Source organism: Streptomyces sp. NPDC029956, assembly GCF_055574655.1.
On the sequence record NZ_JBVHZJ010000009.1, the window covers coordinates 53655 to 108149 of the forward strand.

Genomic DNA, 54495 nt, shown 5'->3' on the forward strand with positions numbered 1-54495 from the left:
TCCGCCCCTCCCGCCCTCTTTGCGTTCTCCCCCCCCCCCCCCCCCCCCCCCCCCCCCCCCCCCCCCCCCCCCCCCCGGCACAGGTGTGTGCGGCGGGGGCTCGGCCCGGCCGCGGCGGTGTGCGATCGGCAAATAGCACCGGTCCGCATCGATCGGGTGCAGTGTCGAGAAATCCTTCCTTCCGGAGTTTCCGTGCGGCACGCCGTTCGTTACAGAAGCAGAACAAAGTGCGCGGGATTCGGCCAAGAAGCCTGTGCAGTACGTGACTTGAAGGTATAGAGGAAGGACTCATCCCATGAAGCCCACCAAGGTCGCCGCGGTCGTCGCCGGTTCGCTGATGGCCCTCGGCGCGGCCGCGCCCGCCATGGCCACGGAGGCGCTCACCCCCACCAGCCTGAACGGTGGCCTCGAAGCGATCGCCGCCAATGGGCTGAAGTCGGACGTCCTGAGCAGCACCACGGACGGCTCCCCGGTCAAGACCGTCACGGACACCGCGACCCAGCTGAACGAGACCACCAAGGGCGGCTCGCTGCTGGGTGGCCTTCCGGTCGGCGGTGGCCTGCCGATCGGTGGCTGACGCCGGGCCGTCACTCGACTGACGTCGCATCAGCAGCACCACTGACGCCGTATCAGCAGTACCGCCTTTCCGGGCACTTGCGGTGGCCTCGACGCCACCGTCTCCCACGGTCGGCTGATCGAATGATTTTCTGATCAGCTGCCGTGTGGCCCCCGTTGCGCGGGGTCCGCCGACCCATACCCTCTGGCCAGTCCCACGCGAACGTCGGCGTGGATCAGGCCGGTCGGAGCGAGGGGGGATCCTCGCCGGTCTCTCCCTTTCTCCAGAGGAAGAGCGGTATGCGGTCCATCATCAGCAGGAAAGTACTCACCGCGGCGGCAGCGACCGGCATCCTGTCGCTGACCGGCGGATTCGCCCTGGCCGCGAACTCCCATGCCGGTACGGGAGACGGTCCGGGTCCCGGTCATGCCGGTCACGTCCAGGCCCCGCTGCCTGCGGACGTCTGCGGAAAGAGCATGGAACTCGGCGGTTACGTCGCCGCGGCCGTCGGTGACCTCTGCGCCCAGGCGGAGGGTCCCGGCGGCTACGGCGACGAGCCGGGTGAACCTACGCACCCCGGCGAGCCGACTCATCCGGGTGAACCCACGCACCCGCCGACCCACCCGCCGACCCACCCGCCGACCCACCCGCCGACGACGCCTCCCACGACGCATCCGCCGACGCATCCGCCGACGACGCCTCCCACGACGCATCCGCCGACGCATCCGCCGACGACGCCTCCCACGACGCACCCGCCGACGCATCCGCCGACGACGCCTCCCACGACGCACCCGCCGACGCATCCGCCGACGACGCCTCCCACGACGCATCCGCCGACGCATCCGCCGACGACGCCTCCCACGACGCATCCGCCGACGACGCACCCGCCGACGCATCCGCCGACGACCCCTCCCACGACGCACCCGCCGACCACGCCTCCCACGACGCACCCCACGACGCGTCCGCCGACCCACCCGGGTGAGTGCGAGGAGCCCCCGCCGGGCGAGGAGCCGGAGCCCGGTTGCGAGGAGCCGACGCATACGCCGACCACGCCTCCCACCACCCCGCCCGAGCTCCCCGAGACGGGTAGCGAGCCCATGCTCATGGGTGCGGCCGCGATCAGTGCCGCACTGATCATCGGCGGCACCGTCGTGTACCTCCGCGGTGGCCGGATCGCCCGCCGCCACTGACGCCCTGCACCGGCCGAGCGTCAACCGGGGCCCTCACCGTCACCGGTGAGGGCCCCGCCCGTTGCTGCACATGGGGGAGTTCCGGCGACGTTCCCCCGAAGGTCTCGTTGTCAGAACATGACTCTGCGCTCTCACGTCGGCATGGGACTCCTCATGACCGCATTCGCCTCCGCCGCCCTGGCCGCCCCGGCCTCGGCCGTCGAGGCGCCGGTGATCGTCCCCCTCCAGGGGCTCGAGCCGGTGCTCCCGATGGACGCCCCCACGGTGGCCACCGGCGTACCCGTCCCGATGCCCGGCGCACCCACCGGCTTCCAGAAGGGCCTCGGTTCGCTGCCCGACGTCGCACTGCCCAGCGTGCCGCTCGCCGGCACCCTCCCCGCGACGGTGGTGGACGCCCCCCTGCCCGAGGTCGTCAAGGACAGCGAGCCCGGCCGTGCGCTCTTCGCCACCCCGCACTCGGAGATGGCGGCGGCCACCCCGGGCGCGGTCGTCGGCAACCCGGTGGTCGCGCCCGAGGGCGACGGTCTCGCGGGCCTTCCGGACCTCGCGAAGCCCCGGGTCGGCCTGCTGCCCCCGATGGTGAGCGGTGCGCTGGACTCCCAGCTCGGTCTGGCGCCCGAGGCGCGCTGACGCGGCGGGACTCGTCGAGATGCGGCGGGCGAAAGCCCGTTCTCGCATTCGCACCCGAATTCGTTCTTCTGTGCGATCGGCGGCCCGGTGGGTGAAGGCACGATTCTTCCCCGCCACCGAAAGGGCTTTCGTTCGTTGCAAGAGGAGGCTTGTCGCATGGCCGCGGCCCGCGGACCGAGGCCGTCCCGTCGTATCCGGCGGCGGACGGTTTCGGACCGTGGGTCATTTTTCGGTTTTGCTTCCTCCCTTTCGGCCCAACGGCCGTGACCCGGTCCGTGGTGCGGCGTTGAACGGGAATGACGGCCGTGATTCCTGCGGTCGCTTTCCACGTCCAAGGAGTTCTTGATGTCTCGCATCGCGAAGGCTGCCGCTGTTCTCGCCGGCACGGGTGCCGTTGCCCTCAGCGGAGCCGGCCTGGCCGTCGCCGACTCGGGCGCCGAGGCCGTCGCCGCCCACTCGCCCGGTGTCGCCTCCGGCAACGTCGTCCAGGTCCCGGTGCACGTCCCGGTCAACCTCTGCGGCAACACCGTCAACGTCATCGGTCTGCTGAACCCGGCGTTCGGCAACACCTGCATCAACGCCGACGGCCACGACAACGGTGACGGCGGCTACGGCGGCTGATCCCCCGTGACGACGTGTCCCCCCGACCCGGCCGGGTCGGGGGGACACGTGTGTACGGGGCGCGGGGCGCCTCCGGCGGGCCTCTCGGGACCCCCGGGGCCTCAGGCGTAGCGGTAGATCCGGCTGTGGTCGAACATCGACGTCGGCGTCACTCCCCAGGGCGCCATCGGTTCGTGCCGGGCGACGACCTTGCGGTACTGCGCGTCCCCGAGCGGCGGCGGCTCCGCGGGGAGGTACGCGGCCCCCGGGTTGCGCTGCTGCCAGCGCGACCAGATCAGGTCGACGAACGAGTGGTGCAGCCAGAACACCGGGTCGTTCACGGAGCCGCCGCCGAGCATCAGACCGCCGACCCAGCGGTGCACCCGGTTGTGGATGCGGAACCGTTCGTTGCCCCGGCCCGGCGCCCAGCCCTCCAGGCGGTTGCGGAAGCCGGAGGCGCTCGTCGAGTTCCACGGCGTCACGTCGTACACCCGCTCCCGCATCACCTCGTCGAGCTGGGCCGGCGTCGGCAGCGCGACGGGGTCGCGAGGGCGGCCGAAGTCCCTGGTCAGGAAGCGTTCCTCGGTCATCGACTGGGTGATCGTCCAGCGTCCGGAGGAGTGCGCGAAGGGGCCGGTCATCACCTGGAGATCGGACCGGCGCCCGTTTCCGCCCAGGAAGTCCTCGCCCCAGAGCGAGGACGCCGGACTGTTGTCGCGGGTCCAGTCCCAGTACGGGACGGAGACCGTCGGGTCGATCCGGCGCAGCGCCGTCTCGAACTCCAGCAGGAACTTGCGGTGCCAGGGCAGGAAGCTCGGCGTCATGTGGGCGACCCGGAGCCGGCCCTCCCCGTCGGCCGTGTAGTGGTCGATGTGGGTGCGGACGAAGCGGTCGTACGCCCCCGTGCGCTTGAGCTCCAGGACGGCGGCGACGAACTTCCGGCGCTCGGCGCCGGTCAGATCGCGCTGGTTCTTACGCGTGTACACCACGCGGGCTCCCTCCCGTCGGGTCGGTGTGGACGCCATGGGCGGCGGCGAGCGGCGACAGCCGGGCGGTGCCCAGCTCGTCCACGGCCGCACGGACGGCCGCCAGCGGCGTCGGGCTGGACTCGTAGTGGTCGATCGGGGTGACGTAACCGCCGTCGGCGCAGCGCATCAGATGCAGCGGCCGGCCGTCGACGAGGGCCACCGGCTCGCCCTCGACGCCGGAGAAGCCCAGGATGCGGCGGCCCCCGTACATCTCGTCGAAGGCGTGCGGGTCGCGTGCCTCCTCCGCGGGTGCTCCGGAGGACGGGCGGGTCGTGATGCGGCCGAGTGCGCCCCCCGTGAAAGCGGTGACGGCCAGCGCGAAGAGGGACCGCAATGCGACGCGGCGCGGGACGATCATGAGTGATCTCCTCGGGGTCGGGGGAGCCCTCAGGGCACAACGATGAAAACCCGGGTTCGTTGCGGCGGAAATGCCAGCGGCGTGAATGTCGGCCGTTCGAGTGAAAACGGCGCGGGGAAAGGGTGGTTGGAGCACTAGCATCCGATTCATGACCACATCCAACGTCGTTTCCTCGGCGCGCAGCGCCTCTCCGCTGGGAACTCTCACGGTGATCCCGTGGTCCAGCGAGCCCTCCGCCGATTCGGCCGGTACGCCGTTTCTCATGGCGTATTCGCTCGGCGACGGCCGGGACGGTCCGGAGGCGGGTCAGCAGGCCATGCGGACCGCCCTCGAGGCCATGGGCCTCTCCGTCGGCGACCGGCTCTTCGACCTGGACAAGGACGCCGGGATCACCGCCTCGCTGCTCGTCGAGGGCGGCTCCGCCGTCCTCAACCTGCCCTTCCTGAAGGTGCAGTGCCCGGTGCCCGACGAGTGGCAGGAGGCGGCCCGCGAGCGCGGCCAGGTCTACCTGATCTGCTCGGTGCGGCCCTGGCCCGAGGCGGTTCCCGGCCGGCCGGTCGACGAGGCGCAGCTGCGGGCGTTCGTCTCCGACGAGGAGATGCTCAAGCAGAGCGCCCACGTCCTGATGCCCGTCCGGCGTCTGCAGGGCTGAGCGGGAAGGGGGTCGCGTCATGGCGACGGTGAACGTACGGGGCGGGGTGCCGGAGCAGCGGCAGGAGCAGGAGGCCGCGCGGGAGACCGCGGGGACGATCGGCGGGAGCCGGGCCCTCGCCTGGATGCTGATGATCACCGGGGCGGCGGGCGTGCTGTCCGGCTGGGTGATCACGATCGACAAGTTCAAGCTGCTCGAGGACCCGGGCTTCCAGCCCGGGTGCAGCCTCAACCCGGTCGTGTCCTGCGGCAACATCATGAAGAGCGAGCAGGCGGGGGTCTTCGGCTTCCCCAACCCGATGCTCGGGCTCGTCACGTACGCCGTCGTCGTCGCCCTCGGAGCCGGGCTCCTCGCCGGGGCCCGCTACCGGGGCTGGCTGTGGCTCGGCCTCAACGCCGGCATGCTCTTCGGCGTCGGCTTCTGCACCTGGCTGATGTACCAGTCGCTGTACGAGATCAACGCGCTGTGTCTGTGGTGCTGCCTGGCCTGGGTCGCCACCATCGTCATGTTCTGGTACGTCACCGCGCACAACGTCCGGCACGGGGTGATCCCCGCTCCTGCGGGGGTGCGGACCTTCGTCGGCGAGTTCGCCTTCGCCCTGCCCGTCCTGCACATCGGGATCATCGGGATGCTGATCCTGACCCGATGGTGGGAATTCTGGACGAGCTGACGTGAGCCGTCTCCTTCCCGGGCCGCGGGCCGCACTTCTCGTGCTGCTCGCGGCCGTTCTGGTGTTCCTGCTGCCGTACGACCGGATCGCGCCCGGCGACCGGCATGCCGGGACCCGGGCGGCGCCCGAGCCGGATCCGGGTCCGCTGCCCGGGGTGCCGTCCGGGTTCTTCACCGGCTCCGACGAGGCCGGGGTGCGCAGGATCGCCCAGGCGCAGGCCTGGCTCGGCGGCGGGTCGCTGACCGTCGGGCACACCTATCTGCCGGGCGACCGCTGGTCCAACATCGAGGGCCATCCGGCGCTCTTCGAGCCATGGGCGAGCTGGAAGGAGGCGCGGCCGGGGCGTCTCTTCGTGTTGAACGTGCCGATGATGGACCGCAGCGAGGCGGGGCTCCCGGACGCCGAGGTGCGGGCGGGGCTGCGGCGCGGCGCGGACGGCGCCTTCGACGGGCACTTCCGGACGCTGGGGGAGCGGCTGGTGGAGCACGGGCTCGGGGACGCGGTCCTGGTGCTCGGCTGGGAGATGAACGGCACCACGTACAGCCATCGCTGCGGGCCGGACCCGGAGGCCTGGAAGGCGTACTGGCGCCGGGTGGTCGAGGTGCTGCGGGGGGTGGCGGGGCAGCGGTTCCGCTTCGACTTCACCCCGAGCCGGGGGCGGGACGCCGTGGAGTGGCCGCGCTGCTACCCGGGGGACGACGTCGTCGACATCATCGGGATGGACGCGTACGACCAGCCCGCGGGGCTCTCCTTCGAGGACCAGGTGGCCGAGGAGTACGGGCTCGAACACCATGTGCGGTTCGCGGCGGCGCACGGCAAGCCGGTCTCGTACCCGGAGTGGGGGCTCTTCCGGAACGGCGACAACCCTGCGTACGTGCGGGGGATGCTGGACTGGTTCGCGGCCCATCGGCCCGTCTACCAGACGGTCACCGACTACTGCCCGCACGGGGTGTGGGGGTGCGCCGACAATCCGGAGTCGGCCCGGGTGGTCAGGAAGGCGCTGGGAGGGCCGCCGGCCGGCCCGTGAGGAGCCGGCCGTTCCCGTGCGGCTTCCCGGTGTCCGGTCAGGCGTGCTGGTAGGCCACCAGGGAGATGCCGACGTAGTGGACGATGAAGGCGGCCAGGGTCAGCGAGTGGAAGACCTCGTGGAAGCCGAACCAGCGCGGCGAGGGGTTCGGGCGCTTGATGCCGTAGATGACGCCGCCCGCGCTGTAGAGCAGTCCGCCGACGATGACGAGGACGAGGACGGCGATGCCGCCCGCGCGCATGAAGTCGGGCAGGAAGAAGACGGCGGCCCAGCCCATCGCGATGTAGCAGGGCGTGTAGAGCCAGCGCGGGGCGCCGACCCAGAAGACCCGGAAGGCGATGCCGGCGAGGGCCGCCGCCCAGACCGCCCACATGAGCGGGCGGCCGGTGGAGTCGGGGAGCAGCAGCAGGGTGAGCGGGGTGTAGGTGCCCGCGATGATCAGGAAGATGTTGGCGTGGTCGAGGCGCCGGAGGATGGCTTCGCCGCGCGGGCCCCAGTCGCCGCGGTGGTACAGCGCGCTGATGCCGAAGAGCAGGCAGGCGGTGAGGACGTAGATCCCGCAGGCGATGCGGGCGCGGGGCGAGTCGGAGAGGGCGACCAGGACCAGGCCGGCGACGATCACGGCGGGGAACATGCCCGCGTGCAGCCAGCCTCTGAGCCGGGGCTTGAGCGGGAGCGACGGGGGTTCGCCGGCCGCGTTCGGCTCGGTCGGGGTCACTTCCGGCGTGGCTGCAGTCATGGAACGGAATCGTACCTACGGGCCCGTAGGTCGCGGATACGAGTGGCGATGCTCACGTGTGCGTGCCCCTGGACATATGGGCGGATCCGTCGGATGATCAAATGAGTGCGGTCGGCACCGGATGAGCAGCTACGAAGCATCCGGGTCGCGGCCCCCACGGGGCACACACCAAAAAACCCCTCTACAAGGAGCAATCGTGGCGCGCGACAACGCGGCTCCCCAGACCCTTCCGACCCAGCACCAGGAGCTCGTCTCCTGGGTGAACGAGATCGCGGAGATCACCCAGCCGGACGACATCGTCTGGTGCGACGGCTCCGAGGCCGAGTACGAGCGCCTGTGCGAGGAGCTCGTCGCCAGGGGAACCTTCACGAAGCTCGACCCGGTGAAGCGCCCGAACTCGTACTACGCCGCCTCCGACCCGACCGACGTCGCGCGCGTCGAGGACCGGACCTTCATCTGCTCCGAGAAGGAGGAGGACGCGGGCCCGACCAACCACTGGAAGGCCCCGGCGGAGATGAAGGACATCTTTGCGGGCGAGAAGGGCATCTTCCGCGGCTCGATGCGTGGCCGCACCATGTACGTCGTGCCCTTCTGCATGGGCCCGGTCGGCTCCCCGCTCTCCGCCATCGGCGTCGAGATCACCGACTCCGCGTACGTCGCCGTCTCCATGCGCACCATGACCCGCATGGGACAGCCCGTCCTCGACGAGCTCGGCACCGACGGCTTCTTCGTCAAGGCCGTCCACACCCTCGGCGCCCCCCTGGAGGAGGGCCAGGAGGACGTGCCGTGGCCCTGCAACTCCACCAAGTACATCTCGCACTTCCCCGAGAGCCGCGAGATCTGGTCGTACGGATCCGGCTACGGCGGCAACGCCCTGCTCGGCAAGAAGTGCTACGCGCTCCGCATCGCCTCCGTCATGGCGCGTGACGAGGGCTGGCTCGCCGAGCACATGCTGATCCTCAAGCTCACCCCGCCGCAGGGCGAGGCGAAGTACGTCGCCGCGGCCTTCCCGTCGGCCTGCGGCAAGACGAACCTGGCCATGCTGGAGCCCACGATCTCCGGCTGGACCGTCGAGACCATCGGCGACGACATCGCCTGGATGCGCTTCGGCGAGGACGGTCGTCTCTACGCGATCAACCCCGAGGCCGGCTTCTTCGGCGTCGCGCCCGGCACCGGCGAGCACACCAACGCCAACGCCATGAAGACCCTCTGGGGCAACTCCGTCTTCACCAACGTCGCCCTCACGGACGACAACGACGTGTGGTGGGAGGGGATGACCGAGACGGCCCCCGCGCACCTCACGGACTGGAAGGGCAACGACTGGACGCCCGAGTCCGAGACGCCGGCCGCCCACCCGAACGCCCGCTTCACCGTCCCGGCCGGGCAGTGCCCGACGATCGCCCCCGAGTGGGAGGACACCAAGGGCGTCCCGATCTCGGCGATCCTCTTCGGTGGCCGCCGCGCCTCCGCCGTCCCGCTGGTCACCGAGTCCTTCGACTGGAACCACGGCGTCTTCCTCGGTGCGAACGTCGCCTCCGAGAAGACCGCCGCCGCCGAGGGCAAGGTCGGCGAGCTGCGCCGCGACCCCTTCGCCATGCTGCCGTTCTGCGGCTACAACATGGGCGACTACATGGCCCACTGGGTCAAGGTCGGCGCCACCGCGGACGCGGCCAAGCTGCCGAAGATCTACTACGTGAACTGGTTCCGCAAGAACGACGCCGGCAAGTTCGTCTGGCCCGGCTTCGGCGAGAACAGCCGCGTCCTCAAGTGGATCGTCGAGCGCCTGGAGGGCAAGGCCGAGGGCGTCGAGACCCCGATCGGCATCCTGCCGACCGCGGAGTCCCTCGACACCGAGGGCCTCGACCTGCCGGCCGAGGACCTGGAGTTCCTCCTCAAGGTCGACCGAGACGTGTGGCGCGAGGAAGCCGCCCTCGTCCCCGACCACCTCAACACCTTCGGCGACCACACGCCGAAGGAGCTGTGGGACCAGTACCACGCACTCGTCGAGCGCCTGGGCTGATCCCGCACCGCAGACTCGTGGTGGGTTGCCCCGAGATACCGCCCTGACCAGTGGGGTCACGACGGCTCACCACGACGCAACCGGCCCCCGGAGCCCCCTCAGGCCCCGGGGGCCGGCGCATGTCCGCAGCCGTACGGGTCAGAGGATCGGCTGGCCGGCCTCGACGGTCGCGATCGCTCTGCGGCAGGCGTCGCGGAAGCTCTCGAAACGGCCGTCCGACGCGTTCCAGGTGGCCGCGCGGGCGGAACGGGAGGACGAGTCGCCGAAGAGGCTCTCGCGCAGCTCCGTGGTCAGCTCCAGCTGGGCGCCCTTGGCCAGCATCGTGAGGTTGCACGGGTTGGTGACGTGGCTGCCGTTGAAGTCGCCGAGCGTGGCGGAGTACCGGGAGTCGTAGGCGTCGACCGCCTGGAAGCCCGCGCTGTTGATCTCCGTCACCAGGGCCGCACGGAAGTCGGCGTTGAGACCGCCGACCACAGCGACGCCCCGGTTGCCGGTGGACGAGAACGTGGACGTGGGCAGCTTCAGCTGGTCGAACTGGCAGCCGTGCAGGGACAGCACGTTGAGGTGGCTCGCCGCGGTCGACAGGGCGACGTGGTCGTCGCAGTTCTTCGAGGTGACGTGCAGGGCGCGGTTGCCGGAGGAGAGCAGGCCCTCGAACATGAAGTAGTCGTGCACGGACGGCAGGATCGGGGCGCCCGCGGAGTCGCTCGGGCTGTAACCGGCGATGCCCAGGCAGAGCTCGCTCGTGCCGATCTCGATGCCGCCGCCGTGCAGCGCGAGGACCGCGGTGCGCGGGAAGTCGTACGTCTCGCCCATCTTGAGGTCGAACTGCTGATGGCGGCGGTAACGGCGGCTGTACGAGGTGCCCTCGACCAGGTTCGTGTCCTTGTAGAGAGCGGTGTTCGAGGGGTATTCGGCCGGGTCGGCGGCCGTGGCGGCGGCGGCCGGTGCCGCGGTGGCGAGCTGGGACAGGATCGGGCCTCCCACCGTGGCCGCGGCGGCCAGGGCGGTCAGGACGGTACGACGGGACGTGGTGCGTTCGGTAAGAGTCATGCGCGGAACTTAACCGATCATCTGTCCCGCCCCTCCACGTACCGGGTGTGGGTCTCCTGCCGGACGGCCTCCGCCTCCTGAAGAGCGGCGGCGATCGCCGTCGCCTCCTCGTGGAGCGCGGCCAGCTGGCGTTCCAGGTGGTGCTCCGGCTGCTCCGTGCCCGGGGTGAACCGGGACCACCACCGGGTCCGTACGAAGGTGTCGACGGCCTCCGGGATGTCCTGGCGGACCGCGCGGGCCAGCACGTGCAGGTGCTCCGGGTCGCTCACCCAGCCCGGTTCCAACAGGGCCTCGACGAGGGTGTCGAGCGCCCTGAGCCGCTCGCGCGCGCCGGGCGGCAGCTCCGCCTCCGCCAGGTACGCGCGCAGCCTGGTGAAGTCGGCCCGCAGTCCGTCGAGCCGGTCCCCCTCCTCGGTGAACTCCGGGGCCGCCGGCCGGTCGGGCGGGGCGATCAGCGCTCCCGCCGCGTACAGGCCGCCGACCACCAGGGGCCAGAGGGCGCCCGCGGCCCCGGTGAGGGCGATGCCGACACCGGCGAGACCGCAGAGGGAGCCGAGGAGGTTCTTGCGGGACTCGGCGTACCGGAGCACGGCGTTCCCCGGTCTCTCACTGGTAGCCACGGATCTCCTCGAAGGCGCCGTCCAGCGACCCCTGCCGGGCGTCGAAGAGCTTGCCGCCGGTCAGGCTCGCGATGTGGTCGAGCTCGCCGCGGTCGGAGTCCCCGAAGAGGATCGGGAAGACCGGCGTGCGCTTCTGATCGGCGGACAGGGACGTGTAGAAGCCGTCGAACGCGCCGGCCGGGGCACCGTCGGTGTTCTCCCCGTCCGTCATCAGGACGATCGAGGTGAACGCGTCACCGCGGGACTTCCCCAGGAAGCGGTACGCCTCCTCCAGGCTGGAGTAGATCGCCGTGCCGCCGGAGGCCGAGAGCTTCCGCGCGTCCCCCCTGATCGCGTCGAGAGCCGCCTGCGGCGAGGCCGGATCGACCGTGTGCGTACGGACCTCGTCCTGCTTCACGACCGAACCGAAGGGCATCAGGGTGACCTCCTCCCGGTCCCGGAAGTCGCCGGTCAGCTCGACCAGCGCCTTCTTGAGGCGTTCGAGCCGCTCACCGCTCATCGAACCCGAGGTGTCGAGCACGTACACCGTGCGGGACGGCCGGCGCAGGGTGTTGTCGTACGCGTCGAGCAGCCCGTCCGCCACCTTCCGGCTGCCGGGGAACGGCAGCTCGCGCCGCTGGTCCCGGGCGAGCGCCGAGGCCGGGCGGACATCGGGGACGACCGGGCGGCGGAGGGTCTTCTCGGTGATCTGCCGCTGGGCGTCCGGGGTCCGCAGGAACGCGGTGAGCTTCCCGGCCGCCGCCTTCGCCTTCGGGCGGGCGGAGGTGAGCAGGGTCAGCGGGTAGTCGGCCGTCACGACGCCGTCGGACGGCCGGATCACCGTCAGCCCGCCGGGCGCGGACAGCAGCACCGACTCGTAGTTGACGAGCGCGTCGACATCGGTGCGGCGGGTGTACGCGGTGGCGAGCCAGCCGGAGGAGCCCGAGGTCAGCTTCTGACCGGTGAAGAACTCCTTGAGCCGCGGGGTGGCCTCGGCGACGTCGCGCTCGGTGAGCGCGGCCTGCGCACCGGAGAGACCGGAGGCGACCGAGACCAGTGCGGAGAAGCCCGAGTTGGAGCGCATCGGGTCGGTCATGCCGTACGTCAGCTTCCCGTCGGCGACCGCCCGGTGCAGCTGCGACCAGGTGACCTCGGCCGGGTCCCAGCCGAGCCGGGCGACGACCTCCGGCCGCACCCCGAGGGCGACGGGCGAGGTCATGATCGGAGTCTCACCGGTGATCCTCCGGGCGGTGTCCGGGCGCAGCCGCAGATAGTCGTTGGAGGAGAGCCAGACCGCGTCGTACTCCTGCTCCGCCCTCCCGGACGCGATCTGCTCGACGGCGTCGAGGGTGCCGGCGTAGGTGGGCCGGACGGTGACGCCGGTGGACGCGCGGGCCGCTTCGAGGATCGGGGCCATGTCGGCGAGCTCGGAGGAGGCGAGGACCCGGAGCGTGCCCGCGGCGGCCTCCCGGCCCTGCCCGTCGGGCCGGCCGGTGGCGTCGCCGCCGCTGTCCCCGGACCCGCCGGTGCAGCCGGTGGCGAGCAGGGCGAGGGCGAGTCCGGCTACGGCGCGGGACAGGGAACGGGGGCGGTGGCCGCGGCTGCGGGGAGAGGCGTGGGTGCGGGGCGTCATGCGGGTCGTCATGTGAGGCGTGATGCGGGTCGTCATGCGAGGTCACCACCCTCCAGGGCGCCGGTGCGGCGGCTGCGTGCCAGGTGGGCGCTCGCCTCCTGCAGTTCGGCGGTCAGCGACTCGACCGTCGCCGCCATCGACTCCGTCGCCCGCGCCTTGTACGTGTCGATGGCGTCGAGGGTCCGGTAGATCTGCTGGAACGCCGTGCGGAGCGTCTCGGCGCCCACCGCGGGGTCCGCCGCGATCCGCTGGATCTCGCCCGCCTGGGTGGCGAGCATCTCGGCGTTGCCGCGGATCAGGTCCTCGGTCGTCGAGCGCAGGGCGTTCACCTGCTCGGTGACCTTCCCCTGGTGCTCCAGCGCCGAGGCCAGCATCACCGCGATCCGCAGCGCGGAGACGGTCGTCGTCGCCGCCCGGTCCACGCCCCTGATCAGCTCGTCGTTGTTCCGGCGGACCACGTCCATCGCCAGGTACCCCTGGGCGCAGACGGCGAGTTGGGTCAGCAGGTCCTGGTGTTTCTGGCGGACCGGGAAGAGGACGTCCGCGCGCAGGGCGTCCGCCTGGGCCGGGTCGGCCGTGGTGGCGACGCGCCGCTCCACGGCCGCGTCGAGCGCGTCGGTGAGCACCGCGTACTCCTGGAGCTTGCCCATGGTCTCCCAGAGCCGGGCCCGCTCCGTCTGCAACGCGGCGTTGTCACGGCGCAGTTCGTCCTGGCCGCCGCGCAGAGATCCGACGATCCGGTTCAGCGCGGCCTGCGAGGAGGCGTACGCGGCGACGTGGTCGCGGAGCCGGTTGCCCCCGGGGAGCTTCGAGAGGAGTCCCTTGAAGCCCTTGCCTGGGGTGGCGCGGGGGTCCAGGTCCGTGATCGTGCGCCGGAGTTCGACGAGGGAGGAGCCGACCCGGGACCCGGCGTCGCCGCCGCCGGCTCCGGAGTCCAGCGAGCGGACCGTACGGTCCAGCATCCGGTTCGACTGCTGGGCAGCGGCCCGCATCTCGCCCGCGCCGAGTCCCGCGATCTCGCCGATGCGGCCGGCGAACTCGGGGGAGCGCGGGTCGAGGCCCTCGATCGAGCCGACGTACTCGGCGGCCCGCCGGGACAGCTCCGTACGGGTGGTCTCGTCGATCGGCACCAGGCCGGAGGCCTGCTCGGCGCGGACCGGCGGCACGGGCTCGGGCGGGGTGAGGACCAGCGGGGTGTCGTGCTCGGGAGGTGTCAGGGCCATCGTCCTTCTCGGATCCTCGGGCGTGGTCATGCGGTGTCCACCTGGTCGCGGGCCCGCAGGGCCATCTCGTGCAGCACCTTGCCGGTGGGCACGGGCGCCTGGCGGACACCGGTCAGCGTCTGGTTGAGGTAGGCGGTGTGGCGCTGGGTCGCGGTGGTGAACTCGCTCGCCGCGCCCTGCGGCCGGAAGCCGTGGCGGACCGCGAGCCTGCGCAACTCTGGGTCGGTGGAGAGGAGTTCGCCGAGAGCCCGGCCGTTCTCGGTGAGCGGTACGAGGGTGTGGTCGCTGCTGACCGTGGTGTCCGGGTAGAGGACGACGAGGTCGCCCATCGGCCGGCCGGCCAGGAGCTGGGCGGCGACCTGGGACTCGTACACGAGGACGAGCGGGTTGCCGACGCCGCTGATGAAGTCCCGGAAGGGGGCGTCCGAACCGGACTGCTGGGCGCCCTGCACCTGGACGAGCTTGCGCAGGAGCGGTGCGGTGCGGGCGACGGCCGCCTTGTCGCCCGCGACCCGGCCGCCGTCGGCGACGTAGCTCGCGGCGGCGAGGTAGAGGGCGCCCGAGTTGGAGGCGACCGGATCGGTGGAGGTGATGAAGAGGGTGCCGCTCAGCTCGGCGTGACCGGCGGAGCCCTTGAGCTGCTGCCAGGTCCGGTCGGCGCGGGCCGCCGCGAGATAGGGGGCCATCTTCAGGGTGCCGTTGGTGCCGCGCGGCCCGAGGGTCGCGAGGCCGTTGTCGGCGAGGACCCGGGCGGCGGCGCTGTGCGCGACGACGACGAGCGGCGAGTAGAAGGGCCGCAGCGGTGCGGTCGTCGCCTTCGTCTTCTGCGCGGCCTTCGCGCGCAGCCCGTCGGCCGGGGCCTTGGAGGACGGGAAGGCGAAGTCGTAACCGTCGAGGGGCAGTTCCTCCATGTCCCAGGACCCGGAGGTCTCGGTGCCCACGGTGAAGCCCTTCGCGGCGAGGGCCTTCACCACCTGAGGGTCGGTGAAGAACTCCGCCTTCTCCGACCCGATGACTCCTCGCACGGTCTTCGTTGCCGTGCCCGTGTCCTTGTCGCCGCCCGTCACGAGGACGGCGGCCACGCCGCCGAGGAGAAGGACGGCCAGGACGATTCCCAGGATGCGTCTCACGTGGGCAGCGTGCTCACGGAAACCCACATTCCAGGGGGAGGCGGGTGTACGGGGGGTGAAGGAGCGATCCCGGTACCGAACCGGAGCGTGGACTCCCGTATCTCCGGAGGCGCGGTGCGGGGGTGTGCCGGGTGGGTGGCGCCCGGTCCGCGCGGTTCGTGCCGCGCGGACCGGGGCCGTCAGGGGGTGCCGGCTCCTGCCAGGGTGGGTTCCCCGGCCAGTGCCGCGGTGTGCGCGTCCATGCGCTCCGCGGCGAGGATCGCGGCGGCGGTGTCGGCCCGGGAGGCGGCGACGAGCAGGGCGCGGCCCGCGAGGGCGTGGGCCCTGCGGTGCAGGTCCGGCGCGGACGAACCGCTCAGACCCGCGTGTCGTGCGGGCGGTGCGCCGCGCAGCCGCGCCACCTGCAGGGCGATCAGTTCGCCGGCCTCGGTGTCGCCGAGCTCGTCGGTGACGGCGAGCAGGGCGGAGAGGTGCCCGGCGAGCTGGATGTCCAGCTCGTCCTCGCGGGAGCGGTGCGGGTACGCGTCATGGGCGTCGTCGGCCATCCGGTGGACCGACTTGGTGCGGATCGGTTCGTACATGGGACGGCCTCCTGAGTGCTCTGGAGCCATCCTAGCTTAGATTCAGTCTAAAGTTGAGCGGGGTCCGGATGTGGCGTGCTACGGCTGGCTGTAGCCGTCCAGGAAGCGGCCGATCCGCGTCACCGCGTCCGCCAGGTCCGCGGCCGCCGGCAGCGTGACGATCCGGAAGTGATCGGGCTCGTGCCAGTTGAAGCCCGTCCCGTGCACCACCATGATCTTCTCGGCCCGCAGCAGGTCCAGGACCATCTGCCGGTCGTCCTTGATCTTGTAGACGTTCGGGTCCAGCCGCGGGAACAGGTACAGCGCGCCCTTCGGCTTCACGCACGTCACGCCCGGGATCTGCGTCAGCAGCTCGTACGCCGTGTCCCGCTGCTCCAGGAGCCGCCCGCCCGGCAGGACGAGGTCCTCGATCGACTGCCGGCCCTGGAGCGCGGCGGCCACCGCGTGCTGCGCCGGCATGTTCGCGCAGAGGCGCATGTTGGCGAGGATCGTGAGGCCCTCGATGTACGAGGAGGCGTGGTGCTTCGGGCCGCAGACCGCCAGCCAGCCCGAGCGGAAACCGGCCACCCGGTAGTTCTTGCTCATCCCGTTGAAGGTCAGGACGAGCAGGTCGGGGGCGATCGCGGCGGTGGGGGTGTGCGTGGCACCGTCGTAGAGGATCTTGTCGTAGATCTCGTCCGAGCAGATGACCAGGTTGTGGCGGCGGGCGATCTCCGTGAGGGAGCGGAGCATCTCGTCGTCGTAGACGGCGCCCGTCGGATTGTTCGGGTTGATGATCACGATCGCCTTCGTGCGATCGGTGATCTTCCGCTCGATGTCCGCCAGGTCCGGCATCCAGTCCGCCTGCTCGTCACAGCGGTAGTGCACGGCCGTACCGCCCGCGAGCGAGACCGACGCCGTCCACAGGGGGTAGTCGGGGGCCGGGACGAGGACCTCGTCGCCGTCGTCGAGCAGCGCCTGCATCGACATCTGGATCAGCTCGGAGACGCCGTTGCCGAGGTAGATGTCCTCGACGGAGAGCGGGATGCCCTTGGTTTCGTAGTGGCTCATCACCGCGCGGCGGGCGGAGAGCAGCCCCTTCGCGTCGCCGTAGCCGTGCGCCTCGGAGAGGTTGCGCAGCACGTCCTCGAGGATGGCGGGCGGGCACTCGAAGCCGAAGGCGGCCGGGTTGCCCGTGTTGAGCTTGAGGATGCGATGACCCGCAGCCTCAAGCCGCATCGCCTCTTCGAGCACCGGGCCCCGGATTTCGTAACAGACGTTGGCGAGCTTCGTGGACTGGATCACCTGCATGACGAGAGCTTACGGCCGGGGCGGCCGGGACGCTCCGTGTTCTGGGACACGTCGGACAGGGTCGAGGGGCGGACGCGGGGGCTTTCCGCTGATGAGAGCCGCCGAATAGGGGTCCTCCGTTCGGCGGGATAGGTTGGCCCGTCATGTGGGATCTCACTGCTTCCGGATGCCGGCGGCTCGGCGCGGCCGGGTCGCTCGCCGTCGCCGTGGGCGGCTGGGCCGCCGGATCGCTGCCGGTGCGCGGCGGCTGGGGACTGTGGGAGCCGCGCGGCTCGGCGCTCACCCTCGCCGGGGCGCTCCTCGCCTACCTCGGCCTGACGGTGCTCGTCGCCGCCTGGTGGCGGTACGGCGTGCTGCTCGCCCGGGGCGTACGGGACAGGGTGCTCACCACCCTGGCCTGGTGGACCGTCCCGCTGCTCCTCGCCCCGCCGCTCTACAGCAAGGACGTCTACAGCTACATCGCGCAGGGCGCCATGGTCCTCGAAGGGCACGACGTGTACGGGGGCGGGCCGTCCGTCCTCGGGCCGGGCGACCTCGGGGCGGACGCGGCCGCGAGCGTCGGCGGGCACTGGACCGACACCCCCGCACCGTACGGGCCCGCCTTCCTGGTCCTGGCGCAGCTGGTCGTGAGACTGACCGGGGGCGAGATCGTCCCCGCCGTGCTCGGCATGCGGCTGCTCGCGGTCGGTGCGCTCGCGCTGATCGTCTGGGCCGTACGGGGGCTGGGGGGCGGCCGTGGAGGTCGCGACGGTGCGCTGTGGCTGGCCGCCCTCAACCCGCTGCTGCTCATCCACGTCGTCGGCGGCATGCACAACGACGGTCTGATGATCGGACTGATGCTGGCGGGCGTGCTGCTCGCCGTGCGGGGCCGGTGGGTGCTCGGATGCGTCCTCGTGGGCCTCGCGATGATGGTCAAGTCGCCGGCGGCGGTCGCACTGCTCTTCATCGGCGTGATGATCGCGCGGCGGGACGGCGGCGGTGCCCGGGGCCTGGCGAAGGGGCTCGTGCTGCCGGGGCTCGTGGCGGGCGCCGTGGCGGCGATCGCGACGGTGCTCGCCGGGACCGGGTTCGGGTGGCTGCGGACGCAGAGTGTGGCCGGGTCGATCCACACGGCGCTGTCCGTGAGCAGCGATCTCGGCCTGGGGCTCGGACTGCTCCTCGGGGACGACCCCGACCCGGTGAAGGCGGTCGTGCAGAACCTCGGGCTGTTCGTCGCCGTGGTGCTCATCCTGGTGCTCGCGTGGCGGGCCTGGCGGGGGCTCCTCGACCCGGTGCTGGGCCTGGGTCTCTCGCTGGTCGGGCTGGTCGCGCTGTCGCCGATGGTGCAGCCCTGGTACCTGCTGTGGGGGACCGCCGTGGTGGCGTCGGTCGCCTGGCGGGGGCGGGCCGGTCAGGTACTGACGGTGTTCTCGGCGGCCCTCGTCTACGAGACGGCGCTCGACGGGCGGACACCCTGGTACGGGTTCGTGGTGGCCGGGGTGGTGCTGGCGGGCGGTCTGGTGTGGACACGCCGCGACCCGTGGGGCGAAGGGGCGTCGCCGCCCCTCCGCCCACTAGCGCGTGCGGCGGACTGACCTGCCCGCCAGGGCGGTCGTGCGCCTGCCGTCCTCCATCACGAACTCACCGCCGACCAGCACGTGCGGGATGCCTGTCGGGAGGGTGCGCGGGGACTCGTACGTCGAGCCCGCGGCCACCGTCGCCGGGTCGAAGAGGACCAGGTCGGCCACGTTGCCCTCCCTGATCACGCCCCGGTCCCGCAGACCCAGGCGGGCCGCCGGACGGGAGGTCAGATGGGCCACGCAGTCCTCCAGGGTGAGGACCCCGAGGTCCCGCACGTACCGGCCCAGGTACTGCGGAAACGTGCCGTACGCGCGCGGGTGCGGCTTCAGGCCCTGGAGGATGCCGTCCGAGCCGCCCGTGTGCACCCGGTGGCGCATGATCGTCCGGACGTTCTCCTCGTGGCCCACGTGCTGGAGGATCGTCGTCCCGAGCCGGTCCTCCAGGAGGAGCCGGCGGGCCGTCGCCCAGCCGTCCACCCGGCGACCCACCCGGTCCGCGAGGGCCCCGTCCGACACTCCCGAGACCTCGATCGTGTCCCAGTCCATCGGCACGCCGTGGCAGCCGTCCGAGCCGAGGACCTCCAGGTGGTGCCGGATGCGCTCCGCCGTCTCGTCGTCCCGGAGGCGGGCGAGCACCGCCTCCGGGCCGCCCTCGCTCGCCCAGCTCGGCAGCACGGCCACCAGGGTCGTACAGCCGGGTGTGTACGGGTACGTGTCGAGGCTGATGTCCGAACCCGCGTCCAGGGCCTCGTCCAGGAGGGCGAGGAGCTCGGGCGCCCTGCCCTCGTTCACGCCGAAGTTCATCGTGGCGTGGGCGAGGTGGAGGGCGCAGCCCGCCTCCCGGGTGAGCCGCACCATCTCCTCGTACGCCTCCAGGGCCCCGGCCCCGTACGAGCGGTGGTGCGGGCAGTAGTAGCCGCCGTACCCCGCCACGACCCGGCAGAGCTCCGTGAGCTCGGCGTCCTTCGCGTACATCCCGGGCGTGTACGTCAGGCCGGAGGACATGCCGACCGCGCCCTGCTCCATGCCCTCCGCGACCAGCCGGCGCATGTGGTCCAGCTCGGACTCCGTCGCCGGGCGGTCGTCCCAGCCGACGGCGTACATCCGCACCGTGCCCTGCGGGATCAGATACGCGGCGTTGACGGCTATGCCCCGGTCCAGCCGGTCCAGGTACTCGCCGACCGTGCGCCAGTCGAAGTCGATGTCGTCGCCGGAGCCGTTCCAGCCGGTGATCGCCCTGCGCACCTCGGCGAGCGTGCGGTCGTCGACCGGGGCGTACGAGAGGCCGTCCTGGCCCAGCACCTCCAGCGTCACGCCCTGTGCGGCCTTCGCGCTGTGGTCCGGGTCGCGGAGCAGTGCGAGGTCGCTGTGGGCGTGCATGTCGATGAAGCCGGGGGACAGGACGAGTCCCTCGGCGTCCACGACGCGGCGGGCGGTGGGGCGCTGGCAGCCGGCCGCCGCGCCCTCCTTCACGATCGCGGCGATCCGGCCGCCGTCGATCGCCACGTCGGCGCGGTAGGAGGCGCCGCCGGTGCCGTCGACGACCTCCGCGTCGCGGAAGACGAGGTCCATACCGACTCCTTCTAGAAGAACGTGCGGATGTAGTCGACGACCGTGCCGTCCGCCTCGACCAGCGGGATCAGCTGCCACTTGTCGAAGATCGTGCACGGGTGGGACAGGCCCATGCCGAGCCAGTCGCCGACCTCCAGATCGACGCCCTCCTCCGTCCGTACCCAGGCGTGCTGGTCGGAGAGGCCGGTGACGGTCAGGCCGTCGGCGGGGCGGATCTCGCCGGTGCGGGCGTCGCGGACCACCTGCGCCTCGGGGAGGTGCAGGTCGTGGGCGGCGTCGCGCTTGCCGGCGTTGGTGAACGCCTGCTCCGGGGTGGGACGCGAGACGACCTGCGACCAGAGGCGGAACGCGGGCTCCAGGGCGCCCTCGTCCGGGACCCGGTTGAAGGGGGTCCGCTCGCGGTACTGCCCGTCGTCGTGCGAGACGTACGCGCCGGACCGCAGCAGCTTCAGGACGGGCAGCGAGAGCCGGGGGATCTCCGCGAACACGTCCGCGACCGCGTCGAACCACTCGCTGCCGCCCGCGCTCACCACGACCTCGCCGATGGCGGGGTCGAAGCGGCCGGCCTTGTCGAAGTCGGCGGCGAGCGCGACCAGCCGGTGCAGCCACTCCCGGACCCGCTCGCCGTCGGCCCCGGGCATCGTGCCCTCGTAGCCGGCGACACCGACGAGCCGCAGGGTGGGGGCGTCCGCGACCGCGTCGGCGACGGCCGCGCACTCCGCCTCGGTCCGTACGCCCGTACGCCCCGTCGCGCCGGCCGCCAGTTCCACGACGACGTCCACGGGGCGGGTGGCGCCCGCGGCGCGCAGGGCCCCGTCCATCAGCTCGACGCCGCGCACGGAGTCGACGTAGCAGAGGAAGCGGAAGTCCGGGTCGGAGTCGAGCTCGCCGGCGACCCAGCGGAGCGCGACCGGGTCGACGACCTCGTTGGCGAGGAAGATCCGGGCGATGCCGTGGGCCCGGTAGACACGGGCCTGGTGGGGCAGGGCCGCGGTGATGCCCCAGGCGCCGTGCTCCAGCTGCCGGTCGAAGAGCTGCGGCGCCATGGAGGTCTTGCCGTGCGGGGCGAAGGCCAGGCCGTGGCGCTCGGCGTACGTCTCCAGGAGGCGGAGGTTGTGCTCGACGGACTCGGCGGAGAGGGCGAGGACGGGGGTGGTGAAGCCGCCGGTGAAGAGGTTGCGCCGCTGGGCGGCGAGCTCGCCGACGGTCAGGCCCTCGGCGTCCGGGGGCAGTGCCTTGAAGCGGTGGTCGACGCGCTCGTTCGCCAGGTCGGGCATGAGGCCTCCTCATCGAAGCGTTGCGAAGGGTGCAACAGTCATTGCGTATGTCGCTCAATGCTGTCTAGCATCCGGGCCAAGGCCGGGTCAATGGACCCCGCAGGAGCCGCAAGGGAGCGCCAGAGTGGCCGGAGAACCGCCCGTGGATGTCGTGTGCCTCGGCGAGTCCATGGTCACCTTCCTTCCCTCCCGACCGGGCCGCCTCGCCGACGTACCCGCCTTCGAGCGCGCGATCGGCGGCGCCGAGTCCAACGTCGCCTGCGCCCTGGCCGCCGCCGGCCACCGCAGCCGCTGGGTCGGCCGCGTCGGCCGGGACGGATTCGGCGACCACCTCGTCGAGACCATCGGGTCCTACGGCGTCGACGTCACCGCCGTCGACCGCGACCCCCGGCGCCCCACCGGCGTCTACTTCCGCACCGCCGCCGACCGCGCCACCGACGCCCACGAGGTCGTCTACTACCGCGCCGGATCGGCCGCCTCCGCGATGTCACCCGCGACCGTGCCCTACGAGACCGTCGCCGACGCCCGCGTCCTCCACCTCACCGGCATCACCGCCGCCCTCTCCGACGACTGCCTCGCCCTCATGCGCACCCTCACCGCGCCCCGGCCCGGCCGCCCCCTCGTCTCCTTCGACGTCAACTGCCGCCCCGGACTCTGGCGCGACGGCGCCGCCACCGCCGGCCCCGTCCTCCTGGAACTCGCCCGCCGGGCCGACCTCGTCTTCGTCGGCGCCGACGAGGCCGAACAGGCCTGGGGCCTCGACGACCCCGCCACGATCCGCGCGGCCCTGCCCGAACCCGCCGTCCTCGTCGTGAAACGGGGCGCCGACGGCGCGACCGTCCACGAACGCACCGGCCCCGGAACCGACACCGTCGTCCACGTGCCCGCCCCCCGCGTCGACGTCGTCGCGGCCGTGGGCGCCGGCGACGCCTTCGCCGCGGGATTCCTCTCCGCGACCCTCCGTGGACTCGACGCCACCGCCCGCCTCCGGCACGGCCACCTGCTGGCCGCCGCCGCCCTCACCGTTCCCGGCGACCTGGCCGCACCACCCCGCCGCTCCCACGCCGACCGGCTCGCGGCCCTCACCCCGACCGGCTGGGGCACACTTCACCTCGGCCCCGGCTGGACGGGGGACGACCAGGAGGGACGTACACCATGAGCCAGACCGTCGACCGGGCGCTCAGCATCCTGCCCTTGCTCGCACAGGGTCCCGCCGACCTCGGACAGGTCGCCGACCGGCTCGGCGTCCACAAGTCCACCGCCCTCCGCCTGCTGCGCACCCTGCACGAGCACGGACTCGTCTACCGCCAGCAGGACCAGCGGTACCGGCTCGGCGCCCGTCTCTTCGCGCTCGCGCAGGAGGCCGTCGAGAACCTCGACATCCGCGAGATCGCGCACCCCCACCTCGCCGCGCTCAACGAACGGATCGGGCACACGATCCACCTCGCCGTCTACGAGGAGGGCGAGGTCCTCTACATCGACAAGGTCGAGAGCCGCTACCCCGTCCGCATGTACTCGCGCATCGGCAAGCCCGTCGCGATCACCGTCGCCGCCGTCGCCAAGCTGCTCCTCGCCGACCTGCCCGAACCCGAGCGCCGCGCCCTCGCCGGCAAGCTCGACTACCCCCCGTACACGCCCCGTTCGACCCCGAACGCCGCCGCCTTCCTCAAGGAGCTGGCGACCGTACGCGAACAGGGCTGGGCCACCGACCTCGGCGGCCACGAGGAGTCCATCAACTGCGTCGGCGCGCCCATCCGCGGTGCCGACGGGCGCGTCGTCGCCGCGATGTCGGTCTCGGCGCCCAACGTGGTCGTCACGGCCGAAGAACTCCTCTCCCTCCTCCCGCAGGTGCGCCGCACCGCGGACGTCATCAGCCGGGAGTACTCCGGCACCTCCCCGAGCAAGGACAGCGCATGACCGACCAGAACCTCGACCTGTCGATCGAGAAGATCGCCCTCACGCCCGCCACCCACACCGCCCCGCCCGCGAAGTTCTCGCACGGAGTGAAGAAGGGCAACATCCTCCAGGTCGCGGGCCAGGTCGGCTTCCTGCCCGCCGTCGAGGGCCAGGCCCCGACCGTCGCGGGCCCGACCCTGCGCGAGCAGACCCTCCAGACCTTCGCCAACGTCAAGGCGATCCTCGAGGAGGGCGGCGCGAGCTGGGACGACGTGATGATGATGCGCGTCTACCTGACGGACGTGGACCACTTCGCCGAGATGAACGCGATCTACAACCAGTACTTCGAGGAGCAGGGCCTCAGGGCCCCCGCCTCCGCCCGCACCACCGTCTACGTCGGTCTGCCCCAGGGCCTCCTCATCGAGATCGACGCCCTCGCCGTCCTCGGCTGACCCGAGCACGCAGGCCGGAGCACTTACGGCCGGAGCACCCACGGCCGGCGCCCGTGCGGCCCGAGCACACAGGCCCGAGCACCCACGGCCCGAGCACGCACGGCCCGAGCACGCAGGCCGGAGCCCACGCGCCCGAACGGACCTGAACCGATCCACCCGAACCAGCCGCTCCACGGCACGGCGTTCTCCCCCGGAACGCCGTGCCGCGCTCCCCCCTACCCAAAAGCGAGGCCTCCCCCCGCCATGAACCCCGCCACGCCCCCGCACACCGGTGGACTGCTCCACCTCATACCCGGCACCGCCGGGCTGCTCACCGTCGCCGCCCTCGGCATCGCCGTCCTGCTCCTGCTGATCATCAAGATCCGGCTCCAGCCCTTCGTCGCCCTGCTCGCCGTCTCCATCGGCGTCGGCCTCGCCGCCGGCCTCTCCGTCACCGAACTCTTCGGCACCGTCCAGAAGTCCGCCGCCACCTCCGTCATCGAGACCGGCATGGGCGGCATCCTCGGCCACGTCGCGATCATCATCGGCCTCGGCACCATGCTCGGCGCGATCCTGGAGGTCTCGGGCGGCGCAGAGGTGCTGAGCAGCCGTCTCCTCGGCCTCTTCGGCGAGAAGCGCGCCCCCCTCGCGATGGGCCTCACCGGCCTCATCTTCGGCATCCCGGTCTTCTTCGACGTCGGCATCTTCGTCCTCGCACCGATCGTCTACGCCGCCGCCAAGCGGTCCGGCAAGTCGATCCTGCTCTACGCCATGCCGCTGCTCGCGGGTCTCTCCATGACCCACGCCTTCCTGCCGCCGCACCCCGGCCCGGTCGCCGCCGCCGGCCTCCTGCACGTCTCGCTCGGCTGGGTCATCCTGATGGGCGTCCTCGTCGGCGTCCCCGCCGTGCTCGCGGCCTGGGCGTACGCCGGCTGGATCGGCCGCCGGCTCTTCGTCGCGGTCCCGCAGGACATGGTCGAGGCCGCCGAGGAGGCCAGGGCCAAGGTCGCCGCCGAGCGGTCCGGCGGCACCGAGGCGCCCGTGGCGCTCTCCACCGTGCTCCTCATCATCGGCACCCCGCTGGTCCTCATCCTCGCCGCGACCTTCTCCTCCATCGCCCTGGACGAGTCCACCCTCCGCTCCGTCATCGAGTTCTTCGGCAGCCCCTTCGTCGCCCTGACGCTCGCCCTCTTCCTCGCGTACTGGCTGCTCGGCATCCGGCGCGGCTGGTCCCGGAAGTCCCTGGAGCAGGTGTCCACCTCCTCCCTCAAGCCGGTCGGCAACATCCTGCTCGTCGTCGGCGCGGGCGGGGTCTTCGGCGCGGTCCTCAAGGTGAGCGGCGTCGCCCAGGCGCTCTCCGACACCTTCCACGACGTCGGTCTCCCCGTCATCGTGCTCGCCTATTTCATCTCCCTGGTGCTGCGTGTCGCCCAGGGCTCGGCGACGGTCGCCATCGTCACCACGGCCGGCATCGTGCTGCCCCTCGTCGAGGGCGGCGACCACTCGCAGGCCTTCCTGGCCCTCGTCATCATGGCGATCTCGGCCGGCTCGATCTTCGCCTCGCACGTCAACGACGGCGGCTTCTGGATCGTCTCCAAGTACTTCGGCATCACCGAACGGGACACCCTCAAGTCCTGGACGGTGCTGGAGTCGGTGCTCTCCCTGGCCGGCTTCGCGGCGGCGGCCGTGCTGAGTCTGTTCGTCTGAGCGACCGGACCGTGACGCGGGGGCGCCCCGGCGGAATCCCGCCGGGGCGCCCTTCACGCGAACAGATCGTCAGGCCGCGCAGTACTGCGCCTCCTTGCCGATCGACCGGTACATGCAGTCGGCGTTCTCCAGGAGCTGGAGGACGGCGTCGCGGTTGCGGCTCGTCTCGCGCTCGATGACCTCGTCGGGCGGGTAGAAGCCGCCGCCGCCGGACGAGGACGGGTACATCTCGAAGGTGTACGCGAAGATCCGCTGCGCGCCCCACAGATAGTCGTCGATCGACCCGTCCGTGATGTAGAGGTCGCTGGACTGCTCGGGCGTGTAGCCGTTGCTGGCGGCCATCTTGCCGCCGACCGCAGCGAAGGCGTTCCGGTCATCGAGCGTCATGCCCGGAGCGGTGTTGGCCGTGGTCCAGCCGAAGGGCCAGAGCACGAGCTCGCTGTACGTGTGGAAGTCGATGGCCGCCGTGATCTGCTGCTTGCCGCCGACCACCCGGGAGCGCACGAAGTCGGCGACGACCTTGACCTCGGGGGCGGACTCGGGGGCTGTGCCGCGGTACGTCTCGGAGCTCTTGGAGCCCGAAGAGCCGCCGCAGCAGCCCCACTTGTAGTTCCAGTTCCGGTTCATGTCCGTACCGATGTACGAGGAGCCGGAGTTGGGCTGACGGTTCTTGCGCCAGCTGCGGTACGAGCCGCTCGCGATGTCGTACTCGCCGCCGTCCGGGTTGAGGTCCGGGACGATCCAGATCTCGCGCCCGTTCACGGCGTTGGTGATCCTGGAGTCGCTGCCGTACCCCGCCCCGAGCTCGCGGAGGAGATACAGCGCCATCTCGACGGTGAGGTGCTCGCGGGCGTGCTGGTGGTGGGTGAAGAGGACCTCGGGCTCGGCCTCGTCGGTGGCGACGTTGTCGCTGATCTTGATGGCGACGATGTCCCGGCCCTGGTACGACTTCCCGATCACCTGCTTGCGCATGATCGAGGGGTGGACGGCGAGCCGCTGGTCGATCTCCGCGTTCATCTCCGCGTGGTTGTGGTACTTCGCGTCGGCGGAGGGGAAGTCGAGCGGGCCGACCGCCTTGCCGCCCTCGGCGGTCCGGTCCGGCGGGCCTGGCAGGGCGACCGGCTTGTAGCCGAGCGCCTTGAGGTTCCTCAGCTGCTCGGTGTTGGCGCTGACCACGACCGACCGGGCGTCGACCTCGTCGATCGAGACGCCGGTGGCGGTCAGCGCGCTCCGGGCGGCCGGGGTGGAGGGTCCGGCGACCTCGTACTGCCGGATCACCTCGTCGGCACCGACGGCGATCCGGGCGGCGGCCGACGAGGGGTCGGCCCCGGCGGGTGTCGTGAGGGCGGACACGGGCGCCGCGAGGGCGAGCGCCACGAGGGCCGCGAGGGTGGCGGACCTTCTGCCGCGGATGGGACGTCGCATGCTGTCTCCTGGGTGGGGAGGGTGGGGGGTGCGACAAGCTCGTGCGGGTGCTCGGCGGCTCGATGCTCAGCCGCTCGGTGCTCGGTGCTCGGTGTTCGGTCGCTCGGTGCTCAGTGGCTCGGTGTTCGGTCGCGCGGTGTTCGGCGTTCGGCCACATGGTGAGCCCGTGTCATGGACCGGTCAAGATGGGGAGTTCGGCCATACTGTCCCCCGTGGGGACCCTCATCGGTAGATACGTCATCGAGCACAAACTAGGCGAAGGCGGCATGGGCACCGTCTATTTGGCCCGATCGCGCGGCGGGCGCGCCGTCGCCGTCAAGGTGGCCCGGCCGGAACTCGCCTCCGATCCCTCCTTCCGCGCCCGCTTCCGCGCCGAGGTCGCCGCGGCCCGTCAGGTCGGCGGCTTCCACACCGCCCAGGTCGTCGACGCCGACCCTGACGCCGAGGCGCCCTGGCTGGCCACCGCCTACATCCCCGGCCCCACCCTCGCGGCACTCGTCACGGCCGAGGGCCCGATGGACGAGGGACGGCTGCGCTCGCTCGGCGCCGCGCTCGCCGAGGCCCTGGAGGCCATCCACGCCTGCGGGCTGGTCCACCGCGACCTCAAGCCCGGCAACATCGTCATGGCCCCCGACGGACCCCGCGTCCTCGACTTCGGCATCGCCCGCGCGCTGGAGTCGACCCGGCTCACCGCCACCGGCTCCGCCTTCGGCACCCCCGGCTACCTCGCCCCCGAACAGGCCCTCGGCGAGGAGGTCACGGGCGCGGCGGACGTCTTCGCGCTGGGCGCGGTACTGGTCGCCGCGGCGGGCGGCCGCCCCTTCGGCGACGGAACGCCGATGGGCCTCATGTACCGCGCGGTGCACGAGGACCCGGACCTCGCCTCCGTACCCGAGTCGCTGCGCGCGCTGGTGGGCCGCTGCCTCGCGAAGGACCCGGCCGGACGGCCGACGCCGGAGGAGATCCTGGACGTGCTGGGAGAGGGGGCGCGGGACGGTACCGGGACGGCGCCGCCGCCGACGGTCCTCGACGCGCCCGCGACGCCGCACGATCCGGTACCGCAGAGGTTCGGGCCGGCGCGGGACTCGATTCCGCCGTCGTACGGTCCCGCGCGGGACTCGATTCCGCCGTCGTACGGTCCCGCGCGGGACTCCATTCCGCCGTCGTACGGTCCCGCGCCGGGTGTCGTCCCGTCGACACCCGTACCTCCACAGGCCGCGGTCCCGTCGCCGTACGCGTCTCCGTCTCCGCCTCTGCCTCCGCACGACTCGGTCCCACCGGGGTTCGGGCCGCCCACCCCCACCCTCTTCGTCCCGCCGCCGCCCGTAGCGCCCCCGCAGCCCGTGCCGGACTTCGTGGCCGCCGACAGCGTGTACGGGATCGTCGTCGACGGCGCCGGGATCTGCCTCCAGCTGCTCGACGACGAGGCGGAGTTCACCTGGCCCGAGATCGGAGCCGTACGGTACGAGCGGACCCGGCGGGGCCGGTGGCTGCGGATCGCCGTCGACCTCTACGACGGCACCAGCTACCTCTGCGAGATCGACGGCCGCCGGGCGGCCAGGGTCGAGGAGTGGGTCACCGGGCTCGACCGGGTCCTGACCCGGTTCCTGCCGAGGTGAGGCCCGCAGTCCGAGGTCCGCAGTCCGAGGCCCGAAGGCCCGAGGCCCGAAGGCCCGAGGCCCGAGGCCTGACGCCCACGCCCGACGCCTGACGCGCGAGAAGACGATGCGGCGCCGCCGGGAGACCGGCGGCGCCGCGGGTGGTGCGGGGTCGTTCCGTTACGGCAGGTTGTGGACGTGCGGGCCCACCGCGTTCGACCAGGCGTTGCCGGCCGTCGCGTCCCAGTTGGTCGACCAGGTCATGGCGCCCCGCAGGGTCGGCCAGGCCTGGGCCGGCTTGAAGGTGCCGCAGCTCGTGAGCTTGGTCAGGCAGTCGAGCGCGTTCTTCACGATCTGCGGGTCGACGTAACCGCTGCCCGCGCCCCGCGTGGAGGCGGGGACGCCCAGCCCGACCTGCGACGGGGAGAGACCGCCCTGGATCTGGATGCAGGCGAGCGCGGTGAGGAAGTCCACCGAGCCCTGGCTGTAGACCTTGCCGTCACAGCCGAGCATCGAACCGCTGTTGTAGTACTGCATGTTGACGACCGTGAGGATGTCCTTCACGGCGAGCGCGGTCTTGAAGTACTCCGTGCCCGTGTTCTGCATGTCGATGGTCTGCGGGGCCATCGTCAGGACCAGCGACGAACCGGCCTTGGCGGACAGCTGACGCAGCGCCTTGGTCAGGTAGGTCGAGTTGATGCCGTGCTCGAGGTCGATGTCGACGCCGTTGAAGCCGTACTCCTGCATGAGGGCGTACGCGCTGTTCGCGAAGGCGGTCGCGGAGGCGTCACTGTTGATCGTGACGTTCCCCTTCTCGCCGCCGACCGAGATGATGACGGACTTGCCCGCGGCCTTCTTCGCGGCGATGTCCGCCTTGAAGTCGGCGACCGAGGCGTAGCCGACGGCCGGGTCGAGGTTGAAGACGATCTGGCCGGCCGTGGTCGTCGAGTCGGCGAACGAGACGGCGATGATGTCGTACTGCGACTGCACGTCCCGCAGCTTCTGGACGGTGGCGCCGTTGTTGAAGTTCTGCCAGTAGCCGGTGAGGGCGTGCTTGGGCACGGCGGGGCCGGGGCCCGGGTCGGTGACCTTGGCGGTCCTGGCCGAGACGGCGCCGGACTTCGCGGACTCGCCCGCGGAGTTCGTCGCGGCGACCTGGAACTGGTAGGCCGTGTCGGCCGTGAGCCCGGTGATCGTGGCCGAAGTGCCGCTCACCGTCTGCGGGTTGCCGCCGTCCCGGTACACCTTGTAGCCCGTGGCGCCGGAGACCGCGCCCCAGCTCAGGTCGACCGAGGAGGAGGTGACGGTGCCCGCGGCGAGACCGGCCGGGGTGGACGGGACCACCGGGTCGGGGTCCTGGCCGCCGCCGCCGTCGGGGCCGAAGACGCTGACGTCGTCGACGGAGTACGGGGAGGTCCCGTACCAGCCGTGGGTGTAGATCTCGACCGAGGTGGTGCTCGCCCCGGTGGTGAACGTGGTCGTGAGCTGCTTCCAGGAGGCGCTGTCGGGCGTCCAGGTGGAGACGCTGCCGGAGCCGGTCCCGGTGTTGTTCGCGCCGAGGTAGGCGTAGCCGCCCTGGACCCAGGCGCTCAGCGTGTACGTCGAGTTGGGCTTCACGGCCACGGTCTGCGCGCACTTGGCGTTGTCGAGCCCGGCGGGGGTGGCCCGGAGCGCGCCGGCCCCGGTGCGGACCGGGGAGGAGACGGCGGCGCCGCTCCCGGCGGAACAGGACCAGTTGGCGAGGCCGTTCTCGAAACCGGCGTTCCTGGCGACGTTGACGTCGGCCGCCTGCGCGGTGCCGGCTCCGCCGACGAGGACGAGCCCGGAGCCGACGGCGAGCGCGATCGCTCCGCCGAGCCAGCGGCGTCCGTGCGGGCGGGTGGTGGTGCGGTCCACGTGCATCCTCCGGAGGGGAGTTGGGGATGTGGGGGATGTGGAGGTGCCGTACGTCGTCGTACGGAGGGGCTCGTACGGGGGTACGAGGCTGTACCGGGGGTAGGGGAGTGCAGAGGGTGCCCGAGGTGCCTCAGGTGTAGGCGGTACGGGCAAGTGCGGGCGGTACGGGAAGTGCGGGAGGTGCGGGCGGTACGGGGAGTGCGGACGGTGGCCACCGCTGTGGGGACAAGTTGGTCCAGACCAATCGCGTTGTCAAGACCTCTGGCAGCAAGCCCTGTTCGGAGCGGGTGACGGCAGCGCCGAAACAGGACGACGGGTCCGGGCCCCCGACCTCCAGGAAGGTCCGGGCTCCCGACCCCCAAGAAACGGGGACAGCTTGGCGGATTGTGTGTTCACCACCCCGGGGGACGTGGATAAGGTGCAGATGCGGCAGCACCCTGCGGTGATGCCGTGAACGCGGTAAGTGATCCGCGGCCCCCGGGACACCGGAGGCCGGAGGGGACGGGGGGTCCGACGTGCCGACAGCGATCGCGGTCACCAGTGCCGACCTGGCGCTGCCGCCGACCGACCCCGGAACCCCGCACGCCACCGTCCTCCCGGCCCCCGAGACCCAGTCGCTCGACGCCTCGATCGCCGACATGCAGCAGCTCATCGCGCGCTACGGACACGTGGTCGTCGTCTGCCCCACCTCCGCCCCGGCCGCCGTCGAGCAACGACTGCGCGCCGTCCGCGCCCTGCTCGAGAGCGACCGGATCGCCCTGGTCAGGACCGACCTGCCGCCCCTCGGAGCGGCCGTACTCGTCCGCCAGCTACGCCAGTTGGCGGGCTGCGCCTTCAGCCCCGGCGTCCTCGCCTCCGCCGCCCGGCTGCTCGCCCACTACATCTACGCCGGCGCCGTCCTCGGCTCCGTCTCCCGACTCGACCGCGTCCCCGTCAGCCTCGGCTCCCACCTCAAGGGCTGGCTGCCCGGCGCCCACTTCGCCGTACTCGCCGGGCCCACCGCGCAGATCACCCGCGTCGGCAGCGGCGAGGTGACCCTCCCCGGACCGGAGTTCACCACCGAACTCCTGCTCGCCCGCGGCCAGCTCCAGACCGACTGGCCCACGACCACCCTCGTGCCCGGATGGCGGATCCACGGCGCCGTCCTGGAGACACCGCTGCCCGAGGCCTCGCCCCGCTGGTGGGGGACGGGCAAGCTCGTCGAGTTCGCCGCCTACCTGCCCGACCTGCCCGTCCTCTACCAGCTCGTCTCCTCCGTACGGCGCGAGACCTGTCACTGGTGCGCGATGGACCTCATCGGCGACCGCTGCGGCTTCTGCGAGGCGCCCCTCCGGGTCGGAGCGGTGCCGGAGCAGGGCGGCCGCGCGCTGAACGGCGGCTCGGGCGCGGGCCGGCGCGAGGGAGACACGCGCGCCCTCGCGCCCGGAGCACACGCGACCCCGCAGGCGGGCGCACACCCGGCCCCGTACCAGGCCCCGCACCCGGCACACCAGGACCCGTACCAGGTCCATCCGGCCGGCCCGGCCTCCTCGTACACCGAGCTCACCCCCGTGAACGTGCAGGTGAACCCCACCCGTGCCCTGCCGTGAGCAGCCCCTCGCACCCCTCCGCGCCCCCTCCTCCCGCCCCCGACCGTCCGCTCCCGTCCGCCCCGGACCCACGTCTCCGATCGAGGTAGTACGGCCATGAACTCCCGCCAGCGCCGCGGCGTGATCCTGCTGCTGCTGTCCGTCCTGTGCGCGATCGGCGCCTTCGCCGGTGTGCTCGCCGTCATCAGCGACGTGAACTCCAAGGTCGGCCCGGAGACCACCGCGTACCGGATCAAGGACGACGTGGACCCGTACACCCCCCTGAAGTCGAGCCAGTTCGAGAAGATCACCATGCCGGAGCGCTGGCTCTCGGAGACCGCCGTCACCGACCTCCGTCAGATCGAGGGCCGGATCGCCGTCACCCGGCTCAAAGCCGGCTCGCTCCTGCAGTCCGACATGATCGTCGAGCAGCCCGAACTCCAGCCGGGCCAGCAGGAGATCGCGATCATGATCGACGCCGCCACCGGCGTCGCGGGGAAGATCACCGCGGGCTCCACCGTCAACATCTACGCCACCTTCGCGGGCGACAAGAAGGGCGAGGCCTCCCAGTCCCGCATGATCGTCGCCGGCGCCCGCGTCCTCGACGTCGGCAAGCTCACCCCCATCAGGGACAGGTCCCAGGGGTCGGCCCGCGCCAACGAGGCCGTACCGATCTCCTTCGCCCTCTCCACCCTCGACGCCCAGCGCGTCGCGTACGCCGAGTCCTTCGCCGAGCACGTACGCCTCGCCCTGGTCGCCCCCACCACCGGCGGCGCCCCCGCCGACCAGCGCGACCGCACCTACACGCTCGAAAAGGACAAGTGAGGCCGGTATGACCACCAGGATCCTGCCGGCCGTCGGCGACCCCGACGCGGCCCGGTCCGTCACCACGCTCATCGGGCAGCTCCCCGACGCCGAGCCCGCCCCGCCGGTCACCGACTCCACCCAGCTCGTCGACACCCTCGCGCGGCTCGCCGCCGCCTCCCTCGACGAACTTCCCGAGGTCGTCCTGGTCCATGAGCGGATCGGCCCCGTTCCCGCGCTCGAACTCGTCCGCGAGGTCGCCCTCCGCTTCCCCGCCGTCGGCGTCGTCCTCATCACCGCCGACGCGAGCCCCGTCCTGTTCTCCGCCGCCATGGACTCCGGCGCGCGGGGACTCGTCACCCTGCCCCTCGGCTACGAGGAGCTCGCCAGCCGCGTCCAGGCCGCCGCCCAGTGGTCCGTCGGCGTCCGCCGCCACCTCGGCGCGGGCGCCGACCAGGTCACCGGCCCCGGCGGCACCGTCGTCACCGTCAGCGGCGCCAAGGGCGGAGTCGGCGCCACCGTCACCGCCGTCCACCTCGCCCTCGCGGCCCGCGCCTCCGGGCGTACCGTCGCGCTCGTCGACATGGACCTCCAGAGCGGCGACATCGCCTCGTACCTGGACGTCCAGTTCCGGCGTTCCGTGGCCGACCTCGCCTCCATCGCCGACATCTCGCCGCGCGTCCTCCAGGACGCCGTCTACGTCCACGAGACCGGACTGTCCCTGCTCCTCGCCCCGGCGGAGGGCGAGCGCGGCGAGGAGGTCACCGACCGCGCCGCACGCCAGATCGTCAGCGCCCTGCGCGGCCGGCACGAGGTCGTCGTCGTCGACTGCGGCTCCCAGCTCAACAGCGCCAACGCCGCCGCGATCGAGATGGCCGACACCGCCGTCCTCGTCGCCACGCCGGACGTGGTCGCGGTCCGGGCGGCCAAGCGGACCGTACGCATGTGGGAAAGGCTCCAGGTCCGCAAGGCCGAGGAGACCGTGACCCTGGTCAACCGGCACCACCGCTCCACCGAGATCCAGCCGCCCCTCGTCCAGAAGATCACCGGCACCCGGGTCGCGGGCGTCGCCGTCCCCGCCCACTTCAAGGAGCTCCAGGCGGTCGTCGACGCGGGCAGGCTGCACGAGCTCGACGCCAAGTCGACCGTCAAGCAGGCGCTGTGGGCCCTCGCGGGCGAGCTGGGCCTGGTCCAGGCCCCGTCCGCGGCCCCGGCGGCCGGACAGCCCGGCAAGCAGCTCGCGCGGGCGGGCGACCGGGGCTCGCTGGGGCTGCGGCGCCGCGCCGGAGGGCGCTGAACCATGCGTATCCACCAGGGCTCGGGCAGGGACGACAGGGGGCAGGTGGCGGTCGAGTTCCTCGGCATGGTGCCGCTGATCCTGCTCACCCTCGCGCTGCTCTGGCAGGTCGTCCTGGTCGGATACACGTACACGCTCGCGGGGAACGCGGCGGACGAGGCGGCCCGTGCGTGCGCCGTCGGCGACGACGGGGCCGCGGCCGCCGGCCGCCACATCGGCGGCGCCTGGAGCGTCTCCGGCGCGGCCTGCGAGACGAGCGGCGGCATGGTCCACGTCCGGGTCTCCGTCGAGGTGCCGGTCCTCGTCCCGGGGCTCGGCGGGTTCTTCCCGGTGGAAGGCAAGGCCGGCGCCGTGGACGAGAGGGGTCTCACGCGATGAGGAGCGACCCGTGCACGGGGCGCCGCGACCGCGGCCAGGCCGCCATCGAGTACCTCGGCTTCCTGCCCATCCTGCTGATCGTCGGCCTCGCCGGGCTCCAGCTCGGCATCGCCGCGTACGCCGCGCAGCAGGCGGGCACGGCGGCCCGCGCGGCCGCGCGGGCGGAGAGCAGCGACGCGGAGGACGGGCCCGACGCCCAGGCGGCCGCCGACGCCGCCGTGAGCGGCTGGGTCGATCCCGCCGTGGACCCCTCTCGTGGGGGCGACGAGGTCACCGTCACCGTGACCGTGACGATCCCGTCCGTCGTGCCCTTCGTGCGGGACTTCGGCGAAGTGAAGAAGACCGCCACCATGCCCCTGCCCGACGAGGAGGACGAGTGAGAAGGGACGACGAATCATGAGTCTGCGAGCCCGGATCAACGCCCCCGAGGACCACGGCGGCAACGCCGCCGCCCGGGAGGACGGTCACCTCGTCGCCGCCTTCCGCGCCAAGCTCCTGGAGGAGATCGACCTCACCGAGATGTCCGCGCTGGCGGCCGCCGAGCGGCGGGCCCGTCTGGAGCGCGTCCTCGGGCACATCATCAGCCGGGAGGGGCCCGTCCTCTCCACCGCCGAGCGGGCCCAGCTGATCCGCCGGGTCGTCGACGAGGCCCTCGGTCTCGGCGTGCTCGAACCGCTCCTCGAAGACGCCTCGATCACCGAGATCATGGTCAACGGCCCCGACCAGATCTTCATCGAGCGGGCCGGCCGCGTCGAACTGCTGCCGCTCCGCTTCGCCTCCCACGACCAGCTGATGCAGACCATCGAGCGGATCGTGTCCACCGTCAACCGGCGGGTCGACGAGTCGAACCCGATGGTCGACGCCCGGCTGCCGTCCGGCGAGCGCGTCAACGTCATCATCCCGCCGCTCTCGCTCACCGGGGCGGCCCTCACCATCCGCCGCTTCCCCCGGGCGTACACGCTGCACGAGATGATCGGCCTCGGGTCGCTCGACGAGCAGATGCTGATGCTGTTGTCGGGACTGGTTCAGGCCAAGTTCAATCTGATCGTCTCGGGTGCCACGGGTACCGGGAAGACCACCCTCCTCAACGCCCTCTCGGGTCTCGTCCCCGACGGCGAGCGGATCATCACCATCGAGGACTCGGCCGAACTCCAGCTCCAGCAGTCCCACGTGATCCGGCTCGAAGCCCGCCCGCCGAACATCGAGGGCCGCGGAGCCATCTCCATCCGCGACCTCGTCCGCAACTCGCTCCGCATGCGCCCCGACCGGATCATCGTCGGTGAGGTCCGCGGCGGCGAGACCCTCGACATGCTCCAGGCGATGTCCACCGGCCACGACGGCTCGCTCGCCACCGTCCACGCCAACTCGGCCGAGGACGCCCTGATGCGGCTCCAGACGCTGGCGTCGATGTCGGAGGTCAAGGTGCCGTTCGAGGCGCTCCGGGACCAGATCAACAGCGCCGTGGACGTCCTCGTCCAGCTCACCCGGCACCCCGACGGCACCCGCCGGATCACCGAGATCTCCGTCCTCGCCTCGCACGGGCGCGAGCGCTTCCTGCTCGCCACGGTGTGCCGCTTCCAGGCGCAGCCGGTGGCCGCGGACGGGCGGGTGTACGGGCGGTTCACCTACCACCCGCTGCCGAGGCGGGTCGCCGAACGGCTCTACCTGGCGGGCCAGCCCATCCCGCAGGCCTTCGGCGTGGCCGTGACGGAAGCCCACCTCACCACCCGCGAAGCCGACTGATGCCGACGAGAGCCGACGAGGAGCAAGGCACATGACCGACCCCTTCTGGCTGACGATCGGCGTCGCGCTGCTCTGCTGCGTCCTGGGCATCACCGGGATCCAGCTGTACGCGAGCGGGGCGCGCCGGCACGCGGCGCTGGTCGCGCGGCTCGACGAGTCGGGCGCGCCCGAGGCGACCGGCCGTCGCAGGCGCCGCTTCCAGGGCGTCGACCGGCGGGTCCGCCGGACGGCCCTCGGCCGGAAACTGGAGCTGCGGATCGCGGCCACCGGCCTCGACATCACCCCGGGCGAGTTCACGGTGGCCCTGGCGGCGACGGTGGCCGTCCTGTGGGTGGTCGGCCAGGCGGCGCTGTCACCGTTCTTCGGCCCGATCTGCGGACTCCTCGGGATCTGGGTCGCGATGGGCTACCTCGGCTGGCAGCGCCAGAAGCGCATCGAGAAGTTCATCAACCAACTCCCCGAACTCTCCCGCATCCTGGCCAACGCCACACAGGCCGGCCTCGCGCTCCGGATGGCCCTCAGTCTGGCCGCCGACGAGATGGAGGCGCCGGCCGGGGACGAACTGGAGAAGGTGGCACAGCAATTGTCCGTCGGCACGTCGCTCGACGACGCCCTGGGGGAACTCGCCGAACGCCTCCCGTCCCGCGAACTCGTCGTCCTCGTCACCACCCTGGTCCTCGCCAACCGGGCCGGCGGCACCGTCGTCTCCTCCCTGCGGAACCTCACCGAGACGCTGGAGGAGCGCAAGGAGACCCGGCGCGAGGTCCGCACCCAGCTCTCGCAGGTGAGCATGACCGCGTACTCCGTCCCCGTCATCGGTGTCGGTTCGCTGCTGCTCATCGACAACATGCAGCCCGGAGCGCTGGACCGGATGACCGGTTCGGGCCTCGGGCAGTTCGCCGTCGTCGCCGCGTTCGCCCTGTACGTGGTGGGCTTCATCGCCATCCGCCGCTTCTCGAAGATCGACGTGTAGGGACGGGACTGCCGCAGTGGACCTCCTCCTCGCCCTCCTCGCGGGCCTCGCCGTCGCCGGGGCCGCGTACGGCCTGCGCCTCTACCGCGCCGACGCCAGGCTCCCCGACGACCTCCGGCTCGCCCTGGAGGTCGGCGCCACCCGTACGGGGGCCGTCGACTCGGCCGTCGACCGCCTGGGCATGCGCTGGTCGCCGACCGTGCTCCGGCTGATGGGCCCCAAGCGGGTCAACGCCGTCCGGCGCCGGATCGACCTGGCCGGAAACCCGGGAGGCCTGACGATCGACCGGTACGGGGCGCGGCGGGCGGTCTACGGCTTCCTGGGCGTCCTGGGCGGCCTGCTCATGCTGAGCAGGGGATCCTTCCTGGTGGCCGTGCTCCTCTTCGCGTTCGGCGCGTTCTGGACGGAGGTCGGCATCTGGTCGGCGGTCCGCATCCGCAAGGACCAGATCGAACGCACGCTGCCGGACTTCCTGGACGTGCTGGCCGTCGTGGTCTCGGCGGGCCTTGGCTTCCGGCAGGCGCTGGAGCGGGTCGCGGAGAAGTACGAGGGCCCGTGGGCGGACGAACTCCGCATCACGCTCCGGCAGATGGACATGGGCGTGAGCCGCCGCCAGGCCTTCGACGAACTGCGCCGCCGGAACGACTCGGAGCAGGTGGCGCAGTTCGTGACGGCGCTGCAGCAGGGCGAGGAGCTGGGTGCGCCGATCGTGGACACGCTGATACAGATCGCGAACGACATGCGGCGCACGGACGCGCAGAACGCGCGCAGGAAGGCGGCGAAGGCGGTCCCGAAGGCGACGATGGTCATCACGACGCTGATGGTTCCGGCGACGATGATCCTGCTGGGGGCGGGCCTGTTCCTGGGCACGGGAACGGACTTCGGGTCGGTGACGGGGGAGTGAGGGCGGCCTCGGTGGGCTCGGCGGCCTCGGCGGCCTCGGCGAGGCTCGACTGTCCGAATGTGGCCGCACTGTGAGACGACCCCTTCGCGCGTGCAACGGAGTGTGGAACAGTGGGGACGGAGTGTGAGGGGGGTGGGAGTGATGGACGTGAACAGCCGCACGGTCGCGACGACTTGCGGGATCACGAAGGGGCCGGTCAGGAGCCACGGCGACCCCGTGAACCGCACCGACCGAATCTTCGCCAAACTCCCCACCCACACCCGTACCGAGGCCATAGCCTCATTGCTGGGCTCCAGGCCCACCCGATGACCAGGGCCCACAGAGGGGCCCACGGGCCCTGTGCGCCGACCGGAGCGTCGGCGTACCGTGACCGTGCGCAGGCGTCCGAACGCGGAGGGGACCACGATGAACGACGCGATGCTGAAGGCCCTGACCAAGGCCAAGCTCGAACTTGCCACTTGGACGAGGTCCAGGGACGGCGACCGCGGGCAGACGGCGGTGGAGTATCTGGGGATCATTGTGGTGGTGGTGGCGATCGTTGTGGCGATCACCGGCACGGAGCTTGGCGACACGATCATGGATGCGATCAGGAACAAGATTGCCGAGCTGACGGACTAGCTGTGATCGATGGCAGGGGTGGGGACTCTGGGCAGGCCTTCCCTGCTTACGTCGCAGTGATTGCCGGAGTGCTGTTCCTTGCCTTTGTGTACTTCGCTGTGGGCCAGGCCGCAGCGACACGCAACGGAGCCCAGACCGCCGCCGACGCTGCTGCGCTCGCTGCTGCACAGGACGCTCGTGACCAGCTGCGCGAACGATGGCTCGATGTACTCCTGACCCCGGATCAATGGGGTCCCTTCCTTCGCGGGGAGGAATATCTGGAGGGTCCGGCTTGTGAACGCGCTGCCTCGTTCGCGGCGCGCAATGAGGCGGAACTCGCGCCCGACGGCGGCTGCGAGCGCCTCACCTCGGGCGTCGAAGGTTTCAAGGTGACGGTGAGCACGACAGGAACGGTGGGGCGGTCGATCGTTCCCGACACCGAGTCCCTTCACGCCGTCGCCTCGGCGGAGGCGGTCGTGGAGCCGCTGTGCAGGTTCGATCCGCCTGCGCCCACGCCCGATCCGTCGACCGAGGCCCCGTCGGACCCGTCTTCGGGCCCACCGTCGGAACCCACGGAGACGCCACCGCCCGAAGAGGACGAAGAGGCGGACGAGCCGATCGTGGGGCTCACGTGTGACGGCACGGAGTGGGAGATCGATCCCGAAGCGCCGACGCTGCCTGATGTGTCCGACCTCTTCACCGTGCGCCTCTTCACCTGACTGCGACGACGACTGAGGAATGAGCGAAGCATGAACATGCAATACGGAAGGAATGCCTTCCGGGTGGGTGCTGCCATTGCCGCAACATGCGCGGCTGTCCTTCTTGCCGGTTGCGGTGCAGAGGAGAAGCCGCAGGCAAAAGACAAGCCGGCCGCGACGACGTCATCGGCGCCTCAGAAGGGTGCCGGCCCTCAGCCGTCGGCGACTGCTGAGGAGCCGGCAGAGCCGCTGGCTGTTCTGAAGGGCCAAGATGGTTTCGAACTCGCCATCGGTTCGGCGGAGCGCGATTCCGGCGGGTTCTTGACGATCAAGGGGACCTTGAAGAACACCTCGGACCGAGGCCGTGCTGTTCCTGCAATTGTCAGAGGGGACGAGACCGAGTTGCGAAAGCATGGCACGTCCCTTGGTGGAGCAACCCTCGTGGACTCTGTGGGAAAGAAGCGCTACTACGTTCTGAGGGACACGGACGGCCGCCCCCTGACCACGACCAACCTGGGAGTCCTCCCGGCTGGGGAGTCGATGGGAGTCTTCATGCAATTCCCCGCCCCCCCGGCCGCCACCACCGACGTCTCGTTCCAGCTCCCCACCTTCGAACCCGCCACCCTCAAACTCTCCTGAGGCGACGCCATGACGACGACATCCCGCCGCCTCGCCGCTCTCCTGGTCGCCTCCGTCGCCCTGGGGCCCCTCGTCGTGCCCGTCGCGTACGCCGACGATCCTCCCGGGGCCGCCGCCAGTGCCTCCCCGCCCCCGGCCATCGACCCGAACTCCCCGGGGCTGATGCTTCCCGACGGGGCCACCCTCGCCGCCGCCAAGGTGCTCGACATCAAGCAGATCGTCGAAGACGAGGGTGGTGAGCAGCGCCGTCAGGACACCAACGTGGACGTGACGTTCGCGCTGCAGGCCGAGGTCCTGTTCCCCAAGAACAGTGCCAAGCTCGGGTCCGCCGCGAACGCCCGTATCGCCGCCATCGCCGCCGAGATCAACAAGCTCGGCTCCGGCCGTGTCCGCGTCTTCGGGTTCACCGACAACCTCGGGACGTACGAGCACGGGCTCAAGCTGTCGAAGGAGCGGGCCGTCGCCGTGCAGCAGGTGCTCGCGCGGAGTCTCGATCCGGGTACGACCTTCGACATCCGGGGCTACAGCGAGGACTACCCGATCGCCGACAACGGCTCCGAGGAGGGCCGGAAGAAGAACCGTCGCGTCGAGATCTCCTTCCCCCGCACCACGCCCCCACCCGCCGCGCCCTGACCCCGAGCCGAATCCCCGGGGCCGTCAGGCCCGCAGTTCTTCCAGCCGGTCCCGGATCGCGGCCGCCCGCGCCCGCACCCCGTGCGGGTCCGGGTGGGGGCGCGGGTGGGGGAGTGCGGGGTGCTCGCGCGGCAGGGCCCGCAGTCGCCGTTCCGGAGCGTGTCCGCGTGGCCGAGCGGGGCGAGCAGGATGTAGGCCCGTGACCGCCTCGCCGTCTTCGCCTCGCGGGGCACGTCGCCCTGCTGGAAGGCGGCCCACCACCCACTGTCGCGCGGCGTTCGGGTGAACCACGTTCGGGTGATCCACCGGCCGCTCAGGCACTCCCGGCCGCGCCGCAGGTGGCCGGCCCGCTGGATGCGGTTGAGGGCGGTGCGGAGGGCGCACTGCCCGTACGGCAGATGCTTGGCCAGCGTTCGTCCCCGACCCGTACCCCCATCCGTAGAACACCGCCCGAAGCCCGCGGCTTGAGCCTCGGCGATCCAGCGGGTCCGGCGGGTCCGGCGGGTCCGGCGGGTCCGGCGAGCGCGCCGTACGGTCACTACGGGTCGGCGAGGCCGGGGGCAAGGGTCAGCGGTAGGCGGCGAGGAAGACGCGGGCGCCGGTGGCGGCGTAGCGGTCGAGGTCGGCCTCGGTGTGCTGGGCGCGGCCGGTGAACATGGCCTTGTTCACCGGGGTCCACAGCAGTAGGCCGGAGAAGTGGTTCGCGGCCAGGAGTGTGTCCTCGATGTGGAGGAGTCCCTGGTCGGTCAGGCGCTGGAAGGTTGCCGCCAGCGTGGTGAGCCCTCGTTGGAAGCCCCGCTCGTACCACTCGGTTCCCAGGTCGGGGAAGACGTCGGCGTTGGCGATGATCAGTCGCCGCAGCTGGATCACGCGGGGGTCGGTGAGGGCGGTGAGGAGCTGACGGGCGAGCCTGGTCAGGTTCTCTTCCAGGTCGGCGTCGCCGGTGGGGACGTCGGCCAGCAGGTCGATCGTGGTGTCGAGCCGGTCGGTGGTGGCCAGGACGATGTCGGCGAAGAGCTTCTCCTTGTCGGAGAAGTGCTTGTAGACGGTCTGTTTGGACACCGCGGCCAGCTTCGCGATGTCGTCCATGCTCGTTCCCGCGTATCCCTTGTCCAGGAAGACGCTGGTCGCGGCTTCCAGGATCGCCTCGTGCTTGCGCGCTGAACGGCTGTCCATCATCGGCTCCTTCTCCATGTGCCTGCCCCGCCCACGGAAGAGTACTGGACTGATCAGTACTCGCGTGAGTACTGTACCGTCCAGTTCCAAGGTTGGGCTTCCGGCCCTGCGCACCCCGCACACAGATGGAGTGGTTCCTCATGGGCACGGACAAGGTGTTCTCGGCCGACGGCACGGCCATCGCCTACGAGCGGCAGGGCTCGGGCCCCGCGGTGGTGCTCGTCGGCGGCGCTTTCATGACGCGCGGCGATTCCGCCGCACTCGCCGGCCTGCTGGCCGAGCACTGCACCGTCATCACGTACGACCGCCGCGGCCGCGGCGACAGCGGGGACGGCCCGGAGTACGACGTACAGCGCGAGGTCGAGGACCTGGACGCCCTGATCGAGTACGCGGGCGGCGAGGCGATGGTCTTCGGCATGTCCTCCGGCGCCGTACTGGCGCTTGAGGCCGTCGCCCGGGGCAGCGCCGTCTCCAGGCTGGCCCTGTACGAGCCGCCCTTCATCACCGACTCCGACCGCCCGCCGTTGCCCGCCGACTACGTCGCCCGTCTGACGGACCTCGTGAAGCAGGGGGCGTACGGCGACGCCGTGGCCTACTTCATGACCGCAGCCGTGGGCATGCCCGCCGAGGCCGTCGCCGGGATGCGGCAGGCCCCCTTCTGGGCAGGCATGGAAGCCACCGCCCGCACCCTGCCCTACGACGGCCAGGTCATGGGGGACACCATGTCCGGCCGGCCGCTGCCCGCCGACCGCTGGCGGTCCGTGACCGTGCCCGTCCTCATCGGCAGCGGGGACGCGGGCGCCCCGCACATGCTCACCGGCGCGCGGGAACTCGCCGCACTGGCCGACAACTTCACCCTGCACGTCTTCCCCGGCCAGGAGCACGGCATCGAGCCTGAGCTCCTCGCCCCCGTCCTGACCGGCTTCTTCACCACCGAGGGGCAGGCATGAGCAAGGTCTTCGCCAGTCTGGGCATGTCCCTGGACGGCTTCATCGCCGGCCCCGACTCCCGTCCCGACAACCCGCTCGGTGACGGCGGAATGCGGATCCATGAATGGGTCTTCGGCGTCGAGAGCTGGCGAGAGCGCCAGAGCATCGGCGGAGGGCAGACCAACCAGGACGACGACATCGTCCAGGAGAACTTCTCCCGTGCCGGCGCCTACATCATGGGGCGGCAGATGTTCGCCGAAGGAGAGGTCGGCTGGCCCGACCCGCCGCCCTTCCGCGCCGCCGTCCTCGTCCTCACCCACACCCCGCGGGAACCATGGGTACGGCAGGGCGGCACCACCTTCACCTTCGTGACCGAAGGGATCCACCGTGCACTGGCCCAGGCTCGCCAGGCCGCAGGGGACAAGGACGTGCAGATCTCCGGCGGTGCCGACACCGTACGGCAGTTCATCGACGCCGGACTGCTGGACGAACTCCAGATCCACCTCGCGCCCGTCGTACTCGGCTCGGGCGTCCGGCTCTTCGACGGCGTCTCACCTGGTCTCGGACTCGAACCCACACGGGTGGTCGACTCCCCCCAGGTCACTCACCTCACGTACGGGATCACCTCGTCCTAGGCGGCTCCTGGGGCCGGGGTCCGGCGACAGCGGGCGAATAGCATGATCAGCCGGACGAGAGGGAGATCATCCGTGACCGCGCAGGCCCCGTACGACGGACCGACGATGGATGCCGTGCTCTACCCGGAGCTCGGCAGCGACGCCGGCGACCCCGGCGCCGGGCTACTGCGCTTCGCGACAGTGGCCGGAGTCACCCTGGCGCCCTTGCGTTTCGCGGAAGGGGCATCGGCACCTCACGGGCCGGTCACCCTCGTCGTCGAGGCCGACCGCGGGAAAGTCCATGTCGTCCTGGAACGCGACCGGCGCGAGATCAAGGTCGACCTGACCAGGCCCTGGCTGGGAGCGGCCCTCTCCGGGCACGCAGAGACGCTGGCGGACGTGGCGGAGGCGATCGGCGACTGGCAGCGCGGTGACGCGCTCACCGTGATCGCCGGGCGGCGGGCGTGGCTCACCGCGTCCCCGCGCGCAGTGGCACACGAGGAGGGGCGCGCTGCCGAGTACGCGTGGGACATGGCGAGGGCCGCGACCGTCGGCCAGTGGAACGGCCCGCTGGTGGAAGCGGCGTACGCCGCCCCGGCGCTTCGGCGGCTTGTCCCGTTCGTCACCCACGGAAGGCTCACCTTCCACCGTTCTCCCGCGCCGCCCTTCTCCCACGACCTCTTCGAGATAGGCCCCGCCGACGACGACAGCTGGCGGGTCGGCAGCCAACAGGCGCCACTCGGCACGCACACCGTCGTCGCCACCGTCGCCGAAGCGATCGCCCTGGTCGTGGACGCGCTTCCCCCGGACTGCAACCCGGCCGGCGAGGCCGGTGCCCACGCGCTCGACTAGCGGGAGGAGCTCTGCGCCTCGGGTCCAGCCGCTCCACCACGACGGCGGAGCCAGCCCCGCCACCAGCGTCTCCGCCGCATCTCCAGCAGGGCGGCGTCGAGGATCCCCTGTGCCGTGCCTTCGTCGTGGATGTCGTCGAACTCGCGGAAGATGACGACGGCTTGGGTGTGCGCGTGGATGGCCTCGTCGTACCGACGCATCCGTCGCAGAGCGAGGCCGAGGTTGCTCAGAGCCTGACCTTCGCCGTAGCGGTCGCCGAGTTCGCGGCAGATCGCGAGGTCCTGTGTGTGGGCGTCGACGGCCTCGCGGTAGCGCCCCACTCTTCGAAGGGCGAGGCCGAGGTTGTTGAGGGCTTTGCCTTCGTCGTGGCGTTCGCCGAGTTCGCGGCAGATCGCGAGGTCCTGCGCGTGGGCGTGGATGGCCTCGTGGTAGCGCCGTAACTTCCGGAGGACGAGCCCGAGGTTGTTGAGGGCCTTGCCTTCGCTGTGACGGTCGCCGATGGCGCGGTGGATCGCTATGGCCTCCGTGTGGGCGCGGATGGCGTCGTCGTAGCGCTGCACCTCCTGCAAGGCGAGGCCGAGGTTGTTGAGTGTCTGCCCTTCGCTGCGGCGTTCGCCGAGTTCGCGGCAGATCGCGAGGTCCTGCGTGTGGGCGTGGATGGCCTCGTCGAAACGTCGCACCTCCTGGAGGGCGTTGCCGAGGTTGTTGAGTGCCCGGCCCTCGTTGTGGCGATCGCCGACCTCGCGGGCGGCGGCGACGGCGGACTCGTTGACGGTGATGGCGTCGTGGAAGTGGCGGCGCCGAGTCAGATAGGCATCCAGGGCGTCCGCCAGATGCGGGACGCTCCAGGGGCGGTCGGCGGCCGTGTGCAGGACCATCGCGATCAGGTTGGCCCGCTCCGCGTCCAGCCAGGCCAGTGCGGCCGTCCGATCCGCGAAGAGGGCGGGTACCGGTTGGCCGCCGATCAGGGCGCGCACGTGGGCGTCGGCCGCGACGCAGGTCTCCGTGTAGTGCTCCACGATCCGCTCCAGCGCACCGTCCTCGCCCTCCTCCTGCGGGAGTTCGGCCGCATACAGGCGGATCAGGTCATGGGCGCGCCAGCGGCCGGAGCCGATCGGCTGCTCGTTGATCAGGCAGGCGCGGCCCAGGGCGGCCAGGCTGCTGCGGGTCTCCCGTTCCTCCCGGTCGTTCAGGGCCGTGGCGGCCTTGAGGGACAGGTCCGGGCCGGGATTGAGGGAGAGCAGGCGGAACAGGCGGGCGTCCTGCTTCCTGAGGCGCCGGTACGACAGGTCGAACGCGGCCTGGACGGCCAGGGACCGGCCGTCTCCGTCCTCGTACCGGAGGGTTCTGAGTCGGGTGCGGGCATCGGCCAGGTCGTCCGCCAGGGTGGCGATCGGAAGGCCTGGGTCGTCGGTCAACAGCGCGGCGGCGATCGTCAGGGCCAGCGGGAGCCGGCCGCAGTGTCCGGCCACCTGCTCCAGGGCCCGGGGTTCCGCTCCGGCGCGCGCCTCGTCGGGGCGGACCTGCGCGAGGGCGGTGGCGATCAGGGCCGTGGCCGACTCGGTGTCGAGTTCGTCCAGGGGGACCAGCCGGGCCCGGACATCGGGTGCGGTCAGGGCGTCGCGGGAGGTGGCGAGGAGCCGGTGGCTGCGGTGTGCGGGCACCAGGGGCCGGAGCTGGCCGAGGGACGAGGCGTCGTCGGCGACGATCAGGACCGGCCCGCGTTCCTCCGCGCGCCGGGCCAGCTCCGACTGGTACAGGCCCGCCTGTTCCTCGACCGTCGCCGGCAGGTCTCGGTCCCGTACCCCCAGCGCCCGCAGCAGTGACTCCAGGGCCTGTTCACGGTTGGTCGGGCCGGTCGGGTCGTAGCCGCGCAGGTGTACGAACAGGGTTCCGCCGGGGAAGTGCCCGAGGCCGACGGCCCGGTGTGCGGCGTGCAGGGCCAGTGCACTCTTTCCGACGCCGGGGAGGCCGGTCACCACCGTCACGGCTGCTCCCGCTCCTCCGGGCGCGAGGACTTTCAGGAGCTCGTCGGTTCGCTCCTCCCGGCCGGTCAGCCATGGGGCCGGCGGTAGCGAGGCCAGCGCCCGGGGTGCGGGGCCGCTGCCCGGCCCCCAGACGTGCTGGGTCCCGATGTGCGAGACGTACTGGTCCTTGCCCGCCTGGTAGCTGCGACCCCGGTCGGAGACGTGGGCCTGCTGCCGGACGTCGTCGGACGGGCCTCGGTCGGTCAACTGCTCAGGACCCTTCTTCGTGCTGGTCCCCGCCCGCCTGCACCACACGCCCCTGCCCGGAGGCCTTCGCGCGCTGCTCGACCTGGGAGGGGATGCCGTCGGTGGACGCGCCCGGGGGCTGGTTCAGGTGGCCGCCCGCCTGGAGGACGCTTCCGTCGTCGCCCGCCTCCGCGTGTTGTTCGACCGAGGTCGGGCGGCTGGCGCCCGGGGCCCCGGGGGACGGGTTCCGGCTGCCACCGACCTGTGTGACCCGGCCGTTCCCCGAGGCCGTCGCCTCCTGCTTCACCGTTCGTGCCGGTGCCGGTGCCGGTGCCGGTGCCGGTGCGGGCTGCGGCAGTTCGCGCGACGCCCACCACCCGCCCGCCGCCAGCACCGCCGCGGCCGTCACCGCGCCGAAGGCGAGGGCGGTGTCCAGGCGGGGGCCCTCGCCCTGGGGCAGCCAGCTCCACGGGAGCGCGCGTACCACCCAGACGCACACTCCGAACGTGACCGCCGCCGTCACCACGACCACCAGCCACCGCACCGCGCGAGTCATCCCGTATCCCTCCACGATCCCGGGCCCGGGCCGCATACGTCCCTGGCCCTCTCATCGTGCCGAACACGGAGTGCCCCCGTCAGGCCGTACGCCCGATCCACGCCGTGAAGGGGTCGTCCCGGGACCGGTGTGGGGACCCGCGGTCCAGGATCCGCACCCGCGGCTCGCGCCCCGTGACCCGCACGCAAGCGCCCCGCGCACGAGCGAGCCCCGGCATACTGGCGTGTCATGAGCACCGCCGGATTCACTCTCCGCCACACCGACCCCGATGCCGCCTCCCGGTGGCTCGGCCCCGCGCCCTCCTGGGGCGGGACGGTCCCCGGGCTCGGGTTCGTGGAGTTGCGGTACGGGAACGCCGTCGGGCGGGGCGACAGCTTCGCGCAGTTCTCGGTCGAGGGGGAGCGCCTGCCCCGGGGGGTCTTCAGCGGCATCAGGTTCGGGCGGGCGCCGCTGCCCTCCCGCGCCAGGTTCCAGGTCGGTGAGTACACCGGCACCCTGAGCCGCCGCCGCAGCGGGCTGTCCCGCGACGGGCGGGCCCTGCGCATCGGCCTCGCCGGCCGGGCGTACCGCTACCGGCGGGGGCACGACAAGAGGGTCCACGAGCTGCTCCGGCAGGGGATCGTCGTCCGGGTCACCCGTGACGACTGGAGCAGGCCGGTGACGCTCGACGTCAGGACCGAGGGCCCGGCCGACGCCGTGGACGTCTCCCTGGCCCTGCTCCTCCAGGGCGTCTACACCCGGCACCTGGCCCAGGGCGGCCGCCTGTACTCGCTGCCGGGCCGGGTCCTGAACCGTACGCCCGACATCTTCTGATTCCCCGACGGCTCAGGCGGCGGGCTTCCAGAGAGTGACCTCGAGGCTGAGCTGCTTGGGCGGAGTCGCGAACGAGCCGGATTCCCCACCGATGAAGCCGGTGATCACGACCCGGGCGATGTTGCCCTTGTCGGTCACGACGCACAGCACCGTCTTGGCGGGAAGGTTCCAGTCGGACATCTTCTCCTCGGTGAAACCGCCGACCTGGGCGGCCCTGGCGCAGTCCTCCGCCTTCTCCGGCGCGTTCGCGGCGGGAAGCTGTGCGGCGTTGCGGCCGTTGCGGAGAACGAGGTAGCCCCAGTTGGGGTTCTGGTAGGTGAGGTCCGCCTCCACGGGGACACCGGTCTGTTCGGCCTTCTCCGTCACGCCGTTCCACTCGTCCTCGGTGTACCGGTGTGTGGCGGGTGCGTCGAAGTCGATGCTGCCGAGGTCGGAGCCGGCCGGCAGCCCCAGGGCCATGACCTGCTTCGTGTAGGGGGCCGTGTACGTCCGGGGGGCCGGAGTCGTGGCTGTGGACGACTCGTCGGGGGAGCCGGTGTCGCTCTCCTTCTCCTGGGGTGCCGAGGACGCGCCGGAGGTCGCGGGAGGCGTGCCGGTCGGATCGGTGGTCGCGGTCGTCGGCGCGGTGGACGGCGGCTGCGTCGGCGCCTTCGCGTTCGACGGGCTCTCGCCCTTGTCCGTCAGGGCTGAGGACAGGACGGCGCCGGCCAGGGAGAAGACGCCGGCGATCACCGCGCCGATGACCGTGATCCGGACGGCCTCGCTCTGCCTGCCGAACCAGCTCTGTCGTCGGGGCGGCCGCGGGGGAGGGGGCGGGAACGGCCCGCCGGGCGAACCGGCGTTCTGGTGCGGGTGGTTGCTCGGAGGCATGGGGGCCGTGGACACCGAAACTCCCTGATTCTCTCTGGTGTTGGTGGAGATCGCCTCCGTCCGTCCGCCCGCTGCCCGCCCGTCCTTCTTCCGACGGCGGGCCGAGGGCGGTGGCGGCGTACGTGCGGCGTACGTGGAGACGCGCTGCGGTGGTGATCTCTTCGCAGCCAACGGACTTTATCGTGCGTCTCGTTGTCCCTCCCCGTCAGAGAGCGAGCGCCGCCCTGATCGTGGCCGTCATCCGGTTCGGATGCCGGAAGACCTCGCCCGCCGTGAACCGCAGCACGCGGCGGATCTCCGGGCAGGACTGCAGCGCGTTGAAGCGGGCCACGTCCCGCTCGTGAGCCCGTCGGGTGCCGTGGAAGGCGTAGCCCTCGACCTCCACCGCCAGGCCCCGCGCGCGGAACAGGAAGTCCGGCCGCAGTGGCGGTCCTGCCGCCGTCCGCAGGATCGGCTGGCACTCGGGGAACAGGCCCGCGTCCCCCATCCGCAGCCTCGCCACCGTCTCCGCCGGCGAGCCCGACGCCGGCTCGGCGAGCCGCAGCCAGGACCGGGCGCGGGGTGTTCCCCGCCGGGGTGCCGCGAGTTCGGCGGCGAGGTCCTCGTACCGGACGAGCGGTTCGCGCCGCACCCCCTCGACCGCCCGCCACGCGAGTGCCGAGTCGGCGACCACCACCGCCTCCTCCCGGCTGCCGGCCGTCCGTATCAGGTCGCCGACCGTCCGCGCCGGGGTCGTCGTCCGCAGGCCCCTTCGTATCGACCCGTCGTCGGCCGTCAGGAACCGCGTGCCGTGGACGCGGACCCGTGTCCCCTCGGCGGCCGTCGAGCGCGACGGTGCCGGGGCCGTGAACTCCAGAGGATCCACGGGTCCCGGCGCCCCCAGCCGCTCGATGCGGTGCAGTCGCGCCGCCGTTCCGTGGCTGCACACCCACTCCGGGCGCAGGAGCTGGAGCGCCGTCGCCCGCACCCGCCAGTCCACCTCCTTCCCCGGGGCCGCCCACGCGCCCCGGCAGATCCGCTGCCAGCCGTCCCCGCGCAGACGGCCGGTCAGGCGGCCCGGCGGCCAGCCCGCCGCGACCGCCCAGACCGTCAGGAGGACCCCGCCCCTGGCGAGGATCGCCAACTCGTACATACGCCCAACGATCCACGGAAGGGGGACACTTCGCACCCCCTGTGGAAAACCTGCCGAAAGCCGTCGTCAGGAATGCGCAAAGGTGGGGGGACAAGCTCGTCGGGCGGGAGCATTCTGGACGGATGACGACGACGGGCGACACTCCGGGCGCGGCCCCGAGTGTGCAGAGCGCGCAGAGTGTGCAGTTGGTCAGTGACCTCGTCACCCGGATCCCCGAGTTCCGGGACGTGTACGAGAACCATGTCTTCCATCAGGGGGGTGTGCAGCCGCACGTCTTCTTCTGGGACGTCGTCCAGGACACCGTCCGCTCCTTCCTCGGCGAGTCCCCGTGCGCTGCGGACTGGCGCCGGACCCTCGCCTTCCTGGAGGAGCAGAGCTGTCGTGGTGTTCTCGGCGTCGACGAGGTCATCATCACCTCCTTCCTCGGCGACCTGCCCTCCCCGCACGAGCCGGGGCACGGCATCGTCCGGCAGCTCGGTCCCGTCATGGCCGCGAAGTTCGTCCGCATAAGGCCGCTGGGCTGAGCCGCACACGGTCGCGGTGCCGAGCCGCGCCAAGCCGCTGGGCTGAGCCGCACACGGTCGCGGTGCTGAGCCGCGCCAAGCCGCTGGGCTGAGCCGGACGGGCCGCCGGGATAATCGGGCGCATGTCCCCGCCGTCCCCGCCCGTACTCAGCCGTCGCACCCGTGCCGTCCGTCCCCTCCGCACCCTCGACCCCACCGTCCTCGCCGTCGGCGGGTACGCCGTGACCCGCCTCATCGGCCTCGCGGTCCTCGCGATCGCCTCAGCCGTCACCGGCGAGGACGGGCTGCACCGGCTCAAGGGCCGCTGGGACTCCGTCTGGTACGTGCGGATCGCCGAGAACGGGTACGGGTACCAGGCCACCCTGCCGAACGGCGACGTCCACCCCGACCTGGCCTTCTTCCCGCTCCTCCCGGCCCTGGAGCGCGGTCTCTCCGCCGTCCTCCCGCTGGAGGCGGCCACCACCGGGCTGCTCGTCTCCTGGACGGCCGGGCTCGCCGCCGCCTGGGGCATGTACCGGTGCGGCGAGCACGCCTTCGGGACCCGCGCCGGCCTTCTGCTCGCCGTTCTCTGGGGCGTGTACCCGACCGCGTTCGTCCAGTCGATGGCGTACACGGAGACGCTGTTCACCGCCTTCGCCGCCTGGTCGCTGTACGCGGTCCTGCGCGGGCGCTGGATCCTGGCCGGCGTCCTGTGCGCGGCCGCCGGGCTCACCCGGCCGACGGCCGTCGCCCTGATCGCCGCCCTCGGGATCACCGCGCTCGTCACGCTCGTACGGGACCGGCGGCTCCCCCTGCGCACGGTGGCCGGGGTCCTCATCGCGCCGCTCGGCTGGCTCGCGTACATCGCGTACGTCGGTGTCCGCCAGGACAGTGCGACCGCCTACTTCGACGTCCAGGCCGCCTGGGGCAACTCCATCGACGGCGGTGTCGCCCTCGCACGTTTCATCGCCGGCCTGCCGTGGCCCGCCGCCCTCGGCCTCTGCGCGGCGCTCGGGCTGCTCGGCGGGCTCGTCCTGCTCTGCGTACGGCAGCGGCAGCCGCTGCCGCTGCTCGTCTACACGATCGGCGTCGTGTTCGTCTCGCTCGTCGGCGCCGCCTACTTCGGCTCCCGGCCGCGGCTGATGATGCCCGCGTTCGGGCTGCTGCTCCCGCCCGCCGTGGCCCTCGCGCGGCTCCGTCTCCGGACCGTCGTACCGGTCCTCGCCGGACTCGCGCTCGCCTCGGCCGTGTACGGGGCCTTCACCCTGCTGGGGTCGGGCCCGCCGTGAGGCCCCCGTCGGCCTCCCCGATCCCGTCGGCGTCGCCGATCCCGTCCCCGCCGGCCTCCCCGATCCCGTTCCCTTCCGGGTTCCCGGGCCCGGAATCCGTCTCCACGCGCACGCGTACCCCCGGCCGCAGCCCCCAGCCCGCCATCGAGCCCGCCTCCGCCTCCAGGACGTGCCGGCCGCGCGGCCGGATCATGCCGAGCCGCCCCGGCCGCATCGTGACGACGGAGCGGACCGTGAACGACCCGTCCAGATAGGCCACGTCGATCGCGAACCGCATCCCGAAGGTGTGCACGCTGTTCGTCCGGACGATCAGCATCGCCCCCGCGATCCCGTCCCGCCCGAGCAGTCCCCGCCGCCGCGCGCGGTACGAGGCCGCCACCTCCAGCGGCACCCCCCGGACCGTGTCGGTCGCCAGCGTCCCCGTCCCGTCCGCCCATTTCCCCATAACGCCAGACCGTAGCGGCCCGCCGAACCTAGGGTCGGCTCCGTGTACGTCACGACGATCATCTCCGCCGCCCTGTGGGGCACCGCCGTCGGGCTGCTCGTGCCGCGCGCCGCGTACCGGCTCTCCGTGCCCTTCGAGGAGCCGTGGCGGGACCGCTGCCCCGCCGGGCACGTGCTCGTGGGGCCCGCGCGGGGCTGGCTCGGCGGGCCGGGGCGGCAGGACTGCGCGACGCCCGGAAGCCCGAGCACGGCACCGCTGCTCACCGCCCTCGTCTGCGCCCTGCTCGCCGCCGCCACCGGCGGGCCCAGGCCCGAGCTGGCGGTCTGGCTGCTCGGCGCGCCCTTCGCCGTCCTCCTCGCCACCGTCGACGCGCGCGTGCACCGCCTTCCGGACGTGCTCACCCGGTCGCTGACCGTCCTCGTCCCGCTGCTCCTCGGGGTCGCCGAGCTCCTGCCGTACGACGCGGGCTCCTGGCTCCACGCGCTGCTGGGCGCGCTCGCGCTCGGCGGTGCCTATCTGGCGCTCCACAGGATCAGCCCGGGCGAGCTCGGCCGCGGCGACGTCAAGCTGGCGCTGCCGCTGGGCGCGGCGCTCGGCTGGTACGGCTGGGACATCCTCTTCTTCGGGGCGTTCCTGGGGTTCCTGCTCGGCGCGGTGTACGGCGTCGGTCTCGTCCTGCTGCGCCGCGCCGACCGTTCCTCGGCGATCCCCTTCGGCCCGTTCATGCTCGCGGGCGGGCTGCTGGGGCTCCTCCTCGGCGCGTTCACCGCGCTCCCGTGACCCTCACCGCCCCTCGCCGCCCCTCGTGGCCGCCGGCGGTCACCGGCTGGTCGCCCGCCGTGACGGCATCGGCCCGCCCACCCGCGCGTCCGGGGCCCGACCTGCCGGAGAACCGTCCCGGGCGGCTGCCCCCGTCAACGCGGCGCCCGGCCCGGACGGTCCCTCTTCGGAGGGACGGAACTCCGCCGCCGCGCCGGGGCGCAAACCCGCCACAGCCCCCTGCAGCCCTTGTCCCGACTGGGATCCCGCGAATTCGGCGAGGTTCGTTCGGCGTACGTGGCGCGCAACACGACTATCGAAGGGTTATGGTGGAAACCCCCCCTCGGGCCGGTCCGTATCCCCCCCACGGACCGGCCCGTTTTTCTTTCCCGGATCCCGTCGGGCCTGCCCCGGATCCCCTCAGGGCCTGCCCCCCCGGTCACTCCGGGAGCGTCAGCCCCGGCCGGCCCAGATGTTCGTGCCCTGGGTGTCCACGGCGAACGAGTCGATCTCCGTCAGCTCGTCCGAGGTCAGCGGCGCGGCCGCGAGAGCCGCCACGTTCTCCTCCAGCTGGGCGACGCTGGACGCGCCGATCAGCGCCGAGGTCATCCGCTCGTCGCGCAGCACCCACGACAGCGCCAGCTGCGCCAGCGACTGCCCGCGCCGACCCGCGATGTCCGCGAGACCGCGCAGCCGCCGCAGCACCTCGTCGGAGAGCAGGTCCGGGTCGAGGGACTTGCCCTGGGTCGCCCGCGAGCCCTCCGGGATGCCCTTCAGGTACTTGTTGGTGAGCAGCCCCTGCGCCAGCGGCACGAAGGAGATGCAGCCCATGCCGGCCGCCTCCAGCGTGTCGAGGAGGCCGTCCTCCTCGGTCCAGCGGTTGATCATCGAGTACGAGGGCTGGTGGATGAGGGCCGGGACGCCCATCTCACGCAGGATCCGCGCGGCCTCGGCGGTCTGCTCGCTGTTGTACGAGGAGACACCCACGTACAGCGCCTTGCCCTGCTGGACGGCGGAGGCCAGGGCCCCCATCGTCTCCTCCAGCGGGGTGTGCGGGTCGAAGCGGTGCGAGTAGAAGATGTCGACGTATTCGAGGCCCATCCGGTTCAGGGAGGCGTCGAGCGAGGACAGCAGGTACTTGCGGGAGCCCCACTCGCCGTACGGGCCGGGGTGCATCTCGTAGCCGGCCTTGGTGGAGATGATCAGCTCGTCGCGGTAGGGCGCGAAGTCCTGGGCGAAGAGCTTGCCGAAGTTCAGCTCGGCGGAGCCGGGCGGCGGCCCGTAGTTGTTCGCCAGGTCGAAGTGGGTGACGCCGAGGTCGAAGGCGCGGCGCAGGATCGCGCGCTGGGTGTCGAGCGCGCGGTCGTCGCCGAAGTTGTGCCAGAGGCCGAGGGAGATCGCGGGGAGCTTGAGGCCGCTGCGGCCGGAGCGGCGGTACTCCATGGAGTCGTAGCGGTCCGCGGAGGCGCGGTACAGGGGGGAATCAGTCACGTATCTCTGCTTATCACGGACTTGTGACAGTCCCGGGCTGGGAGCCTGTCGCCCGTCCGCAGTAGTGTGGCCGCTTGCGGACCGCCGCGGTACGGCGGGCCTGCCGCTGCATGGAGAGGTAAAGAACAGTGAACCTGCGCGACCTGGTGTACGGGCTCTACGCACGCCGGGTGGAAGGCCGCCTCGACCATGCCCAGGTGCCCAAGCACATCGGGGTCATCCTCGACGGGAACCGCCGCTGGGCCAAGGCCTCCGGCGGGACGCCCGAGCAGGGCCACA

55 protein-coding genes (1 of these 55 cut by a window edge) are annotated in these 54495 nt (G+C 71.9%); 34 read left to right on the forward strand and 21 right to left on the reverse strand.

The window, feature by feature from the left end:
- The first annotated feature begins 295 nt into the window (after positions 1-295).
- From ACZ4XX_RS09570 to ACZ4XX_RS09585, 4 genes are all read left to right on the forward strand, one after another.
- The gene (locus ACZ4XX_RS09570) at positions 296-577 is read left to right on the forward strand and encodes a hypothetical protein (RefSeq protein WP_468507378.1); all 282 of its coding nucleotides are present in this window, start codon (positions 296-298) and stop codon (positions 575-577) included.
- Positions 578-855: 278 nt separating this feature from the next.
- Positions 856-1746 carry a hypothetical protein gene (locus ACZ4XX_RS09575; RefSeq protein ID WP_468507379.1) on the forward strand — a complete coding sequence of 297 codons (891 nt, stop codon included), beginning with the start codon at positions 856-858 and terminating at the stop codon, positions 1744-1746.
- Between the two features lie 117 nt (positions 1747-1863).
- The gene (locus ACZ4XX_RS09580) at positions 1864-2376 is read left to right on the forward strand and encodes a hypothetical protein (protein WP_468507380.1); all 513 of its coding nucleotides are present in this window, start codon (positions 1864-1866) and stop codon (positions 2374-2376) included.
- Between the two features lie 345 nt (positions 2377-2721).
- Positions 2722-2997: a chaplin gene (locus ACZ4XX_RS09585; protein ID WP_030324043.1), complete on the forward strand. Its 276-nt coding sequence runs from the start codon at positions 2722-2724 to the stop codon at positions 2995-2997.
- Positions 2998-3098: 101 nt separating this feature from the next.
- Here ACZ4XX_RS09585 and ACZ4XX_RS09590 read toward each other — a convergent pair whose 3' ends face one another.
- Both ACZ4XX_RS09590 and ACZ4XX_RS09595 read right to left on the reverse strand, forming a co-directional pair.
- Complete coding sequence (locus ACZ4XX_RS09590) at positions 3099-3965, reverse strand: tyrosinase family protein (RefSeq protein WP_468507381.1); 867 nt, start codon at positions 3963-3965, stop codon at positions 3099-3101.
- Positions 3949-4362 (reverse strand): tyrosinase family oxidase copper chaperone, encoded by a 414-nt coding sequence (locus ACZ4XX_RS09595; RefSeq protein WP_468507382.1) that lies wholly within the window; start codon positions 4360-4362, stop codon positions 3949-3951. Before ACZ4XX_RS09595 ends, ACZ4XX_RS09590 begins: the two co-directional genes overlap by 17 nt.
- 148 nt (positions 4363-4510) lie before the next feature.
- On the opposite strand from ACZ4XX_RS09595, the gene ACZ4XX_RS09600 reads away from it, so the two are divergent.
- From ACZ4XX_RS09600 to ACZ4XX_RS09610, 3 genes are read left to right on the forward strand one after another with little or no spacing between them, the layout of a single operon-like run.
- Positions 4511-5014, forward strand: coding sequence for a DUF5949 family protein (locus ACZ4XX_RS09600; protein ID WP_468507383.1), 504 nt, complete (start codon positions 4511-4513; stop codon positions 5012-5014).
- Positions 5015-5033: 19 nt separating this feature from the next.
- Complete coding sequence (locus ACZ4XX_RS09605; RefSeq protein WP_468507384.1) at positions 5034-5684, forward strand: vitamin K epoxide reductase family protein; 651 nt, start codon at positions 5034-5036, stop codon at positions 5682-5684.
- Position 5685: 1 nt separating this feature from the next.
- Positions 5686-6711, forward strand: coding sequence for a glycoside hydrolase family 26 protein (locus ACZ4XX_RS09610; protein WP_468507385.1), 1026 nt, complete (start codon positions 5686-5688; stop codon positions 6709-6711).
- A 37-nt stretch (positions 6712-6748) separates the two neighbouring features.
- On the opposite strand, the gene trhA is transcribed toward ACZ4XX_RS09610, so the two are convergent.
- Positions 6749-7450 (reverse strand): PAQR family membrane homeostasis protein TrhA, encoded by a 702-nt coding sequence (gene trhA, locus ACZ4XX_RS09615; RefSeq protein WP_468507386.1) that lies wholly within the window; start codon positions 7448-7450, stop codon positions 6749-6751.
- A 196-nt stretch (positions 7451-7646) separates the two neighbouring features.
- Between trhA and ACZ4XX_RS09620 the strand changes: the two genes are divergently transcribed.
- Positions 7647-9470, forward strand: coding sequence for a phosphoenolpyruvate carboxykinase (GTP) (locus tag ACZ4XX_RS09620; RefSeq protein ID WP_468507387.1), 1824 nt, complete (start codon positions 7647-7649; stop codon positions 9468-9470).
- A gap of 138 nt (positions 9471-9608) precedes the next feature.
- Here the strand turns inward: ACZ4XX_RS09620 and ACZ4XX_RS09625 are convergent, their stop codons facing one another.
- From ACZ4XX_RS09625 to ACZ4XX_RS09655, 7 genes are all read right to left on the reverse strand, one after another.
- Positions 9609-10523: a poly-gamma-glutamate hydrolase family protein gene (locus ACZ4XX_RS09625; protein ID WP_468507388.1), complete on the reverse strand. Its 915-nt coding sequence runs from the start codon at positions 10521-10523 to the stop codon at positions 9609-9611.
- A 17-nt stretch (positions 10524-10540) separates the two neighbouring features.
- The gene (locus ACZ4XX_RS09630; RefSeq protein WP_468507389.1) at positions 10541-11143 is read right to left on the reverse strand and encodes a hypothetical protein; all 603 of its coding nucleotides are present in this window, start codon (positions 11141-11143) and stop codon (positions 10541-10543) included.
- Positions 11130-12791, reverse strand: a complete 1662-nt coding sequence (locus ACZ4XX_RS09635; protein WP_468507390.1) for a substrate-binding and vWA domain-containing protein — start codon at positions 12789-12791, stop codon at positions 11130-11132. Before ACZ4XX_RS09635 ends, ACZ4XX_RS09630 begins: the two co-directional genes overlap by 14 nt.
- Positions 12788-14008 carry a toxic anion resistance protein gene (locus ACZ4XX_RS09640; protein ID WP_468507391.1) on the reverse strand — a complete coding sequence of 407 codons (1221 nt, stop codon included), beginning with the start codon at positions 14006-14008 and terminating at the stop codon, positions 12788-12790. Before ACZ4XX_RS09640 ends, ACZ4XX_RS09635 begins: the two co-directional genes overlap by 4 nt.
- Entirely contained in the window at positions 14005-15135 is a 1131-nt protein-coding gene (locus ACZ4XX_RS09645; protein WP_468507392.1) for a hypothetical protein, read from the reverse strand. Before ACZ4XX_RS09645 ends, ACZ4XX_RS09640 begins: the two co-directional genes overlap by 4 nt.
- Positions 15136-15287: 152 nt before the next feature.
- Entirely contained in the window at positions 15288-15689 is a 402-nt protein-coding gene (locus ACZ4XX_RS09650) for an SCO4983 family protein (RefSeq protein ID WP_468507393.1), read from the reverse strand.
- Between the two features lie 78 nt (positions 15690-15767).
- Positions 15768-16979, reverse strand: a complete 1212-nt coding sequence (locus tag ACZ4XX_RS09655) for a pyridoxal phosphate-dependent aminotransferase (RefSeq protein WP_073909900.1) — start codon at positions 16977-16979, stop codon at positions 15768-15770.
- 143 nt (positions 16980-17122) lie between these two features.
- Here ACZ4XX_RS09655 and mptB point away from each other — a divergent pair, with 143 nt between their 5' ends.
- Entirely contained in the window at positions 17123-18553 is a 1431-nt protein-coding gene (gene mptB, locus ACZ4XX_RS09660; protein WP_468507394.1) for a polyprenol phosphomannose-dependent alpha 1,6 mannosyltransferase MptB, read from the forward strand.
- Here the strand turns inward: mptB and ACZ4XX_RS09665 are convergent.
- Both ACZ4XX_RS09665 and ACZ4XX_RS09670 read right to left on the reverse strand, forming a co-directional pair.
- Positions 18533-20110: an N-acyl-D-amino-acid deacylase family protein gene (locus tag ACZ4XX_RS09665; protein WP_468507395.1), complete on the reverse strand. Its 1578-nt coding sequence runs from the start codon at positions 20108-20110 to the stop codon at positions 18533-18535. The genes mptB and ACZ4XX_RS09665 overlap by 21 nt on opposite strands.
- 11 nt (positions 20111-20121) lie before the next feature.
- Complete coding sequence (locus ACZ4XX_RS09670) at positions 20122-21387, reverse strand: alanine racemase (protein WP_468507396.1); 1266 nt, start codon at positions 21385-21387, stop codon at positions 20122-20124.
- Positions 21388-21511: 124 nt separating this feature from the next.
- Here ACZ4XX_RS09670 and ACZ4XX_RS09675 point away from each other — a divergent pair, with 124 nt between their 5' ends.
- The 4 genes from ACZ4XX_RS09675 (at position 21512) to ACZ4XX_RS09690 (ending at position 25421) form a co-directional block, all read left to right on the forward strand.
- Positions 21512-22546 (forward strand): sugar kinase, encoded by a 1035-nt coding sequence (locus ACZ4XX_RS09675; RefSeq protein WP_468507397.1) that lies wholly within the window; start codon positions 21512-21514, stop codon positions 22544-22546.
- A complete protein-coding gene (locus ACZ4XX_RS09680; RefSeq protein WP_468507398.1) occupies positions 22543-23304 on the forward strand; it encodes an IclR family transcriptional regulator in 762 nt (253 codons plus the stop codon). Before ACZ4XX_RS09675 ends, ACZ4XX_RS09680 begins: the two co-directional genes overlap by 4 nt.
- Positions 23301-23735 carry a RidA family protein gene (locus tag ACZ4XX_RS09685; RefSeq protein WP_468507399.1) on the forward strand — a complete coding sequence of 145 codons (435 nt, stop codon included), beginning with the start codon at positions 23301-23303 and terminating at the stop codon, positions 23733-23735. Before ACZ4XX_RS09680 ends, ACZ4XX_RS09685 begins: the two co-directional genes overlap by 4 nt.
- A 243-nt stretch (positions 23736-23978) precedes the next feature.
- Positions 23979-25421: a GntP family permease gene (locus tag ACZ4XX_RS09690; RefSeq protein ID WP_468507400.1), complete on the forward strand. Its 1443-nt coding sequence runs from the start codon at positions 23979-23981 to the stop codon at positions 25419-25421.
- Between the two features lie 69 nt (positions 25422-25490).
- Here ACZ4XX_RS09690 and ACZ4XX_RS09695 read toward each other — a convergent pair whose 3' ends face one another.
- Positions 25491-26846 (reverse strand): M14 family metallopeptidase, encoded by a 1356-nt coding sequence (locus ACZ4XX_RS09695; RefSeq protein ID WP_468507401.1) that lies wholly within the window; start codon positions 26844-26846, stop codon positions 25491-25493.
- 185 nt (positions 26847-27031) lie between these two features.
- Here ACZ4XX_RS09695 and ACZ4XX_RS09700 point away from each other — a divergent pair, with 185 nt between their 5' ends.
- Positions 27032-28465 (forward strand): serine/threonine-protein kinase, encoded by a 1434-nt coding sequence (locus tag ACZ4XX_RS09700; RefSeq protein WP_468507402.1) that lies wholly within the window; start codon positions 27032-27034, stop codon positions 28463-28465.
- 159 nt (positions 28466-28624) lie between these two features.
- Here the strand turns inward: ACZ4XX_RS09700 and ACZ4XX_RS09705 are convergent, their stop codons facing one another.
- Positions 28625-30340, reverse strand: a complete 1716-nt coding sequence (locus ACZ4XX_RS09705) for a chitinase (RefSeq protein ID WP_468507403.1) — start codon at positions 30338-30340, stop codon at positions 28625-28627.
- Between the two features lie 515 nt (positions 30341-30855).
- Here ACZ4XX_RS09705 and ACZ4XX_RS09710 point away from each other — a divergent pair.
- The 12 genes from ACZ4XX_RS09710 to ACZ4XX_RS09765 all read left to right on the forward strand — a co-directional run bounded on the left by ACZ4XX_RS09710 (position 30856) and on the right by ACZ4XX_RS09765 (position 40574).
- Positions 30856-31929, forward strand: a complete 1074-nt coding sequence (locus ACZ4XX_RS09710) for a hypothetical protein (protein ID WP_468507404.1) — start codon at positions 30856-30858, stop codon at positions 31927-31929.
- Positions 31930-32025: 96 nt separating this feature from the next.
- Entirely contained in the window at positions 32026-32733 is a 708-nt protein-coding gene (gene cpaB / locus ACZ4XX_RS09715; protein ID WP_468507405.1) for a Flp pilus assembly protein CpaB, read from the forward strand.
- Between the two features lie 7 nt (positions 32734-32740).
- Positions 32741-34009 (forward strand): AAA family ATPase, encoded by a 1269-nt coding sequence (locus ACZ4XX_RS09720; protein ID WP_468507406.1) that lies wholly within the window; start codon positions 32741-32743, stop codon positions 34007-34009.
- 3 nt (positions 34010-34012) lie between these two features.
- Positions 34013-34387: a TadE/TadG family type IV pilus assembly protein gene (locus ACZ4XX_RS09725; protein ID WP_468507407.1), complete on the forward strand. Its 375-nt coding sequence runs from the start codon at positions 34013-34015 to the stop codon at positions 34385-34387.
- Positions 34384-34767, forward strand: coding sequence for a TadE/TadG family type IV pilus assembly protein (locus ACZ4XX_RS09730; protein ID WP_468507408.1), 384 nt, complete (start codon positions 34384-34386; stop codon positions 34765-34767). The genes ACZ4XX_RS09725 and ACZ4XX_RS09730 overlap by 4 nt, the downstream gene beginning before the upstream one ends.
- A gap of 16 nt (positions 34768-34783) precedes the next feature.
- Positions 34784-36130, forward strand: coding sequence for a CpaF family protein (locus ACZ4XX_RS09735; protein ID WP_468507409.1), 1347 nt, complete (start codon positions 34784-34786; stop codon positions 36128-36130).
- A 31-nt stretch (positions 36131-36161) separates the two neighbouring features.
- Positions 36162-37103 carry a type II secretion system F family protein gene (locus ACZ4XX_RS09740; protein WP_468507410.1) on the forward strand — a complete coding sequence of 314 codons (942 nt, stop codon included), beginning with the start codon at positions 36162-36164 and terminating at the stop codon, positions 37101-37103.
- A gap of 16 nt (positions 37104-37119) precedes the next feature.
- Entirely contained in the window at positions 37120-38007 is an 888-nt protein-coding gene (locus ACZ4XX_RS09745) for a DUF5936 domain-containing protein (RefSeq protein ID WP_468507411.1), read from the forward strand.
- 405 nt (positions 38008-38412) lie between these two features.
- Positions 38413-38625, forward strand: coding sequence for a Flp family type IVb pilin (locus ACZ4XX_RS09750; protein ID WP_468507412.1), 213 nt, complete (start codon positions 38413-38415; stop codon positions 38623-38625).
- 2 nt (positions 38626-38627) lie between these two features.
- The gene (locus tag ACZ4XX_RS09755) at positions 38628-39323 is read left to right on the forward strand and encodes a pilus assembly protein TadG-related protein (protein WP_468507413.1); all 696 of its coding nucleotides are present in this window, start codon (positions 38628-38630) and stop codon (positions 39321-39323) included.
- 30 nt (positions 39324-39353) lie between these two features.
- Positions 39354-39941 (forward strand): hypothetical protein, encoded by a 588-nt coding sequence (locus ACZ4XX_RS09760; protein ID WP_468507414.1) that lies wholly within the window; start codon positions 39354-39356, stop codon positions 39939-39941.
- Positions 39942-39950: 9 nt separating this feature from the next.
- On the forward strand, positions 39951-40574 hold the full coding sequence (locus tag ACZ4XX_RS09765) for an OmpA family protein (RefSeq protein WP_468507415.1): 624 nt from the start codon (positions 39951-39953) through the stop codon (positions 40572-40574).
- A gap of 567 nt (positions 40575-41141) precedes the next feature.
- Here ACZ4XX_RS09765 and ACZ4XX_RS09770 read toward each other — a convergent pair.
- Positions 41142-41750 (reverse strand): TetR/AcrR family transcriptional regulator, encoded by a 609-nt coding sequence (locus ACZ4XX_RS09770; RefSeq protein WP_468507416.1) that lies wholly within the window; start codon positions 41748-41750, stop codon positions 41142-41144.
- Positions 41751-41890: 140 nt separating this feature from the next.
- Between ACZ4XX_RS09770 and ACZ4XX_RS09775 the strand changes: the two genes are divergently transcribed.
- The 3 genes from ACZ4XX_RS09775 (at position 41891) to ACZ4XX_RS09785 (ending at position 44145) form a co-directional block, all read left to right on the forward strand.
- Positions 41891-42700: an alpha/beta fold hydrolase gene (locus ACZ4XX_RS09775; RefSeq protein WP_468507417.1), complete on the forward strand. Its 810-nt coding sequence runs from the start codon at positions 41891-41893 to the stop codon at positions 42698-42700.
- On the forward strand, positions 42697-43314 hold the full coding sequence (locus ACZ4XX_RS09780; RefSeq protein ID WP_468507418.1) for a dihydrofolate reductase family protein: 618 nt from the start codon (positions 42697-42699) through the stop codon (positions 43312-43314). Before ACZ4XX_RS09775 ends, ACZ4XX_RS09780 begins: the two co-directional genes overlap by 4 nt.
- Positions 43315-43386: 72 nt before the next feature.
- A complete protein-coding gene (locus tag ACZ4XX_RS09785; RefSeq protein WP_468507419.1) occupies positions 43387-44145 on the forward strand; it encodes a DUF6193 family natural product biosynthesis protein in 759 nt (252 codons plus the stop codon).
- On the opposite strand, the gene ACZ4XX_RS09790 is transcribed toward ACZ4XX_RS09785, so the two are convergent.
- Positions 44142-46379, reverse strand: coding sequence for a tetratricopeptide repeat protein (locus ACZ4XX_RS09790; RefSeq protein ID WP_468507420.1), 2238 nt, complete (start codon positions 46377-46379; stop codon positions 44142-44144). The two genes, ACZ4XX_RS09785 and ACZ4XX_RS09790, sit on opposite strands and share 4 nt — an antisense overlap.
- Positions 46380-46383: 4 nt before the next feature.
- Positions 46384-46914: a hypothetical protein gene (locus ACZ4XX_RS09795; RefSeq protein WP_468507421.1), complete on the reverse strand. Its 531-nt coding sequence runs from the start codon at positions 46912-46914 to the stop codon at positions 46384-46386.
- A gap of 228 nt (positions 46915-47142) precedes the next feature.
- Here ACZ4XX_RS09795 and ACZ4XX_RS09800 point away from each other — a divergent pair, with 228 nt between their 5' ends.
- A complete protein-coding gene (locus ACZ4XX_RS09800) occupies positions 47143-47727 on the forward strand; it encodes a hypothetical protein (protein WP_468507422.1) in 585 nt (194 codons plus the stop codon).
- Positions 47728-47739: 12 nt separating this feature from the next.
- On the opposite strand, the gene ACZ4XX_RS09805 is transcribed toward ACZ4XX_RS09800, so the two are convergent.
- Positions 47740-48612: a hypothetical protein gene (locus ACZ4XX_RS09805; protein ID WP_468507423.1), complete on the reverse strand. Its 873-nt coding sequence runs from the start codon at positions 48610-48612 to the stop codon at positions 47740-47742.
- Between the two features lie 190 nt (positions 48613-48802).
- On the reverse strand, positions 48803-49729 hold the full coding sequence (locus ACZ4XX_RS09810) for a hypothetical protein (protein ID WP_468507424.1): 927 nt from the start codon (positions 49727-49729) through the stop codon (positions 48803-48805).
- A gap of 122 nt (positions 49730-49851) precedes the next feature.
- On the opposite strand from ACZ4XX_RS09810, the gene ACZ4XX_RS09815 reads away from it, so the two are divergent.
- The gene (locus tag ACZ4XX_RS09815; protein WP_468507425.1) at positions 49852-50253 is read left to right on the forward strand and encodes a hypothetical protein; all 402 of its coding nucleotides are present in this window, start codon (positions 49852-49854) and stop codon (positions 50251-50253) included.
- Between the two features lie 122 nt (positions 50254-50375).
- The gene (locus ACZ4XX_RS09820; RefSeq protein ID WP_468507426.1) at positions 50376-51521 is read left to right on the forward strand and encodes a mannosyltransferase family protein; all 1146 of its coding nucleotides are present in this window, start codon (positions 50376-50378) and stop codon (positions 51519-51521) included.
- On the opposite strand, the gene ACZ4XX_RS09825 is transcribed toward ACZ4XX_RS09820, so the two are convergent.
- Complete coding sequence (locus ACZ4XX_RS09825; RefSeq protein WP_468507427.1) at positions 51493-51966, reverse strand: DUF192 domain-containing protein; 474 nt, start codon at positions 51964-51966, stop codon at positions 51493-51495. The genes ACZ4XX_RS09820 and ACZ4XX_RS09825 overlap by 29 nt on opposite strands.
- A 42-nt stretch (positions 51967-52008) precedes the next feature.
- On the opposite strand from ACZ4XX_RS09825, the gene ACZ4XX_RS09830 reads away from it, so the two are divergent.
- Positions 52009-52746 carry a prepilin peptidase gene (locus tag ACZ4XX_RS09830; protein WP_468507428.1) on the forward strand — a complete coding sequence of 246 codons (738 nt, stop codon included), beginning with the start codon at positions 52009-52011 and terminating at the stop codon, positions 52744-52746.
- A gap of 432 nt (positions 52747-53178) precedes the next feature.
- Here ACZ4XX_RS09830 and mgrA read toward each other — a convergent pair whose 3' ends face one another.
- On the reverse strand, positions 53179-54216 hold the full coding sequence (mgrA, locus tag ACZ4XX_RS09835) for an L-glyceraldehyde 3-phosphate reductase (protein ID WP_468507429.1): 1038 nt from the start codon (positions 54214-54216) through the stop codon (positions 53179-53181).
- Positions 54217-54344: 128 nt separating this feature from the next.
- Between mgrA and ACZ4XX_RS09840 the strand changes: the two genes are divergently transcribed.
- Positions 54345-54495, forward strand: partial view of an isoprenyl transferase gene (locus ACZ4XX_RS09840; RefSeq protein ID WP_030320536.1) — the 5' portion only. It continues 611 nt past the right edge of the window; the window shows 151 of its 762 coding nt (coding positions 1-151); its start codon is at positions 54345-54347; the stop codon falls past the right edge of the window.

Bases quoted from the DNA above. Each gene is read 5' to 3' on its own strand.
- ACZ4XX_RS09810 (WP_468507424.1), bottom strand. From the start codon at position 49,729: ATGTACGAGTTGGCGATCCTCGCCAGGGGCGGGGTCCTCCTGACGGTC.
- ACZ4XX_RS09580 (WP_468507380.1), top strand. From the start codon at position 1,864: ATGACTCTGCGCTCTCACGTCGGCATGGGACTCCTCATGACCGCATTC.
- ACZ4XX_RS09635 (WP_468507390.1), bottom strand. From the start codon at position 12,791: ATGACGACCCGCATCACGCCTCACATGACGACCCGCATGACGCCCCGC.
- cpaB (WP_468507405.1), top strand. From the start codon at position 32,026: ATGAACTCCCGCCAGCGCCGCGGCGTGATCCTGCTGCTGCTGTCCGTC.
- ACZ4XX_RS09800 (WP_468507422.1), top strand. From the start codon at position 47,143: ATGAGCACCGCCGGATTCACTCTCCGCCACACCGACCCCGATGCCGCC.
- ACZ4XX_RS09820 (WP_468507426.1), top strand. From the start codon at position 50,376: ATGTCCCCGCCGTCCCCGCCCGTACTCAGCCGTCGCACCCGTGCCGTC.
- ACZ4XX_RS09765 (WP_468507415.1), top strand. From the start codon at position 39,951: ATGACGACGACATCCCGCCGCCTCGCCGCTCTCCTGGTCGCCTCCGTC.
- ACZ4XX_RS09695 (WP_468507401.1), bottom strand. From the start codon at position 26,846: ATGCGACGTCCCATCCGCGGCAGAAGGTCCGCCACCCTCGCGGCCCTC.
- ACZ4XX_RS09665 (WP_468507395.1), bottom strand. From the start codon at position 20,110: ATGGACCTCGTCTTCCGCGACGCGGAGGTCGTCGACGGCACCGGCGGC.
- ACZ4XX_RS09815 (WP_468507425.1), top strand. From the start codon at position 49,852: ATGACGACGACGGGCGACACTCCGGGCGCGGCCCCGAGTGTGCAGAGC.
- ACZ4XX_RS09670 (WP_468507396.1), bottom strand. From the start codon at position 21,387: ATGCCCGACCTGGCGAACGAGCGCGTCGACCACCGCTTCAAGGCACTG.
- ACZ4XX_RS09760 (WP_468507414.1), top strand. From the start codon at position 39,354: ATGAACATGCAATACGGAAGGAATGCCTTCCGGGTGGGTGCTGCCATT.
- ACZ4XX_RS09775 (WP_468507417.1), top strand. From the start codon at position 41,891: ATGGGCACGGACAAGGTGTTCTCGGCCGACGGCACGGCCATCGCCTAC.
- ACZ4XX_RS09685 (WP_468507399.1), top strand. From the start codon at position 23,301: ATGACCGACCAGAACCTCGACCTGTCGATCGAGAAGATCGCCCTCACG.
- ACZ4XX_RS09640 (WP_468507391.1), bottom strand. From the start codon at position 14,008: ATGACCACGCCCGAGGATCCGAGAAGGACGATGGCCCTGACACCTCCC.
- ACZ4XX_RS09600 (WP_468507383.1), top strand. From the start codon at position 4,511: ATGACCACATCCAACGTCGTTTCCTCGGCGCGCAGCGCCTCTCCGCTG.
- ACZ4XX_RS09680 (WP_468507398.1), top strand. From the start codon at position 22,543: ATGAGCCAGACCGTCGACCGGGCGCTCAGCATCCTGCCCTTGCTCGCA.
- ACZ4XX_RS09690 (WP_468507400.1), top strand. From the start codon at position 23,979: ATGAACCCCGCCACGCCCCCGCACACCGGTGGACTGCTCCACCTCATA.
- ACZ4XX_RS09770 (WP_468507416.1), bottom strand. From the start codon at position 41,750: ATGGACAGCCGTTCAGCGCGCAAGCACGAGGCGATCCTGGAAGCCGCG.
- trhA (WP_468507386.1), bottom strand. From the start codon at position 7,450: ATGACTGCAGCCACGCCGGAAGTGACCCCGACCGAGCCGAACGCGGCC.
- ACZ4XX_RS09825 (WP_468507427.1), bottom strand. From the start codon at position 51,966: ATGGGGAAATGGGCGGACGGGACGGGGACGCTGGCGACCGACACGGTC.
- ACZ4XX_RS09595 (WP_468507382.1), bottom strand. From the start codon at position 4,362: ATGATCGTCCCGCGCCGCGTCGCATTGCGGTCCCTCTTCGCGCTGGCC.
- ACZ4XX_RS09650 (WP_468507393.1), bottom strand. From the start codon at position 15,689: ATGTACGAACCGATCCGCACCAAGTCGGTCCACCGGATGGCCGACGAC.
- ACZ4XX_RS09795 (WP_468507421.1), bottom strand. From the start codon at position 46,914: ATGACTCGCGCGGTGCGGTGGCTGGTGGTCGTGGTGACGGCGGCGGTC.
- ACZ4XX_RS09740 (WP_468507410.1), top strand. From the start codon at position 36,162: ATGACCGACCCCTTCTGGCTGACGATCGGCGTCGCGCTGCTCTGCTGC.
- ACZ4XX_RS09575 (WP_468507379.1), top strand. From the start codon at position 856: ATGCGGTCCATCATCAGCAGGAAAGTACTCACCGCGGCGGCAGCGACC.
- ACZ4XX_RS09725 (WP_468507407.1), top strand. From the start codon at position 34,013: ATGCGTATCCACCAGGGCTCGGGCAGGGACGACAGGGGGCAGGTGGCG.
- mptB (WP_468507394.1), top strand. From the start codon at position 17,123: ATGTGGGATCTCACTGCTTCCGGATGCCGGCGGCTCGGCGCGGCCGGG.
- ACZ4XX_RS09780 (WP_468507418.1), top strand. From the start codon at position 42,697: ATGAGCAAGGTCTTCGCCAGTCTGGGCATGTCCCTGGACGGCTTCATC.
- ACZ4XX_RS09655 (WP_073909900.1), bottom strand. From the start codon at position 16,979: ATGCAGGTGATCCAGTCCACGAAGCTCGCCAACGTCTGTTACGAAATC.
- ACZ4XX_RS09605 (WP_468507384.1), top strand. From the start codon at position 5,034: ATGGCGACGGTGAACGTACGGGGCGGGGTGCCGGAGCAGCGGCAGGAG.
- ACZ4XX_RS09735 (WP_468507409.1), top strand. From the start codon at position 34,784: ATGAGTCTGCGAGCCCGGATCAACGCCCCCGAGGACCACGGCGGCAAC.
- ACZ4XX_RS09700 (WP_468507402.1), top strand. From the start codon at position 27,032: ATGGGGAGTTCGGCCATACTGTCCCCCGTGGGGACCCTCATCGGTAGA.
- ACZ4XX_RS09720 (WP_468507406.1), top strand. From the start codon at position 32,741: ATGACCACCAGGATCCTGCCGGCCGTCGGCGACCCCGACGCGGCCCGG.
- ACZ4XX_RS09625 (WP_468507388.1), bottom strand. From the start codon at position 10,523: ATGACTCTTACCGAACGCACCACGTCCCGTCGTACCGTCCTGACCGCC.
- ACZ4XX_RS09750 (WP_468507412.1), top strand. From the start codon at position 38,413: ATGAACGACGCGATGCTGAAGGCCCTGACCAAGGCCAAGCTCGAACTT.
- ACZ4XX_RS09570 (WP_468507378.1), top strand. From the start codon at position 296: ATGAAGCCCACCAAGGTCGCCGCGGTCGTCGCCGGTTCGCTGATGGCC.
- ACZ4XX_RS09730 (WP_468507408.1), top strand. From the start codon at position 34,384: ATGAGGAGCGACCCGTGCACGGGGCGCCGCGACCGCGGCCAGGCCGCC.
- ACZ4XX_RS09585 (WP_030324043.1), top strand. From the start codon at position 2,722: ATGTCTCGCATCGCGAAGGCTGCCGCTGTTCTCGCCGGCACGGGTGCC.